This window comes from Paenibacillus sp. BGI2013, from assembly GCF_002843485.1.
Lineage (GTDB): Bacteria > Bacillota > Bacilli > Paenibacillales > Paenibacillaceae > Paenibacillus > Paenibacillus amylolyticus.
The window spans coordinates 403,700-461,370 of the sequence record NZ_PJFA01000005.1 but is presented as its reverse complement, the minus strand read 5'-3'; the positions used below and the strand labels follow the sequence as shown (position 1 = coordinate 461,370).

Annotated in this window: 47 protein-coding genes (2 of these 47 running past the window's edge); 3 read left to right on the top strand and 44 right to left on the bottom strand. The window is 45.5% G+C overall.

Annotated elements, in window-relative coordinates; all coding sequences use genetic code 11:
* The 6 genes from CXK86_RS15780 to CXK86_RS15755 form a co-directional block, all read right to left on the bottom strand.
* Nucleotides 1-811: the 5' portion of an alpha/beta fold hydrolase gene (locus tag CXK86_RS15780; RefSeq protein ID WP_101314050.1), read on the bottom strand. Its footprint begins 110 nt before the window's first position; only the first 811 of its 921 coding nucleotides appear in the window; it begins with the start codon at nt 809-811; its stop codon lies beyond the left edge, outside the window.
* Nucleotides 812-1,004: 193 nt separating this feature from the next.
* Nucleotides 1,005-1,991, bottom strand: coding sequence for an alpha/beta hydrolase (locus tag CXK86_RS15775; RefSeq protein WP_101314049.1), 987 nt, complete (start codon nt 1,989-1,991; stop codon nt 1,005-1,007).
* Between the two features lie 216 nt (nt 1,992-2,207).
* Nucleotides 2,208-3,578 (bottom strand): sensor histidine kinase, encoded by a 1,371-nt coding sequence (locus tag CXK86_RS15770; protein WP_101314048.1) that lies wholly within the window; start codon nt 3,576-3,578, stop codon nt 2,208-2,210.
* A complete protein-coding gene (locus tag CXK86_RS15765) occupies nt 3,575-4,249 on the bottom strand; it encodes a response regulator transcription factor (RefSeq protein WP_017688634.1) in 675 nt (224 codons plus the stop codon). Before CXK86_RS15765 ends, CXK86_RS15770 begins: the two co-directional genes overlap by 4 nt.
* Nucleotides 4,250-4,320: 71 nt before the next feature.
* Complete coding sequence (locus CXK86_RS15760) at nt 4,321-4,854, bottom strand: GNAT family N-acetyltransferase (RefSeq protein WP_101314047.1); 534 nt, start codon at nt 4,852-4,854, stop codon at nt 4,321-4,323.
* A gap of 45 nt (nt 4,855-4,899) precedes the next feature.
* Nucleotides 4,900-5,505: a TetR/AcrR family transcriptional regulator gene (locus CXK86_RS15755; protein WP_047842851.1), complete on the bottom strand. Its 606-nt coding sequence runs from the start codon at nt 5,503-5,505 to the stop codon at nt 4,900-4,902.
* A 282-nt stretch (nt 5,506-5,787) separates the two neighbouring features.
* Between CXK86_RS15755 and CXK86_RS15750 the strand changes: the two genes are divergently transcribed.
* Nucleotides 5,788-7,227, top strand: a complete 1,440-nt coding sequence (locus CXK86_RS15750; RefSeq protein ID WP_076249946.1) for a DHA2 family efflux MFS transporter permease subunit — start codon at nt 5,788-5,790, stop codon at nt 7,225-7,227.
* Nucleotides 7,228-7,325: 98 nt separating this feature from the next.
* On the opposite strand, the gene CXK86_RS15745 is transcribed toward CXK86_RS15750, so the two are convergent.
* The 3 genes from CXK86_RS15745 to CXK86_RS15735 form a co-directional block, all read right to left on the bottom strand.
* Nucleotides 7,326-8,561 carry a cytochrome P450 gene (locus tag CXK86_RS15745; protein ID WP_101314046.1) on the bottom strand — a complete coding sequence of 412 codons (1,236 nt, stop codon included), beginning with the start codon at nt 8,559-8,561 and terminating at the stop codon, nt 7,326-7,328.
* Between the two features lie 215 nt (nt 8,562-8,776).
* Nucleotides 8,777-9,064, bottom strand: a complete 288-nt coding sequence (locus CXK86_RS15740; protein WP_101314045.1) for a hypothetical protein — start codon at nt 9,062-9,064, stop codon at nt 8,777-8,779.
* Entirely contained in the window at nt 9,061-10,203 is a 1,143-nt protein-coding gene (locus tag CXK86_RS15735) for an NAD(P)/FAD-dependent oxidoreductase (RefSeq protein WP_101314044.1), read from the bottom strand. The genes CXK86_RS15740 and CXK86_RS15735 overlap by 4 nt, the downstream gene beginning before the upstream one ends.
* Before the next feature lie 295 nt (nt 10,204-10,498).
* Between CXK86_RS15735 and CXK86_RS15730 the strand changes: the two genes are divergently transcribed.
* The gene (locus CXK86_RS15730; RefSeq protein ID WP_051447072.1) at nt 10,499-11,314 is read left to right on the top strand and encodes an AraC family transcriptional regulator; all 816 of its coding nucleotides are present in this window, start codon (nt 10,499-10,501) and stop codon (nt 11,312-11,314) included.
* Here CXK86_RS15730 and CXK86_RS15725 read toward each other — a convergent pair.
* The 11 genes from CXK86_RS15725 to CXK86_RS15675 form a co-directional block, all read right to left on the bottom strand.
* Complete coding sequence (locus CXK86_RS15725; protein ID WP_047842847.1) at nt 11,311-11,952, bottom strand: HAD family hydrolase; 642 nt, start codon at nt 11,950-11,952, stop codon at nt 11,311-11,313. The two genes, CXK86_RS15730 and CXK86_RS15725, sit on opposite strands and share 4 nt — an antisense overlap.
* A gap of 39 nt (nt 11,953-11,991) precedes the next feature.
* Nucleotides 11,992-12,585 (bottom strand): DUF1349 domain-containing protein, encoded by a 594-nt coding sequence (locus tag CXK86_RS15720; RefSeq protein ID WP_101314043.1) that lies wholly within the window; start codon nt 12,583-12,585, stop codon nt 11,992-11,994.
* Between the two features lie 94 nt (nt 12,586-12,679).
* Nucleotides 12,680-13,924, bottom strand: coding sequence for an MFS transporter (locus tag CXK86_RS15715; RefSeq protein ID WP_101314042.1), 1,245 nt, complete (start codon nt 13,922-13,924; stop codon nt 12,680-12,682).
* A gap of 92 nt (nt 13,925-14,016) precedes the next feature.
* On the bottom strand, nt 14,017-15,048 hold the full coding sequence (locus tag CXK86_RS15710) for a zinc-dependent alcohol dehydrogenase (protein ID WP_036608226.1): 1,032 nt from the start codon (nt 15,046-15,048) through the stop codon (nt 14,017-14,019).
* Nucleotides 15,049-15,090: 42 nt separating this feature from the next.
* Nucleotides 15,091-16,398: an aminotransferase class III-fold pyridoxal phosphate-dependent enzyme gene (locus CXK86_RS15705; RefSeq protein ID WP_101314041.1), complete on the bottom strand. Its 1,308-nt coding sequence runs from the start codon at nt 16,396-16,398 to the stop codon at nt 15,091-15,093.
* 37 nt (nt 16,399-16,435) lie between these two features.
* The gene (locus tag CXK86_RS15700; RefSeq protein WP_017688647.1) at nt 16,436-17,590 is read right to left on the bottom strand and encodes a glycosyltransferase family 2 protein; all 1,155 of its coding nucleotides are present in this window, start codon (nt 17,588-17,590) and stop codon (nt 16,436-16,438) included.
* Nucleotides 17,591-17,935: 345 nt separating this feature from the next.
* Nucleotides 17,936-19,549, bottom strand: coding sequence for an RNA polymerase subunit sigma (locus CXK86_RS15695; RefSeq protein WP_101314040.1), 1,614 nt, complete (start codon nt 19,547-19,549; stop codon nt 17,936-17,938).
* On the bottom strand, nt 19,533-20,051 hold the full coding sequence (locus CXK86_RS15690; RefSeq protein ID WP_101314039.1) for an RNA polymerase sigma factor: 519 nt from the start codon (nt 20,049-20,051) through the stop codon (nt 19,533-19,535). Before CXK86_RS15690 ends, CXK86_RS15695 begins: the two co-directional genes overlap by 17 nt.
* Nucleotides 20,052-20,294: 243 nt before the next feature.
* Nucleotides 20,295-20,861: a TetR/AcrR family transcriptional regulator gene (locus tag CXK86_RS15685; RefSeq protein WP_101314038.1), complete on the bottom strand. Its 567-nt coding sequence runs from the start codon at nt 20,859-20,861 to the stop codon at nt 20,295-20,297.
* A gap of 151 nt (nt 20,862-21,012) precedes the next feature.
* Nucleotides 21,013-22,491, bottom strand: coding sequence for an Lsa family ABC-F type ribosomal protection protein (locus tag CXK86_RS15680; protein ID WP_101314037.1), 1,479 nt, complete (start codon nt 22,489-22,491; stop codon nt 21,013-21,015).
* 383 nt (nt 22,492-22,874) lie between these two features.
* Nucleotides 22,875-23,714, bottom strand: coding sequence for a MerR family transcriptional regulator (locus CXK86_RS15675; protein WP_101314036.1), 840 nt, complete (start codon nt 23,712-23,714; stop codon nt 22,875-22,877).
* A gap of 139 nt (nt 23,715-23,853) precedes the next feature.
* On the opposite strand from CXK86_RS15675, the gene CXK86_RS15670 reads away from it, so the two are divergent.
* A complete protein-coding gene (locus CXK86_RS15670) occupies nt 23,854-25,359 on the top strand; it encodes an MFS transporter (RefSeq protein ID WP_101314035.1) in 1,506 nt (501 codons plus the stop codon).
* A 157-nt stretch (nt 25,360-25,516) separates the two neighbouring features.
* On the opposite strand, the gene CXK86_RS15665 is transcribed toward CXK86_RS15670, so the two are convergent.
* From CXK86_RS15665 to CXK86_RS15550, 24 genes are all read right to left on the bottom strand, one after another.
* Nucleotides 25,517-25,900: a hypothetical protein gene (locus tag CXK86_RS15665; protein WP_036608246.1), complete on the bottom strand. Its 384-nt coding sequence runs from the start codon at nt 25,898-25,900 to the stop codon at nt 25,517-25,519.
* Between the two features lie 143 nt (nt 25,901-26,043).
* The gene (locus CXK86_RS15660) at nt 26,044-26,649 is read right to left on the bottom strand and encodes a pentapeptide repeat-containing protein (protein WP_036608249.1); all 606 of its coding nucleotides are present in this window, start codon (nt 26,647-26,649) and stop codon (nt 26,044-26,046) included.
* Nucleotides 26,650-26,901: 252 nt separating this feature from the next.
* Nucleotides 26,902-27,510 (bottom strand): GNAT family N-acetyltransferase, encoded by a 609-nt coding sequence (locus CXK86_RS15655; protein ID WP_101314034.1) that lies wholly within the window; start codon nt 27,508-27,510, stop codon nt 26,902-26,904.
* Between the two features lie 32 nt (nt 27,511-27,542).
* Nucleotides 27,543-27,905: an Asp23/Gls24 family envelope stress response protein gene (locus CXK86_RS15650; protein ID WP_101314033.1), complete on the bottom strand. Its 363-nt coding sequence runs from the start codon at nt 27,903-27,905 to the stop codon at nt 27,543-27,545.
* Between the two features lie 163 nt (nt 27,906-28,068).
* Nucleotides 28,069-28,545 (bottom strand): hypothetical protein, encoded by a 477-nt coding sequence (locus CXK86_RS15645; RefSeq protein WP_101314032.1) that lies wholly within the window; start codon nt 28,543-28,545, stop codon nt 28,069-28,071.
* On the bottom strand, nt 28,542-30,560 hold the full coding sequence (locus CXK86_RS15640) for a S9 family peptidase (RefSeq protein ID WP_101314031.1): 2,019 nt from the start codon (nt 30,558-30,560) through the stop codon (nt 28,542-28,544). Before CXK86_RS15640 ends, CXK86_RS15645 begins: the two co-directional genes overlap by 4 nt.
* Before the next feature lie 21 nt (nt 30,561-30,581).
* A complete protein-coding gene (locus tag CXK86_RS15635; protein ID WP_091030896.1) occupies nt 30,582-31,511 on the bottom strand; it encodes an ABC transporter permease in 930 nt (309 codons plus the stop codon).
* Between the two features lie 16 nt (nt 31,512-31,527).
* Nucleotides 31,528-32,445: an ABC transporter permease gene (locus CXK86_RS15630; protein ID WP_017688654.1), complete on the bottom strand. Its 918-nt coding sequence runs from the start codon at nt 32,443-32,445 to the stop codon at nt 31,528-31,530.
* 102 nt (nt 32,446-32,547) lie between these two features.
* Entirely contained in the window at nt 32,548-34,113 is a 1,566-nt protein-coding gene (locus CXK86_RS15625; protein ID WP_101314030.1) for an ABC transporter substrate-binding protein, read from the bottom strand.
* Nucleotides 34,110-35,321: a M20 metallopeptidase family protein gene (locus tag CXK86_RS15620; RefSeq protein WP_036608270.1), complete on the bottom strand. Its 1,212-nt coding sequence runs from the start codon at nt 35,319-35,321 to the stop codon at nt 34,110-34,112. The genes CXK86_RS15625 and CXK86_RS15620 overlap by 4 nt, the downstream gene beginning before the upstream one ends.
* Entirely contained in the window at nt 35,318-36,070 is a 753-nt protein-coding gene (locus tag CXK86_RS15615; RefSeq protein ID WP_076249429.1) for a FadR/GntR family transcriptional regulator, read from the bottom strand. Before CXK86_RS15615 ends, CXK86_RS15620 begins: the two co-directional genes overlap by 4 nt.
* Before the next feature lie 187 nt (nt 36,071-36,257).
* Entirely contained in the window at nt 36,258-36,971 is a 714-nt protein-coding gene (locus CXK86_RS15610) for a glycosyltransferase family 2 protein (RefSeq protein WP_257467865.1), read from the bottom strand.
* Between the two features lie 312 nt (nt 36,972-37,283).
* On the bottom strand, nt 37,284-38,381 hold the full coding sequence (locus CXK86_RS15605) for a Gfo/Idh/MocA family protein (protein ID WP_036608277.1): 1,098 nt from the start codon (nt 38,379-38,381) through the stop codon (nt 37,284-37,286).
* 14 nt (nt 38,382-38,395) lie between these two features.
* Nucleotides 38,396-39,319 carry a helix-turn-helix domain-containing protein gene (locus tag CXK86_RS15600; RefSeq protein ID WP_235193807.1) on the bottom strand — a complete coding sequence of 308 codons (924 nt, stop codon included), beginning with the start codon at nt 39,317-39,319 and terminating at the stop codon, nt 38,396-38,398.
* A gap of 24 nt (nt 39,320-39,343) precedes the next feature.
* On the bottom strand, nt 39,344-40,348 hold the full coding sequence (locus CXK86_RS15595) for a Gfo/Idh/MocA family protein (RefSeq protein WP_101314029.1): 1,005 nt from the start codon (nt 40,346-40,348) through the stop codon (nt 39,344-39,346).
* 244 nt (nt 40,349-40,592) lie between these two features.
* Nucleotides 40,593-43,385 (bottom strand): alpha-mannosidase, encoded by a 2,793-nt coding sequence (locus CXK86_RS15590; protein WP_101314028.1) that lies wholly within the window; start codon nt 43,383-43,385, stop codon nt 40,593-40,595.
* A gap of 18 nt (nt 43,386-43,403) precedes the next feature.
* Nucleotides 43,404-44,228: a carbohydrate ABC transporter permease gene (locus CXK86_RS15585; protein ID WP_036608291.1), complete on the bottom strand. Its 825-nt coding sequence runs from the start codon at nt 44,226-44,228 to the stop codon at nt 43,404-43,406.
* 22 nt (nt 44,229-44,250) lie between these two features.
* Entirely contained in the window at nt 44,251-45,117 is an 867-nt protein-coding gene (locus tag CXK86_RS15580; protein WP_101314027.1) for a carbohydrate ABC transporter permease, read from the bottom strand.
* Between the two features lie 67 nt (nt 45,118-45,184).
* Nucleotides 45,185-46,564 carry an extracellular solute-binding protein gene (locus CXK86_RS15575; protein WP_101314026.1) on the bottom strand — a complete coding sequence of 460 codons (1,380 nt, stop codon included), beginning with the start codon at nt 46,562-46,564 and terminating at the stop codon, nt 45,185-45,187.
* A 78-nt stretch (nt 46,565-46,642) separates the two neighbouring features.
* Entirely contained in the window at nt 46,643-47,944 is a 1,302-nt protein-coding gene (locus CXK86_RS15570; protein ID WP_257467863.1) for a glycoside hydrolase family 125 protein, read from the bottom strand.
* A gap of 223 nt (nt 47,945-48,167) precedes the next feature.
* Nucleotides 48,168-49,340, bottom strand: coding sequence for a GntR family transcriptional regulator (locus tag CXK86_RS15565; RefSeq protein ID WP_306821946.1), 1,173 nt, complete (start codon nt 49,338-49,340; stop codon nt 48,168-48,170).
* Between the two features lie 254 nt (nt 49,341-49,594).
* Complete coding sequence (locus tag CXK86_RS15560) at nt 49,595-54,841, bottom strand: S8 family peptidase (RefSeq protein ID WP_101314024.1); 5,247 nt, start codon at nt 54,839-54,841, stop codon at nt 49,595-49,597.
* A 688-nt stretch (nt 54,842-55,529) separates the two neighbouring features.
* Nucleotides 55,530-57,038, bottom strand: a complete 1,509-nt coding sequence (locus tag CXK86_RS15555) for an exosporium glycoprotein BclB-related protein (RefSeq protein WP_083669681.1) — start codon at nt 57,036-57,038, stop codon at nt 55,530-55,532.
* Between the two features lie 281 nt (nt 57,039-57,319).
* Nucleotides 57,320-57,671: the 3' portion of an alpha-L-fucosidase gene (locus CXK86_RS15550; protein ID WP_101314023.1), read on the bottom strand. Its footprint extends 1,109 nt past the window's final position; the window shows 352 of its 1,461 coding nt (coding positions 1,110-1,461); its start codon lies beyond the right edge, outside the window; the stop codon is at nt 57,320-57,322.

The following is a 57,671-nucleotide window of genomic DNA, read 5'->3' as shown; positions in this document are numbered from 1 at the left end:
CTTTGATCTGCCCTTCATGCAGCGGTATCCATCCTTCTACACCTTCATTATTCGCTTGTACAAAGAGAAGAAGTGGCAGGTCTTTAGGGAAGGTTAAACCTTGGGCTCCTTTAAAATTGGAAGCAATATGGTCCATTTCATTCAAAGTCGTGGAACTGTTCGAGTTTTTATTCGACAGCATGTTCATCTGCTCTACGGTATGTTCATCAAATGCGAGTCCAGCATAGGGGTCACTACTAAATTTGACCACCAATCTTTGGAGACCTGATTTTTTAAGAAATGCGAACGTTTTAGTAGGTAATTTGGCATCCATACCCGGTTGGGTTGAAACACTACTATCAATTCCGACAAATGCCGTGACCTCATCCGGATATTTGTTCACATAATCAATGCCATAAATGCCTGCAATGGAGTGACCCATGAGCATGTACTGATGAATATCGAGTTGCTGCAGAGCTTCATGAACTTCACTTACGATATTCTCTGTGGTTCGTTCTTTTTCAGTAGCATCACTTAATCCATAACCGAATGGCTCAACCGCCACAACTTTGTAATATGGTGATAGTTCGTCAATGAGCAACTTAAAATCAAGCGCTGGTGCCGCTGTTCCAAAACCAGGCAGAAGTACAATCGTTTCCTTGCCTTCGCCTTGAATGAGCACATTCATATTTTTCCCGTCTACAGATACATGCTGACCATAGGAATCGATTTTCTTGGCCTCTGAATTACTACTGATCACATTGGTGATATAAACAATACCTAGAAATAGAATAATGGCGATTACGATTGCTCCTACTATTTTCAGTATCATGTTTCTCACTTTTTTGGCCTTTGATCTATTCTTTGTTTTCTTTTCCGCAGGCTGCGTCGTCAGTGTTATCTTCTCCTGTCTTGAACTGATAGTTCGATTTTCTTTTTTGCTGCTAATGAAATCTTATCCAATGAAAATGTACTCCCCGTGACGTCAATATGAACTGAATATGAACAAGCCAATTCATTTATATTTACTGCTGCGTCATAAATCCCCTGAATTTTTCAGCAATTTCTTTGGCATGGGAACGATACAAATAATGATTTGCTTCCAGCAACACCACTTCACCACGCACAGAGTTCTCTATTAACTTCTCGTGTTCCGGAACCCAATTGTCTGCTGCCGGATGATTCTTTTGAACAAAGAAAAGAACCGGAAGATTAACAGGGAAAGTTAGTTGTTCAGATGCTTTAAAGTTGGAATACATACTTTCTGCCTCATTTAATTGCGTGGTATTATACATATTTTTGCGTATCAGAATGTTCAATTGTTCTTTCGTTTGCTCATCATAAGGCAGTCCATCATAAGGGTCAGCACTCAGTTTCAGTTGCACTCGGGCGAAACCCAAGTTGCGGAACCATTTAATCGGTTGTGTATCTGATGAATCAATCTTCTGTTCACTTATCGCTGGAACACTGCTATCCAGCCCAACATATGCACTTATTTCATCTGCATACTTGTTCACGTAATCCAGGCTATAGATCCCCGAAATGGAATGACCCATGAGGATATAACGATCAATATGTAGACGCTGTAACGCTTCATGAATTTCACTGACGATATTTGCTGTGCTGCGTTCCTTTTTGGTCTGATCACTCAATCCGTAACCAAAGGGCTCAACAACGACAACTTTATAATATGGAGATAACTCGGAGATAAGAGGTTTAAAATCAAGCGCTGGTGCCGCTGTTCCAAAACCAGGCAGAAGCACAATCGTTTCCTCGCCTTCGCCTTGTATGAACACATTCATATTTTTTCCGTCTACGGATATATGTTGACCATACGGCTCCATTCTTTTTTGCTCCGAATAACTACTGATTTTATTAACGGTATATACGGTAGCTACAAAAAGTAGGATTACGATAACGATTGCGGCAAACACTTTAAACAAGATGTTTAACACTTTCTTTATTTTGCTTTTACTTTGTACTTCATTCTCTGCTTGTAGATTCACATTCATCTGCTCCTATCCTCATCTGTATATTGGCCTGGCAGGCTACTTAAGAAATCCTAATCAAGAAAGATGTATTCCCCATGACCGGAATATGAACGGAGTATGAACAAGCAAAAAAAATGTCCTATGTAACATACAAGAAAGCTTGCATGTTACATAGGACATGAACATTCGGTTTAGATAATCCGATGGATATTCTATTCACTGGCCTAACCTGTGAGCCTAACTATCCGTTGGTGGATGGATGGGCAACGTAATCATAAAGGTCGTGCCTTGACCAGGTTCGCTTTCCACTTGGATGTCACCCTGATGAAGGGAGACGATCTGTTTAACGATAGCAAGTCCCATACCACTCCCGTCATATTTGCGGCTGTGGGAACGATCTGCCTTGAAAAAACGGTCGAATATACGCTTCTGATCTTCCAGGGGAATTCCAATGCCCGTGTCGGATATTCGAACAGTCACATTTTTGAAGTCCTCTTCGATACTGACTTTAATCATACCGCCATCCTCGGAAAACTTGATGCTATTTCCGATGATGTTTGTCCATACCTGATTTAACTGATCGTGATCAGCCGTTACCTTCACGTTCTCCAAATCAAGCTCGAAATGAATGTTGCGCCCAGACCATTGCGGCTGAAGCGCCACGATGACCCGCCTGATCTGTTCATCAAGGCTTAAGGTGGTGAGCCGTAGTTGCTGTGACTGCGATTCAAGCAAACTCAGCTTCAGCAGGCTATCGCTCATTTTGGACATTCTTTTTGCTTCAGAGATGATAATATCCAGGTAACGGTTTCGTTCTTGTTCTGAGAGATTTACTTGCTTCAGTGCCGAAGCGTAACCGGATATCGAGGTGAGCGGAGACTGAACCTCATGCGAAACATTTGTAACGAATTCCCTGCGCATCTGCTCCAACTGCTGAAGATCATGCATCATTTCTTCAAAGCTGCGGGCCAATGTACCAATCTCCGTCGTTTGTTTAATGTTCAGCTTGACGTTGAAGTCTCCAGCTGCAATCCGTTTGGTCGCTTTGGTCAATTTTTTGATCGGTCTAACCAGATATACAGAAGCAACCACAATCAACAAACTTCCTACAATCAAGGAACAGCTTGCAAAAATCAAGCCAAACTGGACCACAAAAGAGGCTGAGGGCGGTGAGAGTGTTTCTAGAAACATCGCTCTTGTACCCGTTTCCGTCTTGATCGGTAGCCCCAAAAGAACGGTAGCGATACCTTTAGGTGTGTCCTGCACAACCCCTCCGTTTAACACCTTCTTGAGTTGATCCGTCGATACGGGGGATGATTTATGTTCGTTAAGCTTCCCATAAGACTGGAACTTGCCCGTTGCATCATAAATTCGAATATGATACGAATCAAGTTGCTTCATTCTACTAACGAATGATTCTGCTTCATCAGCAGGCAGCGTCTTATAAATCTGCACAACGTCCTGGCCAAAGTTGCGTATGTTGATTTGAGCATTTTCATTCAATTGATCTTCGAATATCCAGGTTGACATAAAAAATGAAATAATCGTGCCTGTGATGACTGACACCAGAAAGGTCAGAACAACACGAATATATAAGGATCTGATCATTCATAGACCTCAAGTCTGTACCCTAGCCCACGCACCGTCTCAATCCGAAAATCAGGTGTAGTCGCGAATCGTTCGCGCAGGCGTTTAATATGTACGTCTATTGTTCGATCATCTCCCGCGTAATCAATACCCCATATCTGATCGATTAATTGCTCACGTGTATAGACTTGTCCTGGTGTTCCAGCAAGCTTATACAGCAATTCGAACTCCTTAAGTGGTAACGTAAGCGACTCTGTACCTCTCATCACCTTATACGTCTGACGGTCCAGAATGACGTTGCCAAACTGGATTGTGTGTGTGGAGCCGATTTTGTATCGTTTCAGTAATGCTCGGACACGAGCGGTCAGCTCTAACGGATCAAACGGTTTGGTCAAATAATCATCCGTACCCAGTTCGAATCCTTTCACCTTCTCCCAAGTCTCTCCTCTCGCCGTAAGCATGAGTAACGGGAGGTCGGGATTGGCTCTTCGGAGTTCTTTGCACAGTGCCCAACCATCCATGACAGGCATCATAATATCAAGGACGACCAGATCCACTGGAGTTTCGCCATATATAGTGAGAGCTTCCTTACCATCCGCAGCTTCCACTGTTGTGAATCCATCGTTTTTGAGAAATAGACAGACGAGTTCACGAATGTTCGCATCGTCGTCTGCAACGAGTATAGTAGCCATATGTTTTTTCTGTCCTCTCCGTTACGTTTAAATATATAGTTCAACGTATAGTAAATAGTAAAACATCTTGCTTATAGTATATCCACAGCAAACATCGTATGTTCTTTTAACGTTCCCTGGATTGGCACAGGCTGTGACCCATTCTCCTTGAAACCTGCTTTTTGAAGGACACGGATGGAACCTGTATTATCGGGCACAGCGCCAGCTTCGATTCGAGTAATTTCAGTTTCGTGTTTGGCAAATTCCATTACACATTGCAGGGCTTCGCTCATATATCCTTTTCCTTGATGCAGAGTATCCGTCACATAACCAAGGATCCATTTTGGGGTAGAATCCAGTATGATCTCGAACAAAGAAATTTCACCGACGAGTTCATCCGTTGTATGTAGAAAAATACCAAAAGAATAGCGATTTCCTTCTTCTCTCTTCTTGTTCCAGCTCTCAATGAGTGACCTTTGCCCTTCCAAGCTGTAGAAAGACTCGTCCCGATCACTTGCTGATATGTTCTCGATTTCCGCACGATTGCGAACCTGTAGATCCAGAAGGAATGAGGCATCATCCACATTCCAAAATCTCACATAGATACGTTCTGCACTATATTTCATCACATTATTCCTCCTCTATTAACGTTAGATGCAATTGTAGCATGATTATATCAGGTCATTATAAGAGTACGAGCGAATCAACGAGAATTGTTTCGCCAGGAAATGAGGTGAATATGGCATATCATTACGCAACCAGGCAACAATGGTTCCAATAAGGGCAGAAGAACCGTACCAGATTGCAATCTCTTTGTGAATGCCGGATTCTTCGAGTTCATCTTCCATCTCTACCCGATCAATCTTGGCTTTGACCAGCGTACTCAACAATTTGAGCAGTCGTTCGGTAAAAATCGGTGTGCGCTTTGTAGCAAGAACCACCTGATAGAACGAGGCGTTCTCTGCAAAATGCTCCAGTAACTTGACTAGAACAGGCCAAGCCTCTTCCGTTCTTTGTTTCTCAAAATGAGGGGCATATTCATCCACGATCCGTTCAATATTCTCGATCATCTCGTCGGCCATCTTCTCCATCATATCCGTAATATCTCGATAGTGCAGGTAGAAGGTTACCCGATTGATCGTCGCTCGTTCGGCAATTTTGTTGACAGACAACTTCTCAATATCCATTTCCTGCAGCAATTCAACAAATGCACCTCGAATTAACTGACGCGTTCGCAATATTCTTGGGTCCACGGCTGATTTCTTCTCGTCTTTCACGTGTATCCCTCCTATCAAATTTTAAACATTACAATTTTAAACAATCAGTCGTTTATTTTTGATTTACACAACAAATTCATTTTATTTGTAAAATAAACGACGAAAACACGTCATAACGTAAATTGTAATCTGTCCGAATATGTATATAATTCAATAAATACAATGTAAACTATACAACACGTTGTAAATTTAGTCACGTGTGGATTGAAAGGATGAAAAGGATTGAGTCAGGCTAGAGTACAAGAAGAATTATCCGTAAAGAAAGGCCCCATCCTGTTTATCATGATTTTGGGAGCCTTCCTTGCAACGTTGAATCAAACGATCATGAGTGTTGCTACACCGGAACTGATGGGTGATTTTAACATCTCCGCCGCAACAGCACAATGGTTAACGACAGGTTACATGCTGGTGAACGGGGTGCTTATCCCGATCACGGCCTACTTCATGCAACGCTTTTCAACCAAGCAATTATTCCAAGCTTCCATGTTTATTTTCCTGATTGGTACCATCGTATCTGCTCTTGCAGATAACTTTGGCACATTGCTGACAGGACGTATGATTCAAGCAGCGGGTGCCGGCATTATCATGCCGCTCTTGATGCACGTTATTTTGACCTTGTTTGCTCCTGAAAAACGAGGATCTGCAATGGGTATGGTTGGTTTTGCCATCATTTTTGCCCCTGCAATCGGGCCTACCCTTGCCGGTTATATCCTCGAGAACTACTCTTGGCAAACGATGTTCTATGGCATGATTCCATTAACTCTTATTGTCATTGCTTTTGCGTTTGTATACCTGAAGAATGTATCCGAACGGGTCAACACAAAGTTCGACACAATCAGTGTGGTGCTCTCCACGATCGGATTTGGCGCATTGCTCTATGGTTTCAGCAGAGCAGGAAGTCTGGGATGGTCAAGTGCAGAAGTTCTTATCTGCATTGCGGCTGGAATCGTTTCGCTTGCCCTGTTTACATGGCGTCAGCTCGTGTCTGAAACTCCGCTACTTGATCTGCGGGCTTTCAAGTACAATATGTTCTCCCTGACCACGGTCATCAGTATCGCGATTACAATGATCATGTATGCTGACATGATGTTGCTTCCCTTGTATCTCCAGAACGCACGTGGTTACACTGCACTGGAGTCCGGATTATTGCTTCTGCCAGGTGCACTTGTCATGGGCTTCCTGATGCCAGTAGCCGGAAAATTGTTTGACCGATTTGGAGCGAAATGGCTCGCTGTTATCGGGATGGTGATCACCATCGTCACGACAATTGGTTTCATCGACTTAACGGATTCAACCAGTTATGGTTACCTGGTATTAATGTCTACCGGCCGCCGAATTGGTATGGCTCTGCTCATGATGCCGATTCAGACTGCGGGACTTAACCAACTGCCACCAAGACTTGGTGCACACGGTACAGCTATCTCCAACACCGTCAGACAAGTGGCTGGCGCTGTAGGTACTTCATTGCTCGTAAGTGTCATGACCTCCCGTACAACGGCACACGTACAGGATATGATGGCGACTGGTGCAGCCAATGGTCTCAGTCAAAAACAGCTTGCTACAGAATCCATGATCCAGGGTATCAATGATGCTTATGTTGTTATCATCGGTATCGCTGTTGTGGGATTGGTCCTTTCCTTCTTTATCAAACGCACCAAACAAGCCAAAGAGGAAGAAATCAAACAGGTGGTAAGACAAAAAGTTTCCATGAATTCAAATTAAGGTGTCCAGCCTCATACTTGCTTGCATAACAAAGCGGCAGATCAAGACGTTTACGTCTGATCTGCCGCTTTTTAGGTTGTGTCCCGTATGATTCCTTCTCACTCCGCAACGATCTTCACTGGCAGATGGGTCAACGACTGTCCCGGAGCTGAAGTGGCCAGATTATTCTCCAGATCAAAGGACTCCACCAGTTCAATCCGAGCAATCTTCTCCACAAATGCAGTCAAGGCAATGCTGAGTTCCATTCTTGCTAGCGGGGCACCCAGACAAAAGTGTGGGCCATTACCAAAGGTAAGATGTCTTTTGTTATTCCGACGATGAATATTCAGCTCAAAGGGGTCTTCAAACATCTGCTCATCCATATTGGCTGCACTCATCCAGGAGATGACAACATCTCCTTTTTTCAAATCCACTCCGAGCAGTTGATTATCCTGCTTTACTGTCCGATGCCGCTTGGCATTATGGAACCTATAACGAAGCATTTCTTCCACTGCGAGCGGAACCCATTCGGGGTTCTGCCTGAGTTGGCCATACAAGCTCGGGTCATCGTAGAGGAAGGAATAGAACGTATTTGAAACCATATGACTCGTTGTCTCTATACCGGCTCCAAGCAGAAGCATGGTCGTGCGAACAACCTCATCCTCCGTGAACTTCTCCCCCTCAACATCCACGTTCAACAGATCGGTAATGATATCCTCACCAGGATGAGTCCGTTTATGAACCACAATAGGATACAGGAATTGATAATACTCTTGAGCGGCAGTTTGCTTTTTCAGTTCACTCTCCTCAGCCGTCTTGGGATTGGTGGGTTGAAACAGAATATCTACCCAGTTCTTGAAGCGATGGCTGTCTGTGAGAGGGATGCCGAGCAGATCCGCCATCACCATGGAAGGCAACGGAGCAGCTAATGCTTGGACGATATCAATGGTCGTATTTGGCTCAATATCGGCTACCAGCTGTTCTGCAATGTTGCGAATTCGTGGTTCCCAGTTTTTCAGACTACGCGGAGTAAAAGCAGCAGATAACAACGAACGGCTCTTTTGATGACGGGGAGGATCGATACTTGATATGTTTAATTTGTCTGGAGGTGTGCCTTCATTGTTCTTTGCTCCAACGGCAATCGTTGTCCGGGTTCCTTCGGCTGAAAAATACTCATGATTACTGAGGACCTGCTTCACATCATCGTATCTGAACACATTCCAGGTGTCTGTATCTTCGTGATAGTACACTGGATGCTCGGACAGCATTTTTCGAAACCAGTGAAGTGGGAAAAACTCTTCAGACCTGGACTGAAACCTCGTGATGTCCTCAACACGTATCACTTCTTTATACATTTGGAATCCACCTCTCAGCATAGTTTCGTGATTGGTTACATGGGTATCTGAATTGACAGTTCAGCACCTGATTCCATTTTATACCATTCGTTCATTTGTTGATATAAACCATTTGAACTAAATCAGAAAAACCCCTTAATATAAGGGGTTTTCGTTTTATACGTATCGTATATTATTTCTGTCGATGTCTCAGTGAGATAAGCCATACGAGCCGATCAATCGCCTAGTTTCGCCAATGCTTCCTGTAGTTGCTCCAGTTGTTCAGACAGGGTTTCAACCAAGTTCTTCGTTTGGCTTACCTTCTCCATTAAGACTTGCTCTTCAGAATTGTCTTCGGATGCATTCCTGATTGGTGATGACTTCAATTCCGACAATTCGCTTTTGTATGTTTCTTGTTTCTCCAAAGCCATTCGCAGTTTTTCTTTTGTCGTACCGATCTGATGCTCCAAATATATGATGTCGGACGAGTTCGCTCCATCGGATACACGTTGTGAATATGTCATGACTCACCTCTTTCAATTTCATCCATTGCTTTGCCAACAGTGTAGGGCTCAATATCGATATCCAGCTCCATGCCGAGAGCTAGTTTCGCCAGTTGACTCCCGATAAAAGGACCCATGGTCAATCCAGAGGCTCCAAGTCCATTCGCGGTAATCAGACCTTGCCAGCCTGGGACAGCCCCCATTACTGGTAGAAAGCCAGGTGTGAACGGACGGAACCCAACTCTTACCTCCTGGAATGTGCTATTGGCTAGCCCCGGCGCCAGTTCCAGACCTTTATTCAAAACTTCCTGCATGCCCCCTGCAGTGACTCTTGTATCATAACCCTCCACATCATTTTCATGAGTGGCACCAATCACAATCTTCTGTTGATCAAAGGCCAGCAGATATTGATCAGAAGGTGGCATGATCACAGGCCAGCGGCCTGTATCCTCCCCATCCGTGACATGTAGATGCATAATTTGTGCCTTTTGATAATGCACTTTAAAGTGTATGCCGAGTGGCTTCAGCAGTTCGTTGGCCCATGCACCTGCACAGACAACGACTTCATCTGCCAGGAAACTCTGATCATTAACACTCACACCAATGACCCGATCCGCTTCGAATTGAAGCGTGGCGTCTCCATGGATCACTTCCGCTCCATTTCGCTGTGAAGACCGGATCAATGCATCGCGCAGCGCTCTTCCATCTATACGTGCAGCACCACTGATATGTACCGATTGATAACGTTCATCCAGCAATGGAAAACGATCACGGGTTTCTTTGTCATCAAGAGGTGTAATGTCGCCAATCTCCGGTGCATCTGCTTTGCGAAGATGGGCCCGCTCTTCCATTTTATTGATTTTGTCCACATCCGTATGAATACTAAGCGCGCCCACTTGAGCATAACCGGTTTCCGTTTCTCCTTCGGCTTTAAGCTCCGCTATGATGCCAGGATAGAACCGCGCACCTGCCTTGGCGAGCTGATACCAGTCCTGATTGCGACGCTGTGACAGCCATGGACAGATGATACCGGCAGCTGCATCCGTTGCCTGTCCTATATCTTTTCGATCTACGATGATTACCTCTGCGCCCCGCTTGGCTAATTGATAGGCTGTTGATGCCCCCAGAATACCCGATCCGACTACGATGACTTTCTTCATGTTTGCATCCCTTTCCTTAATCACTCATTCGTTATAGCGTATACCGTTTCGCATTCTGTTGGCAAGGCGGGCGTACTTTTAGATCCATAAATAAAGGCTGATCAGACTACAGTTCATACTCATTCATCCAATTAATAATCGTTGAAGCATTTATATGAAAACGTTTTATATATTGCCCGTCATTCAATTAAAATTATTCCATTTATGTAATATAATTCTTTCTAGGTTTCTTTTAACGCTGTAACCACGCCACTTACGCACATGATCCTTTAACGAAAAGAGGAATAACACGACGATGCCGAAACCTAGTATGGGGAATCCGCTGGATACCGATATGCCGCTCATGATTACAGGGCAAAACCAGTTGACCGTTGATGAATTGATGAATTGGAGCGACCATTCACGGGATTACAGCATTGTACAGTGCATCGGAGGAACAGGGCGAATCGCAGCAAAGAATCATGAATTTTCGATCAAAAAAGGGACCGCTCTCATTTTGTTCCCGGAGGTAACCTACCGTTACCACAATCTGAGTGATTCATTACGATTTGATTGTCTGTCTTTCAATGGCTATTTGTTGCCACGGTTCTTGCATACCTTGCAGATCGGGGAGCTGCGCGCCTTCAAGCCGGATGGAATGCTTCATATCCTGTTGCGTGAAATTACGTTGGCGCTGCAGTCCCGGCACAAGGATCAGATCTGGCACGTATCCGCATTACTGTACATGCTTTTGGTCAGATTAACCATTGAAGGTGAACGCTATAGTGCTTACGAACGTTCTGATGCCCGATTAAGATTGGATGAACTCATTACTTTTATCAAACAAAATTATCATCAGGATATTTCTCTCCCCTTGTTGGCTGAGCAGATGGACGTTACCGAGCAGCACCTCAATCGGATATTCAAAAAAGAATTTCAAATGACTCCATTGGAATATCTGATGCGATATCGGTTGTTGAAAGCCAAGGAAATGCTCATCGAAAATAACGCTACGACCGCTCATGAAATAGCCAAAGCCGTTGGTTTCAACAGTGCCAGTTACTTTGGATCAGTGTTCAAAAAATACGAAGGGATCTCCCCTATCGAGCTACGCAAGCAGTATCTGGATTAGAGCGCCTCCACATCAATCTCGGCCAGCGAGGATAACCGCAGTTCATGCATGGCGAATTCCAGACCACGCGTTACCTCGTTAGGTACGATGATACACCGAATACCTGCTGCATTGGCTGCCTTCAAGCCATTAGGTGAGTCTTCGAACACAATCGCTTCGGAAGCCTCGATCCCAAGACTCTGGAGAGCAAGAAGGTACAGTTCAGGGTCCGGTTTCACTCGCTTCACATCCTCGGATGTATGAACGACTGTGAAATAATCAAAAATGCCTAATTTCTGCAAGTAACCATGCACCCAGTCCCGTGTGGAGCTGGAAGCAACCGCAAGCTGAATCCCCTTCTCCCTCGCAGACTGAAGCAATTCATACACCCCTGGAAGAATGGCGGCCTGTCCCAAATAGACTTCGTATTTCTGTTCAGAGAGCAGTTTGATATGATCATGATCTATCTTTTTTTGGAGCGCTTGCTCCAGATACAGAAATGGATGAAACTCCTCAAAGGATGTCCCCACATTTTTCGACCATAGCTCCAGACCAAGTTCCACTCCGTGCTCTTCATAAATATCGCGAAACGCATAATACCAAGGTGTCTCTGTATCAACAATGAGTCCATCAAAATCAAATATAAAAGCTTTTACCATGAACCTGTTCTCCCTCCAATGATCGGCCGGGGGAGCGGATTAGAAACGTGCGGTCAAGTCCGGATGAGTAACGTTCACGGATAAAAAGTGACACGTACAGCCCGTTCCAGTCGGCGACTGAACAACTAATCCAGCTCGAAGTTCCCCTTGTATCGGCATGCCGAAATATCGAATTAGTTTCCACTCTTCCCCATCGGGTGAATAAAAGAATGATATGCAGCCCTCTACTTTGCGTATACGCAGATAGGGATTAGGTACGGAGACTTCAACCGAATTACAATCATCGGATGAACCATCACGTGTCACCACCGACACGATGGTAGGCGCTTTTCCATCATATTCAAAACAAATTTTGCACCAGTTACGATCATCCGCCATCACCATCAGACATCCGGAATCATATTGATTTTTCATATCAACGGTTAATTGGGTTGTGATTTCGAAATCGCCAGGCACAGGCATGGACAGAAATGGTGCGGTTGCACGAATGTGCTTGCCCGCTGGATCTTGGAAAAAGTCGGTGTCCGCCTTCGCTTCCACCAGCACACCTCCCTGATCGGTATAGGACCAGGTTTCGGGCTCGTTCATCCAGCTCCATTGCTTCCGTGCTTCTGTTGTCATTACGTTAGTCATTTGTTAGTAGCCTCCCAAGTTAAAATATGTTCTAGAGGTTGTTCTAGTTTTTTCTGTACTACATATTCGCTCCAGATACAGTAAACCCCTTTTTCTACATATTTTTGTAAGGTTCCAGCACTTGGGAGTGCTTTTGCGGATCTGGCAGGAAAAACATGATGACCATGAGTACGACATATAGACCAAGAATGACACTGAACAATAGTGTTGGATTGTGATGGTAGAGCAGGCCCGTCAGGTATCCGGATGGAATGGCTGTAAGCGTCATGACGGTCTGCACGGCCGAGAACATATCGGCTTTCTCATGCGTACCCAATCGGTTCATCAGCAGGGAATCCCGGTACGTCTGCAAAATGAAGTTACCCGCAGCGAGCACGATTAGCGTGAGAAACAACATCCCTATATTCCCCACAGGGATCAACAGAAACAGAATGGCTCCGGCCGTGCTAAGCACAATGGAAAAACCAACATACTTTTCTTCCGAACGCCGTTTCAGTCGCGGAATGATGACCAGATAGAGCAGCATGACGGTTACCGCAGTCACTACTGGGATAAACGAAATGACACGGTCATCAAACTTCAACTGTTCCTTGAAGAAAATGACCTGAAAGAAATTCAGCTGCAAGATCAGATTGGACAACACCGTGATCAGAATAATCGGAAAAAGTCTCCGTTTGTAGAACGATTTTCCAAACAGGCGCAGACTGGAACCCAAGCTCTGAAGCACGCGGGTTTTACTATGCAATCCCATAAGTTCCTTGCCGACCTCGGTCTCATCCGTGTATCGGTTACGAATGAAGAACATGGCGGTCATGAGGATGCCCCCGACAAAGTAAATAGTGGCGAGTGTAGGCACAATACCATAATCAGCAATGACCACCCCGGCAATTGGCGTGAGTACCCCAGCCCCTGTAATAATCATGTTGAGAATGGCAAATACCTTGGAACGTTTGTGTTCCTCCACATCCTCTATGATCAGACAGTTAAAGGCGACCGTTACAAACTTGGATGTTGCGTTCAGTAAGTAGGCGATCAGGAACAGCCAGAAGTTCTGGGAGAAGGCCCAGATGAACATGGGAACACTCCAGGCAAGCAGATCAAAGATCAGTGTTGTTCGTTTTCGGCCCAGCTTATTCGTAATGGAACCTGCAAACAATTGAAAGATAAAGGCAAAATAAAGATTCACCGAATTGATTAAACCGATTTCTATGTCCGAAAGTCCGGCTTCCTTCATATATAAAGGAGCGTAGAATAGAACGATCGTGCCCGGAATGGCCCATACCGGTTCGAGTAAAATGGAGTAGCGTGGATTCTTCGGCAAATCTTGAAGCAATTTCAATCGATATCCCTTCCTTCTGCGGTTTTCACCGCTGCGAATTCCAACTTCTCGCAGCGGCAAACCCGCTAATGTCTACATGCTTATAGTACCTCTTATAGGATAAGAGCTGTTTTGACCGAATTCATCGGCAACTTCTCTCCAGTATGCATGTCATAACCAATCGTTCCATTAAAGGCCTGTTCATAATCACTCAGCAGTTCCTTGGCTGTCACCATCTGTTCCAGTTCCGGGATGCTTTGGGCAAATTTCAGTGCCGTACTGATCATCGAGTGATTAGCCACTGCGCCAATGATACTAATGCCATCATTAATCACGGCTGTTGATTTGAACGTCACCTCATAGCTGTCGTCATATCCCATAGGAATAATTTTTCCGCCTTTGGCAATCAGCTCAAACCCTACATGAAGCTGGTTACCAACCGCGTCCACTACAATATCAAACTTTTTGTTATTATTGATCTCGTATACTTTATCCAGAGTCAGATCCTGAGGATAGAACACATGATCCGCGATCCCTGAAGCGAACTCTTTGCGGTATGGATCAACTTCCGTGCCTACGGTAAGCCTTGCCAATCGTTTGCTAACTAGCTGACACAGGGAACCGATTGCTCCAGAACCGAGGACCAGTACAGAGTCACTTGGCTTAGTCCCTGCTTTCATGAACGTCTGAAGTACACATCCCAGTGGTTCGATCATCATGGCCGTTTCCCAACTCATGGAATCCGGAATGGCATAGATATACTTTTCGTCCCCAACAAAATATTCAGCAAAGGTTCCGTGCGTCGTCATCCCTACTTGATAGTCATCAAAATTCTCGCAGTAGATGAACAGACCCTCACGGCAGTATGAGCAGGTACCGCAAGATTGCGTGGGATCAACCAATACTCGATCACCGATCTTGAAACCACGAACGTCGTCGCCCACCTCAACCACTGTGCCTACACCTTCATGACCAATGATCGTTCCTTTATTTGCTGGCACTTTGCCTTTGACAATATTCAGATCTGTCCCGCAGATGCCGGAACCATAGATTTTAATTTTTACCTGGTTTGGCTTTTGAATGGTTGGCTCCTCAATCTCCTGGTAAGTCACCTGTTTGAGATCCTGATATACGAGTGCTTTCATTGAATAATTCCTCCTAGTCGATTGTCGATTATGATCTATGGATTAAGCTTCAAACGTTTTCGAAAGTTGCATCGCATGAAGATGTTCCTGCTTCTGAATCTCTTTCCAGTCTGACAGGATCTGCAACAGCGCTTCCTCGACCCATAGTAACTCTTCCCGTGTATGGGCATCAGAGAAAATAAAGTAACCCTTGGTGAAAATGCCGAAGTGAGCCATTCTCTTCACCATGAACTCGCGGAAAGGGTCTGTCTGGAAGTTATCTTCAGCCAGGGATTGAATGCAGAAGCTTGCATACGTCCCTCTCACTTCCAATTGATCCGTCAATCCGAGTAATACAAGTTCAGATTCCAGACGATCCATGATCCGGGTTGCCGGATCACGCCAAGTCGGCCATACTTTCGCATTTTTCATTAATCGTTCACAGGCAATGGCTGCTGCGAGCGCTGTCGTTTCACTGGAATGGGCATTACTGAATCTGACCTGTCCTGACAAAGACATCAAGTGCTCAGGCCCCATAACCGCTGCGAGCGGTAAACCGTTGGCCATACCTTTAGAGATACAGAGCAGATCAGGCCAGATGTCATATTCTCCTGCTGTAGCCTGCTTGCCCATTCGAATACCGGAAGTTACCTCATCGAATATGATAATGATGTCCAGAGATCGACATAGGTTTACGGCTTTCTCCAGCGCGTCCTTTTTCCACTCGTTGGGGCATAAAACAATACATGCGATATCCTCGGGAGACGCGGTAATCTGAGCCTCAATTCGCTCCACAGTTGGCTTGTTAACCCAGATTGTTGAACGCTCGATATCCACCGGGATGCCACGTTCTTTTGTCTGGCCACCATAATAACCGTAGGCAGACCAGTCGTGCCACCCATGATAAGCTGTTGCAATAACCTTGCTTTTGCCACTAGCGGCACGGGCCAGACGCACGGCCCCACTCACCGCATCAGCACCACTCTTGGTGAAGCGCAGCGATGGATAACGACCCTCGAACCGCTCCAGAATCAACTCGGCACATTCAAGCTCGATGTCGGCAGGTAAAGAAAAGCTTGTCCCTTTTTTCAACTGGTGAATGACGGTTAATTGGACTTCATGTCTGGCATGGCCCCATGGCGCCGTACCCATAGCCATTTCGCAATCCAGCCATTCATTCCCGTCGATATCTGTAAATCGGGAATTATAAGCCTCTGCACAACATACGGGTGTATGGCCCGGAAATAAACGTTCAGGTGCTTTGGCTAAAGTGCTGCATCCGCTCGGAATTACCTTCTCGACTTGTTCCAACCACTCCAGATTACGGGTAAATCGTACGGCACGATCGAGCGTGCTCTCTTTTTCTTTCACCTTAAGTACCTCCCTGTTTATTTTCGTTGTGAGTGAATTACCGAACTTTGGTTCCAGGCCAGCATCCATCGTATATGCGATCCATCGTGATCACATTGCCATACAGATCAATGATCAGATCCTTGGCTCGATGAGCATGTCTCATCTCAATCCAGTAGCGGTTCTCCAGCAAACGGGCGAAATTGTCCACCAAAAACAGTAACCGGTTCTCACTATGAATCAGTTCCTTGCCCAGTACCTGTGGCAGCCAGATGGCCCCATTGGAATTAAAGCGGTTTGAATAGTCCCGTACTTCGGCTACATTTGCAAATTCGGCTTCCTCTAGCTTGGTCCAGAATGTATCGGCATCACTTCGAACCTCGGCAAGGTCAATCCCGACAATCGGCAGATGCTGGTATTCCTCTTGGCTTTCCAGCTGTGCTTTCAGATGACTGAAAACGAATGGCCACACATCAGCCTCGATTTGACCGCCCCACTTTTTCCAGAATCGTGCCAGATTGTTCTTCCGGTTGAAGTTGCGGTGAATGCCGCTGCTGCGTTCCCAGTGATATGCTTGAATATTCGGATTAATGACCGTATCGTATCCGGCAGCTCGTGCCCGCATCTGATAATCAAAGTCCTCGTATCCGTTAAAGAATTTCTCATCGAGGTTGCCGATGGTCTCATACACCTCCCGCTTCATGCCAAACATGGCAAACACCACCAGTTGAACAGAGAAGGTTTCTTTTGGGATATCATCAGGTGATGCGTTCAGGAACAGGTGTCGGCCGATGGTGTCCGCAAAAGCAATGCCGCAATGCTGCACGCCTCCTGTTTGCGGATACAACAGAACGCCCCCAATCATGCCAATCGTAATATCGCTATCCAGTGTCTCTTTCATCATCGGTTGCCAGTTCGGTTGAAGAATGGTGTCAGAATCCAGGAAGAAAATGTACTCTCCCTTGGCTAGGCTCAGTGCGCTATTAATCGACACGGCGCAACCGAGTGGAAAATCATGCTGAAGAATCTCGATGGTCACACCTTCTCTTACTTCTTGCTTCAGTTTATCCAGATGTTGAAAGACTGCTGAGCCGGAACCATCGTTGATGAAAATAATCTGAGTGGATGGGCTTACCGTCCGGAGTAGCGAATCTGTGAACAGGTTCAAAATGTTATAGTCCTGGTTGACTGGCACAATAATGGTGTAAAGCATGGAATCCCTCCTGATTTGGGTTGATGGAATGAGTACATAAGCTGATTCGAACTGCACAATTGCTGGTGTTTCTGTCCGGCCCCCTCACTTGAATATTTTGTCTTTATTTGGTAATGATTTGAATCTACTAGAAATTTATATCATTTTTTGTAAACTGAAAATCTTAAATTCTGAACTCTGTTAATATTTGAATATGTGAGAAAATCAAGTTTTTGCAGCTTGCGCACTGAGAAACGCTTTTGTGAACGCAAAAAAACACCCTCAAAGAGTCTCCGTTCCTCATGTAACGGATTCTCTCTGAAGGTGTTATATTGTTCATCAAGCTCAAATTATGAATTACTTTATCTACAGTTGAATCTCTACATTTTTGTCCGGATCGCTGTATTTATAGATGCCCGGATTCAGTTCAATATGTCCATCAAATGGAATATCTTTGTAGGTATCTATATGAATTTTTGCAGGTGTCATCCCTTGGGGGTTAATTTCAGGAAAAACTTCTTTGCCATTGATCCGAAGCATTGTTTGGTTAATACCTCTGAAACTAGGCGTTTTGGAATATGACTCTACAATTAATTTCTCCCCATCCCTATAATAAGAAAATTGTATTTCAAGTCCATCGACAGTGAGTTTGGTGTATTGCTTTTGTTTCTTGGGTTCATTTAAATGAATCCAGTTTTTAGTTGTATCTCGTTTCTGAACAATGGCATCTTTTAAGATGAGTTTCATTGGAACATCAGACCAGTTTTGATACCACTCAGGAGATTCAAAATCAAACAATTGCTGATTATTTTCAGAACGCCCCCCTTTCGTGGCTTGCACCCCTGTGATTGTTTTATCATCTATAATCATCTGAATCGATTTATATTGAACAATACCTTCTGTATATGAACCTTCTTCATCAATTAAAATCTGAAGATTCAATGGAGTAATCACAAGTTGATCTAAAGTAACACCGGTTTTTGCTTGGAATTCAGGATTGGTATACAGTTTTTTCGTATATATCGCCTCACTTGCTTTTTTCCCATTTGCGACAAAATCGAATTTCCAAGTACCTGTCAATCGTTTTGCTGCTTCAACATAATTGAAATGAAGGTTCGCATTCGCCCAATCCGCTTCCGATATATCAAATACCTGTTCAATCAACAATCCTTTTTCTTCGTTAGGCAAGATGGTCGGAATAGCATCTACAACCTGGGACCCGGTATGAACTCTCAAGTGAGGTTTGACGCTTTCCAAATCTGATGCTGCTACCTCGACTTTATAACGGATGACCGTTTGATTATCTGCATGTCTAACCGATTCAATATGAATCGCCGGAAACTGTGAAACACCAGTAACCATTGATTCTCCAGTATGTTGATTAGATTTCAGGAAAATATCCCTATCCCGATAAAGGATAAGATTCTTTGCTTCGAATGTAAACTCTTTGGTACCACCTTTTAAAGTATCAGCTGTTTCATAGATCCCAATGAGTTTCTGACTATCAGGATCGTGCCCCAAATAACCATATACGTTCGCTCTCGCATCGGATTCTCCTATTATAGTATTTTCCTCAGTCGCAAATTCACTATATGGAGAAAGATCGATTGATGTGTCCAGAGATATGAGCATTTTCATTTTTTCTCCATCTGTTACAACACCGCTTAAATTCATTGTCACACCTGAACTAGCGGACTGAAGATCATATTGCTGACCGATACCATTATTTATTGCGCTTGCAACGCCCCGGCCTCCGATTCGATCCCAATCAATCGTCATACTGGCGAATACAGGAATAGCAACAAGTAAGAAAAAAGTAAAAATGATGCTTATAGGAATTGCTTTAGCTCGATATCCAGCAGGCTTTTGTGAAGAATTCAGATTGACTCGTCGTTTATGTGCTTCTTTTTCAATGGTTGTCCACATCAAGTCATAATCCGGAGGAGATATGTTTTTTTCCTTATTAGAATACTGATTCATTATTACTCATCTCCTTTAGTTGAGGTTCAACCATTTTATTGAGAAGTTTTAACCCTTTGTTTAATCTGGATTTTGCAGTCCCTTCAGGTATGTTCATAACTTTAGATATCTCAGGTACAGTCAAATCATTGATAAATCGAAGGACAACAACCATCCTAATCTTGTCAGGAAGCCCACTATATAATCCTCGTAGCTCTTCTTTTGTTTCCCTATGGTACACACCCTCTTCCACAGGGTTATAACTCTGGGATTTGGACAACAAATAATGCCGCATTTCTTTCAACCATCCAGATTTCCGTCTTCTCATAACGTTATGACACTCATTTGAAGCAATTCGCAATATCCATGATTTCATATTCCTTACCTTAGTTCTGTCAGCCAAAATAACTTTGACAAATACTTCTTGGCAAATGTCCTCGGCATCTGCTTGATTCTTCATCAGATAATAACAGAAGTAATAAACTTGCTCTTTGTACAATTCAAAAATTTCTCTGTCAGTCATTCTATCCCCCCCTTTGCCGTGTTCTCATTAATAAGACAAATAATGTTATGTAATCGTTCATTTTGTTTATAGTTGGTTTTGCTAAGTTCTCGGATACCTAGAATAGATTAGTTCAATGTCTCTGCTTGAACAGGTCTATATACATGTAAACAAGCAAAAAAAGCCGCTAAATTAGCGACTTTATGAAATCATTTGGTCATCGAGTAACGAGCTGATGCTGTTGAGTTAATCTCACCCCTATTTTCATCTCTGCTTAAATCCATGATAAAACGTATCCACCACAAGCGCAGGGGCTGCTTTTCTCGCGATATGACCACTTACAACCTGCTGCCACGTCAGGAACATGATGGAATACAACACATCGACAATCCAGGTTTTATCGAGATCGGAGCGGAAATAACCTTTCTGTTGTAACAGACCGACCGTGTGTAATACAGGTTCTCTCAGTTTCAGATCTGCTCCCTCAATCTCGGGATTATAGTTAATGGTGGTGTCATGAGCCAGAAAATAAATTTTGTCGCCTAATGGAATCAGCGCCTCGATCAGCTCAGGTATGTACTTTTCACAGTGCTCCTCATCCAGTTGGATTTCTTTCATGGTCTCACTGACCACCTCGATTGCGCGTAATCCGAGATATACCATGAGCTGTTCACGGCTTTCCACATATCGATGTAACGTAGCGATCCCGATTTTTGCAGATTCTGCAATCTCATTCATAGAAGCATTCGGTTTTTCAATCAGCAATTTGGTGGCCTCGTCCAAAATGGAATGAAGCCTGGTTTGTTTGATTGTTGTCATTTCCTTTTTCATTGGTATTACACCTCTTGGCGAATTAGTCTACAATTGATCTAGTCATCCATCAAATGATTGGATGAGATTATAAAATTATAGCATACTTCCTCACGAGTAATACTAAAAGCCGCCATTTGGCGGCTCTTAGCATGGTTATCTTTCACGTTACTTACAGTTCGATGATTCTCGTTGCAATATTTGTACAAAATTCACGATCATGCTCTACAAAAAGCAGGGTTGGCGAGTATTCCAAGAGTAAGTCTTCGATCTGCATACGTGAAATGACATCTACAAAGTTGAGTGGTTCATCCCAAATATGCAGATGAGCTTTCTCACTAAGACTTTTGGCAATGAGCACTTTCTTTTTTTGACCTGCGCTAAACGTTGAGATATTTTTCTCCAATTGCAGTCTGGAAAAATCCAACTTTCGAAGTATCGATTTAAACAGGCTTTCATCAATCCCCTGTGTGGCCGCATACTCAGATAAATGTCCTCCGAGATCGGACGTGTCCTGCGACACATACGAGATTTTAAGCTGATGATCCTTTCTGAAAAGACCTGTATAAGGGATATCTTCACCACAGATCAGTTTAAGAATGCTTGATTTTCCAGATCCATTTTTACCGTACAGGTTAATACGATCCCCTTGTTCAACCGTGATACTGACATCCTTACACACCGTATTGGAGCCATATGATATCGACACATGTTCCAATTCAACAAGTTCCTGCTTGTGAAAATCCAGCTGATGAATCTGTAAACGTTCTGCACTCTCGATGTTTTTGAGAAGTTTGGATTTCTCTTGAATCGCAGATTGCTGCCTTTGTTCGATATTTTTGGAACGTTTCATCATTTTGGCAGCCTTGTGCCCAATATATCCTTTATCCACCTTGGAGCCGGAATTTCTCGTACCGTTTTTGGTCTTTTCAACTTCATGCGACCATCCACCGGTCCGTTTGGCTGAATCGGATAAACGCTTGATATCCTTTATTAATTTCTCATTACTCGCAAGTTCAAACTGATCTTGCCTTCTTTTATTTTCCCACCAAGCGGAGAAATTGCCTTTCTGAATCTCGATGTTACTTTTATTGATGGAAAGGATATGGTCCACGCTGTGATCCAGAAACGCCCGATCGTGAGATACCAAAATAAATCCACGCTTGCTGCCAAGATAATTACTGACGATTTGTCTTGCATGGAGATCAAGATGATTGGTAGGTTCATCTATGAGCAGAAACCGATTATCCTTCAGGAACAAAGCAGCCAGCATCACCTTTGTTTGTTCTCCGTTGGATAACGTATCAAAAGGCCGATACAACACATCTTCTGACACTTTCAACAGGTTAAACTCGCGCACAACTTGCCAGTGTAGATATTCAGGATGAATCTCGCCGATGACATCAACGGTCATGGCTCCCTTATTTTCTACCTGGAAAGGAAAGTATTCAAAGCTAACATTCGCAGAGATATGTCCGCTGTATTCATATTTGCCAAGCAACAGATTGAGGAAAGTCGTTTTGCCTCTGCCGTTCCTTCCGGTAAAACCCAATTTCCAATCGGAGTCCAATTGAAAACTAACATTTTCAAATATATTATCGTAACTGCCTTCATAAGCAAAGGTCAGGTTGGTAACGTTGATTAAAGACATGCATATCATCCTTTTTATGTGAAATATAAAAGTAAACTGACGGGATTTCACCATAGAACATGGCATGGATTCCCTCACTTTAATATTTGAACATAATCAGAATTTAGATTCGCTTATACAATAAAGAAACCTGGCGATAAACCACTCAGCGCCAAGTAGATCTATGCATAGGAGGACAAAGTGTCGGATTCTGATTAGTCATATTGTGAACCATGCCACTGTTCATGTTTGTTGACAGGTCCACATAAACATCCACAACCTCTAATTCAGTCATGACTCTATCCCCCCTTTGAAAGTTCAAAATTTAATACAGAAAACTTAACATGGAATACGATATGGGTCAAGACAGTGTAGCCTCGATCTCATCTTCCATCCCCGTACCGTTAAACCATTGTGTTTAATGGCTTACACACCTCTACGTAAATTTTGATGATGTACTCATCGGGATTACTTTCTGCAAAATAAGTGAGCAGGTCCAGTGCATACACATGTCCACAGACTTGCAGTCCCTCTTTTTCTATCTCCTCTTTCATGAGGGAATACGTCTCCGGCATGCTTTCGTATGAACCTCGATGATTCATGACGGCATACATCCCTTTTGGCTTAATCCATATCGTTTCCCCTGGAATGGGAGCTTTTATTTTGTTGCCAAAGTAATCCGGATAGTATTCTCCTGCCTCATAGTGCTCCTGAGTTAAGATCGTCCATACCGGAAACTCATAGTCGATCATCTGTTCATCACAATGGGTCCTGTATTCAATGAATTTACGGAAGAATTCCTTATCCCCATCCCCTTGCTCCAGTTGAACAGTAATAAAATACTCCAGCTCACATTGTTCGATATGCAGCCCTTCAGGAGAAGCATCCGTGGCTTGTTTCGTCATTTCTATTGCACCACTTAGCAGCTTTTGCATACGTTTGATTCGTTGCTGCTCCAACTCAAGTGCCTTTAATTTCTGTTCAAACAGCTCAATTAACAATGGTGTATTCTGATTTTGAATAAACGACTTAATCTCTTGGAGTGAGCTTCCTGCCTTCTTCAGCACATGTATGACATCCAGCACATACGTTTGTTGCATACCATAATAGCGGTAGCCCTTGGCATTGGTATATTCAGGCTTTAACAGCCCAATCTCGTCATAATGAAACAAGGTATGTTTGGTCACTCCGCAGATCTTGGCAAATTCACTGGTGGTAAAATGTTGTGCGTGATGTCCAGCCATCTATGGGCCCTCCATGTACATATGTAGTCTAAGTTTTATCAATATAAATGCATTATAGTGTGTAAAGAAAAGTTTGACTATAGGGTTACCCGATAGTTTAGTCTTGAATTGTAAGTTATTCATATCGTCGGAGGGAAACATGTCTAAATTCAAACGTTGGATGATTCTTGTTATTGTCTCAAGTGCACTATTACTCATTGTGATGGATATGACCATCCTGTACACAGCCCTACCCAGCTTGACCCATGATCTCGGTGCATCTGCTTCGGAGAAATTATGGATTCTGAACGGTTACTCCCTTGTCATGGCGGGTCTTCTTCCTGCAATGGGAACACTCGGGGACCGTCTTGGTCATAAAAAAATATTCACCCTGGGCTTGCTCGTCTTTTCTGCTGCTTCTCTTGCTGCTGCCTTTTCTCCAGTACCGGCTATGCTGGTCATGAGCAGAATTCTTCTAGCCGTAGGTGCCTCCATGATGATGCCAGCGACATTGTCGATTATCAGAGTTACGTTTACGAATGAGCGAGAACTCGCACTGGCAATCGGCATCTGGGGTTCCATTGCATCAGGTGGTGCTGGATTGGGACCGATTGTTGGTGGACTGCTACTTCAACATTTCTGGTGGGGCTCTGTGTTTCTGATTAACCTGCCCATAGCCATTATCGCGTTTGTATTCGCCTTGAAAATGATCCATAAACATCAAGGGGATACCTCGAAAAAGTGGGACTTCACCAGTTCCATTCAGATCATGATTGCCATGGTCGGAATTATCTATTCTATTAAGGAATTCACAAGACGCGAAGGATCTCTCACACTCGCTATCATTGCTGCTGTGATCGGTGTTCTGTCCCTGATCATCTTTATTCGCCGTCAGAATAACAGTCCCAATCCACTGCTGGATCTGTCCTTATTCAAAATCCCAAGATTCAGCACCGGCTTTATTACCGCACTGGTTGGCTTGTTTGCACAAATGGGTGTGCAATATATGGTCACTCAGCGGCTTCAGCTGGTGGAAGGCATGTCACCGCTTCAGGCTGGACTATTCACCGTATCCATACCTGTTGCAGCACTCATTGCCGGACCTGTTACGGGGGCCATTATGCACCGTGTGGATGTTGTATATATCAAAAGCTTCACTCTCTTCATCGCTGCCCTTGGCATGGGGACGTATCTGATGTATTTCAATGCTGGGTTCACCGGGCAGATTATCGGCTTGGCACTGCTTGGTGCAGGTCTTGGATCAGGGATGACCGCTGCATCACATTCCATTATGAGTTATGCCCCACCACACAAAGCGGGCATGGCCGCTTCCATTGAGGAAGTGGGTTATGAGCTGGGCGGAGCATCCGGTATTGCGATCATCGGCAGCATGTCGACTCTTTTCTACACACTCGCTATGAAGATTCCTGTGGGAATTAGTGTGCCAGCCAATGCGAAAGACAGTTTGGATGAAGCGCTTATCGCTGCCGAAAGCTTGCCTGCTGCGTCTGCTGAATCGCTCAAAAATGCCGCCTTTGCTGCATTTGACCAATCCTTCTTTGTTGTCATTGCAGGTGTGACCGTATTTCTGTTCATTGCTGCTCTGATTATGAGTTGGCTTGCTGTGCGGTTGAAACGAGCCCCAAAGCACAGCGTTAAAACGTAATGAAATTCATTTCATGAAACAAAGCGAGGTATATACGAAATATGTCAAAAGAAGAGGATTAACTCAATTAAATTCACATCAAAAACCACTACCTGATTTGTTTCAGGTAATGGTTTTTGATATGCCTGATAACCGAAGCTTACCACCATGCGGCACCTCACGGAAGGTAGGCATCCTCTACCTCAACTTTTCGTTCATTCCCCATCGCAATGTATCTTACGTTAATGACATTTCCTTTCTGAAAATGGGGAATATGTGTGATTGGAATATAAGTCTCTACAATTGTTGGGAAGGTGCGGCCGTCAACTTGGGTTACAGTCAGATCCAATCGCACGCCAGGCCTTCCATCCCTACTGGATGATGTCTGCACAATATCATGAATTATTGCTTCTGTTGGAATTCCGTCCATCAGAATGCTCTTGCGAAGGTGATGTTTCTCTTTATTGTTACGTAGCAGTTTAAATGCCATAATCGTAGTGATTGTGCCTGTTATAAGCCCAAAGACAATAATAGCGACAATAATAATTAATGTGACGGTCATGATAACCTCCTTTTAGTTGAAACTTATGTTAACTACTTCTTGTTTAGATCTCTTTTTCCTGCCTATTCTCTTTGAATCGGAAAACCTCAAAGTCAAAAAAGCCGCCTTAAGGGCGGCTTCATGCTGTGTATGTTCAACTCAACTTAGTCTACTTTCGCACCATACGAGCGTACAAACAGAACAGCTTGTTCGCGATCCAAACGTACGCCTTTGATATCCAGTGATTTCAGATCGATGCCTTCCAGATTAGCCCCTCTAAGATCGGCCCCTTGAAGCTTGGCTCTGCTTAATACAACTCGGGTAAGATCACAGTCTCTCAAATCCGCTTTGGTGAAATCCGTGTCCGTAAAGTCAGCCTCAAAGAAACGAATTCCTCGCAGATCCTGTTTCCCCAAACGTGTATGTCTCAGATTGGTATAGGACCAATCGCCGTGACTTAGGGTAATGCCATCCATTTGCGCACCTGAAAAGTCTGAGCCTGTCATCTTGCAGGAGCTGAATTTGGAAGCAAAGAGATTTGCACCACCGAAGGTGCAATTTTCAAAAGCCGATTCCGTATGAATCGAACCATTCATGGAAGCCCCTTTGAAGTCACACTCGATAAAACGACAGTTACTCGTTTCAATTTCTTCCATAGAAGCGTTCATAAATGTACACTGCTTGAAAACACAACTTATGAGTTCTCCATAGCGCAGATCACGTCCCTCAAAGTGTACTGCTTCATATTCCTGATCCTTATATTGATACACTGGTTACACCCCACATTGTATATTTCTCCGTCTTTCTTCATTAAAAGAACTTTTTATACTATACCACACCCCTGTCAAGCACCTGCTTAAACACCCACAAAAGTCAAGTTACTTTTTTTATGAGAAAAATCTGAAAACTAAAAAAGGAACGCATAAAGCGCCCCTCCAGCTCACACTTTTAACTGTTCCAATGTGGGCTTATATATGTGAAACTCTCCAGTTAGCTACTTGTTCTATTCCTATCAGAAAACATTACACCAGTTTTTTGGACATCCTGTACAGGGATAACGAAGGTTTATTGATTTCCCCTACTCTCTGGTATCCCAAACGCTCGTAGAGTTTAATTGCTAGTAGGTTTTCCTTTTTAACCGTAAGTGAAGATTTGGACAGACCTTGTGTTATAGCTTGCTCCTCAGCAAAATGAATGAGCTGTGTCCCTACACCAAGACCTCTGCTTTCAGGCAAGGTAGCCAATGTTCCGATGTGGTACTCGTCGTTCTCCGCTTCTTTTAATGTCACCATGGAGTAGAACTCTTTCCAGTGTTGGAGATTATACTTAATCAGGCTCCATTTACGAAGTTCAAACAGTTTGGAGAACGTTGGCAAAGCAAGTTTGTTCATTATAGTGGTCGGATAACACATGATCATGCCCAGCGTTTGGTTACCCATTTTAGCTTCATAAGCATATTGGTGACTGAATCGGTTCTGATTCGAACGCCATAACTTGTTAAATGTTTTTTCTATAATGCCTTTGTCCTTGGTACCTGCAAGCGAATAGGCCATATATTCAAGTGCCATCTGATTTAGTTGCCCGCCGACTAATGATTGTGGACTGGCTTTTGTTATGGAAATCTTATTCATCGCTGTCACTCCTCTAGGTAGCTGAAATTGGACTAAAACCTCGTAGCAGGTTGGTTGAATGATAACCCCTCAACGATCACATTCACCGTATCAATGGTTAATCCGGTCAGCTGTTCCACATGTAATCTCACATTGTTTTGCAATTCCCTGCAGACTTCATGCACTTTTGTTCCATAACAAACGACAACCTTTACGTTTATCTCCAGTCTTGATTCTACCTTGCGGATATCTATGCCATTTTGTAGACTTTTCCCGCTCCACTTTTTGGTGATGCCCTCTATAAGTCCTGTCGACATGGAGGAAATCTCACTGGTAGTATTTGCGATCTTGCCGACAATTTTGGAGATCACATCATCCGATATTTGAATTTTTCCCAAAACATTTTGAATGGACATCCTAGGTCCCCCTCTTTATACCTGCATTTTTGATAGATAATAATATCATTTAATATAAATATAAATCATATAAAGTCAAATTTCAACTTTTGAATTGAGTCATCCTCATTTCTACCTGTACATAGCAAAAAAACCGCGATCATCGCGGCTTCTTCTAGTCATACTATGGGAATTTTAATTGAATACGGACAGGAATGCAGGAAGATAACTCGCTATCTGTTCTGCCTTCTTCTGCCTGCTCTGTTTCTTCTCCTTGTACGATCCACTGCCTACCGATTAACGTTTGCAGCAATTCAATCTCTTCTGCGGTCAGACGAATATGCTTCAGAGACAACTCATCTTGAACGTAATCCCGATCCACCTTACGGTCAAACCGGAAATCGAGCAATCGTTTCAACCCGTTAATATGCAAAAACTTGAACTCATAACCTTGACGTATCGCCTTTTCCCAATCGTCTCCGATATCAGCTGCTGTCTGTAGTCTTTCATCAAAATCCATCGTGGATTCCTTAACCAGAGGCAACAAACGGGAATAGTCTCGACGTTGTAAACATTCAATAATCACTTCTTTTGGTTCCCCACTTGTCAGAACATTCTCTACAAGAAGCCCTACAGGAATGGACAGCTGAGTTCGACTCATTGCTCGCCCTCCTCATTCCCGAGGTACTGATTGAACCAGGCATTCACCTGTTGGAAGCTATCGATCCGAAGTGAAGGTTTACCGCTTTTCAGCAAACTGTGGTTGGAACTTGGATAACGAATCAGTTTGGTCTTTTTGCCATATCGTTTTAGCGTAGTATATAATTCCTCCGCTTGCGCAATCGGTGTCCGATAGTCCTGCTCTCCGTGCATGATCAGAAGTGGCGTCTCAATGTGATGTGCATGGGCAAGAGGTGAACGGGACCACAGGAATTCAGCGTTTTCCGCCGGATTACCACCAATGACTCCCTCGACATAGGAAATTCCGATATCACTCGTCCCATACATGGACAACCAGTTGGAGATACAACGCTGGGTTACAGCCGCCTTGAAACGGTGGGTATGCGCTACAATCCAGTTGGTCATCACTCCTCCATAACTGCCACCTGCCACACCCAGACGTGAAGCATCAAGGAAATCGTATGTAGCCAGGGCATAATCAACAGCTTCCATCAGATCCCGGTAATCACCTCCGGCAAAGTCGCCACGGCAAGCTCTGGCAAACTCCTGACCGTATCCCATACTTCCGCGAGGATTGATCCACAGCACAGCGTACCCTTGCGCAACGAGTGTCTGCATTTCATGACTGTATGTACCCGTATACATCGCGTGGGGTCCACCATGAATCTGCAAAATCAATGGCAGTTTCCCATTGGTGTCACGTATTGCCGGTGTGGCTAACCAACCTTGAAGCGGCCATCCATCAGAGGACTTAAACTCTACACGGACTGGCACATTTACAGCCAATTCAGCCATGAATTCATCATTTCGCCGGGTGAGTCTGAACATTTCACCACTGTCGATATCCACGCGATATAACTCCCCAGGGTGTTCAGCAGTCAACGCAGCGATTACCAGCGACGAACCATCTGGCGTTAAGGTATACTGATACACATCCTTTTCACCTGCGCCCGTCACAGATTGATATTTCCCATCTTCTTGAATGCGATACACGTCCACATTCCCGTTATCTGTTCCGAGTACATATACACCACGTTCTGGATGATGGGCATCCGAGATAGGAGAAGGTGACGCACCTGCCGACTTCATATCTCCAAGCGCCGCGTTACCAATCTGCATATCTAATTGAGGTGCGATTGGCCTGGGTATACCTCGATGAACGGGAACAGCGTATAAGCTGTTGTGGCTCCCGCTTCCATACTCACGATCACTGGCGATCAGGATCAGCTGCTGCCCGTCGGACGAATAGGAGAATTGGCTTATCGCCAGACTGGAATCCGTCACTTTGAACAGAACACTTTCTCCCAATCGAATGCTGTATACATCGGTAAAGTAAAGCAGATCCGCATCAAGTTCCTCGTCCTCTACTTGCTTCGAAATGAAAGAAAGCTGCTGGCTATCTGGCGACCACGCCGGAGCACTGATATTCCATAGCCCGGAAGTCACCTGTGTGATCTCCCCGCTTTTGATCTCATATACAAACAACTGGCTGTATTGACCGTCCCACCAGCCAGCCCCTTCCGCCTTCGGCGTTGTACGCTCGAAGACTTTACCTCGCAGCTCAGGTACAGACTCCTGTTGGACGTCTGCTTTCTTCTGTTGGTCCTCCGGTTGTACTTTGCTGGTAAACGCAATGTACTGCCCGTTCGGCGACCAGATATAACTCAATATTTTACGTGCGGGAGATATCAGCATGACCGGCTCTTTTTGATCTGAATGGAGCGTCCATAGTCCTTTGCCACCATCCACTGAGCGAATGAATGTGAGCTGTGTGCCATCCGGCGACCAAGCAGGTGAGGAATCTTTTGTTCCATCCGAAAGTGCAATATCTTCATCACCATCGAGCGAAATCCCTCGAATTTGTGTATTATATTCGTTTTTATCCTGATCTATGGTCTGTTCCACATAAGCCACTTGTCCGTTAGGACTGATCACCGGCTGACTTATCCAACGGTAGTGACTCAGATCCTCCGGCATAATTGGTCTTTGATTCATAATGATGGCTCCCTTCTCCGTTTATTTATGGGTTGTCTCCGTACGTGGATCAAGCACATCACGCAGCCAATCTCCAAGGAAAATAACACCGAGTACGGTAAAAGTGATCGCTAGTCCCGGGAATGTAGCAACCCACCAGCTTGTAGCAACGTATTGTCTGCCATCACTGAGCATCCCTCCCCAGGATACATCAGGTGGTTTGATACCCAGGCCCAGGAAACTGAGTGAAGCTTCCATAATAATCGTTGTGCCGACATTCATACCGCAGATGACGATAAAAGATGAAAGGATATTCGGCAGAATGTGTTTCAGAATCAATCTTCCATTCTTCGCGCCAATCGATCTGGCCGCATGAACAAAATCACGCTCTTTGATACTAAGAACCTCACTTCTTACCACACGGGTGAATGGAACCCAGTTCGTCACCCCGATGACAAAGATCAACGTTGTAATACCCGGGCCAACAATTGCCATCACAACAAGCATGAACAGAATGGTTGGAATCGCCATGAATGCATCACCTACACGCATGATGACAGCATCCAGCCATTTCCCGTAGAATCCGGATACCAGCCCCAGAATCGCGCCAATAATTCCTGACACAATCACGGCACCCATCCCCACGATTAAGGAAACCCGGGCACCATATACAATGCGGCTCCACATGTCTCTACCCAGATTATCGGTACCCAGCCAGTATTCGGCCGTTCCGCCCTCAAGCCATGCTGGTGGTTTAAGTCGGTTAAGCGGATTAACCGCTGCCGGATCATGACTCGTCAATAGAGGTGCACCTATGGCAATTAACACAACCAACAATACAAGCACAGCACCAAACATTCCGGTCTTGCTGATGATCAGTTGTTGCCAGATATAACGAAATCCCGTTGGTGCACGCCCATTGTCTTGTTCCTGTTCTGTACCCGGAATTGGCATTTCATTGCTGCCTGTCATATGATTGCACCTCCTTTTAGTCGTATTTGATGCGCGGATCGAGTAGCCTGTAAGCTACATCCGTCAAGATGTTGATTACCACAACGATAAAGGCAATGACAAACACCGCTGCCTGTACAATCGCCATATCATGTGTGTTGACTGCAACGACCAGCAATTGACCCAGTCCAGGCCAGGAGAACACCGTTTCCGTAATCAAAGTGCCCCCTATCAGACTTGTAAACTGTAAACTCATAATTGTCACGACCGGTATCAATCCGTTCCGAAATGCATGTTTTACAATGACAACCATTCGGCCAAGCCCCTTGCTGCGAGCTGTTCGAATATAGTCCTGGTTGAGAATCTCCAGCATGCTGGAGCGAATCAGTCGGGTCATCTGCGCAGCCAGTCCAACGCCAAGCGTGAATGCAGGCAAGATCAGATGTGACAATCCTCCGCGACCGGATACCGGCAATACGCCCAGCATGACGGAGAACAAGAGGATAAGCATAATCCCCATCCAGAAGTTTGGCATCGCCTTACCAATGACGGATATTCCTGAAATAATGAGATCGGTAAACGTATTGCGTTTGACAGCTGAAATGACTCCAAGTGGCACAGCCATAAGTACAGCAAAAAACATGGCGGCTACAGCCAGTTCAAAGCTGGCAGGCAATCTCTCCAGCACAAGCTCTAGCGCAGGCTGATTGTAGCGAAAAGACTGACCAAAGTCTCCCTGTATCGCACTGCCCAGAAACTTCACGTATTGCGTATATAAAGGCTGGTCCAAACCAAGTGCCTGCGTCAAGACAGCACGATCTTCAGCGGTAGCCGTTTCAGGCAACATTAGCGCAACCGGATCACCGGTGACTCGAACCAAAATGAACACAATTAATGAAACAATGAACAGCACCGGAATGATCTGCAGTAGTGACTTAAGTACGTATTTGCCCATTCCTTGTTCACCTCCCTTTTAAAAAAGAACGGCAGGAACATGGTTATCCAGTCCCTGCCGTTCACGGCCTATCTTTTCAATGACCGGTTGTTATACCCGATGTTACTGTGCAACAGGTGTAATCTCGTCAGCATAGAACATCTCGTCACTGCGTGGCGCGAAGTTCACTTTAGCATTTGTTCCGTAGACACCTTCCATTTGGTACAGATATACGGCTGGGCGTTCTTCAGAGAAGATCTGTTGTACTTGCTGATACTCTTTCTCACGAGACGCAGGGTCCATGTTCACCAATGCCGATTGAAGCAGTTTCTCTACTTCAGGATTGTTGTAATCCGACTCGCCTTTTGCTTCTTCCAACATATAACGATTGTAGTTATTCGAAGCATCAAACAAGGAGTTACCAATACCAATCATGAAGATTTCTTTGAATGATTTGGAGCTGTAACGTTCACTGAATGCACTTGCTTCCAGGACATCCAGATTGATTTTGAATCCGGCTTGTTCCAGCATTGCTGCAACAACTTCAGCCTGTTCTTTGTATTGTGCGGAAACGGAGATAGTCATCTCGGCTTCACCTTCCGCATAGCCAGCTTCTTGCAGCAACTGTTTAGCTTTTTCTTGATCATAAAGTGACGTTTTGTACAATGAAGGTTCAGCACCGAAGTTGCCTGGTGTTACGGATGTGCGGGTTACGATACCTGCTCCGCCGGCAATGCTGTCCACGATTCCTTGTTTGTCGATAGCCAGGTCAATGGCTTCACGTACTTTCGGATCAGCCGTGATGCTGCCTTCTGTCTGACGGAAGATCAGTTGAAGTACACGCTGGATTGGCGCTTTGACAATCTTCTTGTCTGCTTCGCCTTCGATCCGGGCAATGTCAGTGGACGGAATGGAAGACGCAACATCCACACCACCAGCAAGCAATTCGGATACACGTGTGGAGGCTTCAGGAATAACGCGGAATACCACTTCATTCCATTTTGGTTCACCGTCGAAGTAGTTCTCGTTTTTCACCAGTTCCACACGATCATCTTTGGTCCATTTACTGAACTTGTAAGGGCCTGTGCCTATCGGTTGTTTCAGGAAAGAATCGAATCCTTTATCCGCAATATATTTTGCTGGCAGAATGCCTGCTCCCATTTTGGACAGACGATTCAGGAGCAACGGATCTGGACCATCCGTGATGATGTCTACGGTATAGTCATCCACCACTTTAACTTCTACGATATTTTTGAAATAACTGTTTTGTTTCAGTGTCTCGTCCTTGGCTACGCGCTCCAGCGTGTATTTTACATCTGCTGAAGTGAATGGATCGCCATTGTGGAAGGTAACACCTTCACGCAGCTTAAATCTCCACGTTGTATCATCGACCTGATCCCATGATGTCGCAAGTCCCGCAACTTTTTTCTGTTCACTGTCATTTTTGATCAGATAATCAAAAACGTTGACCAGAACCGCCTCACTGGAAGTGTTGTTGTTGTTGTGCGGATCGAAACTCTCAATATCTGTTGCTCCAGCAACGGTCAGTGTTGTACTTGCGCTTCCACTGCCCGTTCCTTCTGTTGCGGAACCATCATTCGTGCTTGTCGATTTTCCTCCGCAAGCGCTGAGTACCATTACGACTGCCAGTAACGTGATCCACAAGCCTGTCCATTGTCTTTTTTTCATTGTGATTGCTCCCCCTCAGAAGATGTATTCCGTGCCAAAAATTCAAGTGCTACTGCAGACAACATGCCCACACCATAAGGCATGGCTGTCTCATCGAGATCAAACATGGGATGGTGGAGTGGATAGCGAGTACGTTCCTCATCATTCCCAGATCCTAGTCTGAAAAACACACCCGGAACCTGTTCACAATAAAAAGCGAAATCCTCGCCCCCTGTAGAAGGTTTGATATAAGTCCATCCCTTCTCCGCATTAACCTGATCACAAGTCTCTGTTAGCAGGTCAACCATGCCGAGATCATTCACGACAACAGGGTATCCATCGCCGTAGACAACTTCGCATCCAGCTCCAAAAGAATCGCAGACCCCTTTAACAACCTGCTCGATCAAAGCTGGCATCCGCTCACGAATGGCAGGTGAGAGTGTACGAACCGTACCGATCATCTCCACTTCGGGGGCGATGGCTGTTCCCATATAACCTCCCGTGATTTTGCCAATCGTGACTACTGCCGGTTCAAGTGGATCAACCATCCGACTGACGATATTTTGCAATGCGGTGATGACCTGAGCGGATACCGCGATTGCATCAATACCCTCATGTGGACGAGCTGCGTGACCACCCTTGCCAAACACCTTGATAATCAAGGGATCAGCTGATGCAAACGCAACGCCCTGACTTACACCCAAGGTTCCTGTGTCCTGTCCAGGTGTCATGTGTAATCCTGCGATGGCATCAACCTTTGGATTCTCCAGAACACCGTCCTGGATCATGGCTCTTGCACCTGCAAGTCCCTCTTCTGCTGGCTGGAAAATAAATTTGATGTTGCCTGATTTCGGTCTTCCAAGACCAGTAAGCAGTTGGGCGGCTCCCATCAGGATGGAGGTGTGAGCGTCATGTCCACACAGATGCGCTTTGCCATCCACTTGCGAGCGGTATTCCACCGCTTTTTGATCCTGGATTGGCAGAGCATCCATGTCTGCGCGCAAGGCAAAGGTTGGTCCATCGGTCTCTCCGCGAAGCAGGCCTGTAACCCCGGTCTGTCCGACATTGCGTGTAACTTCCAACCCCAGGCTTTCCAGATGCTCAGCTACGATAGCGGATGTGCGATGCTCCTCATAACCGATCTCCGGATGCTGATGTAAATCTCTGCGCCAAGCGCTTAACTGGGCTTGTAGTGGCTGAGCCAGCTGTATTAGTTCTGAACGATTCATTTGCTGTCATTCCCTTCATTTTTGTCCGATTCAGAAACCAAACGGGCATAGATTGCATCCGCTGAGAATTCGATATGCCTTTTCATCGTCTCCTTAGACTTGGTGCTATCATGGGCTTTCAATGCTTCAAGAATCTCCATATGTACACCGTGGTTGACGGTACGTATCCGGTCATCATAAGGCATCAGGTCAAGCGCCGGATTAATTTTCGTCCGGATCTGTCTGACGGCTCTCTCGCAGTATGGATTCCCCGAAGCCTTGGCGATGGTCAGATGAAATTTCACATCCAGCGCCCTGAACCATTCCCTTGTGCAGTCTGGCTCTATACTTTGTTCCATGTAACCCTCAAGCAGCTCCAGTTCGCCTGCGGTGATCCGCTCAGCAGCGAGAAAAGCTCCCTCTGGCTCGATGATGGTTCGAAATTCAAACACCTTCAACATCTGTGACCAATCCCGTTTAATTTCTTCTCTCGTGCGCTTATGCGAATTGGCTGTCAGAGGCAGTACAAACGTTCCGCCTTTGGCACCCACCCTTTTCTCTATCAAGCCTTTCTCTTCCAGTGAAGAGAGTGCCTCGCGAACGGTAATGCGGCTTACGTTAAAAATCTCTGCCAGATCTCGCTCGGCTGGAAGCTGTTCTTCACTCATTAATTCTTTCAAAATAATGGCTTCTTCCAGTTGTTCCCTAATGAATTCACTAACCTTTTTGGTGGATACTTTCTCAAAACGAAATGAAAACGTACTGGACATCTAAACACTCCGATCTGTATATGGTCTAGACCTTATACCATTAATATAATTCCGACTAAACTTATATGCAATACTTTTTTTCAAGTAAATTCATATTTTTTTCTCACCACCTCCAAATTGAAGCATTTTGACACAAAAAAGATGCATCTACACGCAGCAGATGCATCTTCGCTTTCGTTATCCTCCTCTATAACTTCTTATTGGCAAAGGGTCTGAAATCCTCTGTAACCGCAAGTTTTTTGCTTCCCCTCAGGTAAAAGCTGTCATCCGCTCTCCAGGTATGACTCTTTTTGTTCTGTCTGCGGTGATAGACATAATTATAAGGAGAGGTCGCGTACGCTTTGAATCCTCTTTTCCTGCATTGTCTCAGGAAGGTCACATCTTCCCCTATTGAACGGTCCGTGAAGCGGACTTTTTTCAAGATCTCTCTTTTGAATAAAATAGTGCCCCCTTGTACAAATTCAACCGGTTTATTTTTTTCAGCCGGAGATCTGACCAACAATGTTTTGGATGCGCCCAAATAAACGAGACACGAATGTTTACCCACAATATCACTTTTGGTCCGTCTAAGTTCTCTCACCTGCTCTGTTAAATAATACGGCGAATAGTAGTCATCATCATCAAATTTGGCAATCAGCGAAAAGCGTGCCCTTGTCATGCCGGCGTTCAGGCTTTGTCCTAGGGAAATGCTCTCCGGAACTTGATATACATGAACATTGGCAAGATTCCGAACCCGGTTTTGGTATAATGCCAGATTCATACTGTCATGATTCAGGACAATGATCAATTCTTTGCTTTTATAACGCTGCCGATTGTAATTTTGCAGGATGTTGTCAAAAAATTGCGGCCGATTGGTACATACAACAATGGAAACACCATGACCCATTTTGTGTTTAGTCAAGACATACCCTCTTTTCAGCTCATTTTTCTCTCATCATATGTGCCGAAATAGAGTCTGGTATGGACCAATAGTTAGGGCGTGTCTCAAAACTCGCTGAAGTGCATCTTTTACCGCCTTTTCGCCCCCTGCTGCGTCACTTTCCCTTGACGTGCCCCGGCACGCCTGCGGAAAACTTCCTGGCTTGGAACGAAAATTCGGCAAAATCTGCTTCCTTCGGAGTTTTCAGATACGCCCTAGCATCCAAAACACCAAAAACCCTCTGCCCCAAATAACAGGACAAAGGGTTTTGTAATCTATTGTTTTAAGCCTTTTCTATGCTTCGCTACCGTTATTCAAGTACACAGCCTTGCCTGTGCGAGCAGATTCATAGAGTGCTTCTAGAATTTGAGATACAACCAGTGCTTGTTTCGGTGTGACCACCGGCTCCTGATCGTTCTCAATCGCTTCAATCCACTTTCTCATCTCAACATCCGGTGCGCTCTCGCTCTTACCATCGTAGAAAGCTACCCCGCCTGCACTCAGTTCAATCTCATTGGTGTATAGACGGCTGAATTTCTCACCATTGATGCGCAGTCCGTTCTTCATGTCCGCACCCGCTTCGCTACCGCTCAAGCTACATTTCGCCTCATCCACATCCAGTGAGTTCAGTGCCCAACTGGATTCCAGCATGATCGTTGCCCCATTCTCCATCACAATCATGCCAAAGGCCGAGTCCTCTACGGAGAATTGTTTTGGGTCCCATGGGCCCCAGGCATTGGCCGCATTTTCACGTTGCGAAAGCTCATGATAAGTCGTACCCAGCACAACTTTTGGTTGATAGTTATCCATCATCCAGAGCGTCAGATCAAGTGCGTGCGTACCAATATCAATCAATGGACCGCCACCTTGCTTCTCCTCATCCAGGAAAACACCCCATGTTGGTACTGCTCTACGTCTAATTGCATGTGCTTTGGCAAAATAAATATTACCTAGGTCACCCGCTTCGCACACCTTCTTCAAGTACTGACTGTCTTCTCTGAAACGGTTGTTGTATCCGATGGTCAGTTTTTTGCCGGTACGTTCTGCCGCTTCCAGCATGAGCTGTGCTTCAGCAGATGTCTTCGCCATTGGCTTTTCACACATCACGTGTTTGCCTGCCTCCAGAGCAGCAATTGAAATCTCGGCATGAGAAATATTCGGTGTAAGCACATGCACAATATCCAAAGACTCATCCTTGAGCAATTCCTGATAATCCGTGTAGACTTCGGCTTCAGTAGTGCCATATTTCTGTTTGGCTTCATCCGCACGTTCCTGAACGATATCACAGAAAGCCACCAGTTCAACATTATCCAGTTTACTCAGACTCGGCAGATGTTTACCATTCGCGATTCCACCACAGCCAATAATTCCGATACGATATACTTTACTCATATATATATTCACCCTCACTTAAGTATTGGTTGTTTCATTTTACGAAAAGCCGACGGGGTCATCCCCAGACGTTTGCGAAATACAGCATGCAAATAGTTGGCATTATTGAATCCTGAAGCAAGTGCGATCTGTTCAATGGATACGTTACTTTCCTCCAGATTGCGGCACACGGCGCGCAGACGAATATCCTCCAGTACACGGCTGAACGGCATCTCCGGCTGTACTTGGTAGAAGATTCGCTGCAATTGTCTGCTGCTAATATGAAGTTTCTCAGCTACATGCTCCAGCGTGACCACCGAAGGGTGATTCGCCTCCATATACTGTAGTGCATACTCATAGCGATATACCGACATATCCCGCACAGGGGCTTCCGGTCGATTCCCCCCGGTGTCGTATGCTCGCACGGTTTTGAGTAATATGCTGATAACCAGTTGCTTGATCGACGTATAATAACCTAACAATTTTAGATCACATGCCTCGTAGGCTTCCAAAAAACAATGCATTGCACGATGATAATCATTCACCGGAGTAAGCGGAAGCGTTCTCAGCTTTTCAATCGTTTCCTCGGATTCTGCTGCTTCCCAGGGATCGACATGTTCCCTTGGCTTGTGAACGATATCTACATGAAGACATAGTTCATCCATGTCCTCTTTGGCATCAGCCTCCTGATAATGAACGACACCCGGTCCAGTCAAATACAGCATACCTTCCGAGAGTGCATGTGTCTGATCATCCAGAATAACTTTACCTTTACCTCTCGGGATAAAATGAAACTCAAACTCCGCATGATTATGGAAATCCACAACTCGGCCCGCCGGAAAAGAAGTCAGATGAAATCGCATCACACGAATCTCATAATGTCCCCAAACCATTAGAATATCCAGTCTCTCCAGGAGATCCTGCCGTTCAAGCATTTTCTCATAAGGATACAGGCTCAAGATTGCATACCTCCTTAATAAAACCTAACCCTTCAACTCATTCAGAGCAATTCTGCGCCCTTCTTTGGCAGAGAGATTCGCTGCTTCCATCAAACGGGTCAACTCCATAGCGATCTGCACATTTTCAGTTGCATCCGTATCATTCTGTATATGTGCAACCCATTGATTGAATGCGCTTTCTCTTTGGCCTGCCAAAGGAAGTTCAGTCCACTCTTGATACTGTCCCTCTGCTGCTTTCGTGCGAATCAATAACTTTTCATCAGGTGTTCCATACAGAAGTGTACCTTCCGTACCGTGAACCTCAATCGTAAATGGAGAATGGCTGTTCACAAAACCAGCTTCAACAACGCCGACTGCACCAGAATCCGTAAACAAGGTTGCAACGGCATTATCTTCCACTTCTTTGCCTGTAATATATCCAAAGTTCGCATTAACCGCTGTTACTCCCTGACCCAAAAACAATTTGGCGAGATACATTGGATGGCAGCCCAGATCAATCAGTGCACCGCCCTGACAATCCTTCAGATCATAGAAGTGTTCAGGTAACCAGTTGGAAATCGCTCCATCATGCGATAAACGCGCTCTTACATAAGTTATTTTACCAAGTAATCCTTGGTTAAGCACATCCTGTATCGTTAACGTATACCCTGCATTCAGTCGAGGTAAGGATACTGTCATCTTCACGTTGTTTGCCTTTACCTCATTAAGGATTCTATTGGATTCCGCCTGTGTCGAGGCAATAACTTTCTCCGTGAAAATGTGTTTACCTGCTTTTGCAGCAGCGGTGATCACATCTTCATGGATGCGAGTTGGCGCATCTACAATAACGGCATCGATGTCATCCTTGGCCAGCATATCTTCAAGTGAAGCATAGAATGGTACGGTTAAGCGTTCAGCCGCTTCCTGCCCCCGCTTGGCATCGTCATCCCACACAGCGGCGATGACTGTATCCTCATGTTCCTGTGCCTGCTTGATGTAATCCCATGCGTGAACATGCCACAAGCTAATTTTTCCAATTCGAATGGTCAATGTGTCTTACCTCCATACTATATAATATTCTGACATTTATCTATAAGTTATCACAGACTTAATCTATTTTTAATAGAAACTCGCGACAATAAATGTATAAAATCACGACATGAATGTTATTAGACATTTATACACTTGCCCATATTTCTGATATATTTTACATAACCAGGTCGCATAACAAAAACCTCCTGCCCACGCTACCGTGAACAGAAGGTTTTTATAGTTATGGTATTCAAAAATCAACTCACCGTAACGCATACCCTTGTGTAACAATCTTGTACCCCGATACCTTCTGGCTGTGCCCCTCCAACGTGTCTTTAACCCGTTCCAGCACATCGCTCTCATAGACGGAGGCATATTCGAATCCAGTTTGCACGTTCAATTCAACGGGTTCGGAGTTTAGATTATACCAGCGAGCAATCAAATCTCCGGTTTCCTCTGCGATCTTCAATGTGGAGAAGGCTAGTGACGAACCTTGTGCATTCCATGCCAGCCATTGCTTCGACAGAGGCAGTTCAACCTGTTGCCCATCAGCTCCAGCATGACTTTCTCGCTCAAATGTATACGCAAGTGCCCCTTGCTGTACAGTCGTCCACGGAATCGGATACACGTATGCGGATGCACATGCACCTGACTGTGCAGCATCGCCCGCAAATGGAATAATCGCATATTCCACACTCTGAGGTCCCAGACATTGGGCTTCCGGTGTTTCAAACAAACCCCAATCTCCCAGTTCCGAAGAGGCACGCAGCAGCGTAACTGCAATCGTACTGCCCTCTTCATGCTGTAAAATCTCGTATTCATTCAGCCCTTTGTTTGCAATCATCAAGCCATGATCACCATCGGTCACATGTACAAACGCTTGCTGATGCTGTGCATTACTTGGATTCACCCATTCCTTTGCCGGTGTATTGGAACGTTTGGCAATTTCAAAGATGGAATCTGCATAATGCTCCTCTGTCACCAGTCCGGATGGAAATAATGCACGCAGTCGATGATCCTTGGCCTGATTGTTAAAGTCAGATTTTACCTTGACCATATTACTGCCCGCTTCCAACGTATACGTTGTCGTAATCACCAAGGGAACAGTGTTCTCGACTCGCTGTGCCTTCCGTTCTGTAAAAGGAACCATTTGGCGCTTCTCCAGCTCGAACAGTTCATCTGCTCCAGCAGGAATATCCCAGAGTAATACACTTTCCATGACCACCCGATACGGAGATTGCTCCACAATCCGCAGGTCTGCCTTCAGATGCTCCGTGGTCAGCGTCGTCTCTCCCTCCGGTTGACGATAGACATATTCATTGCCGATATCACCGGTATTCTCATATGAATTCAATCCCTTGTATACAGTACCTGAGATCTTATCTTCAATCGTTGCCGTACCATTCTCTTCAACCGTCACCCGCAAATGACCGTTCTCCATCATCATTCCCTGAACCTGGATGAGTTCGCTCTTATCGGGCACTTCAGCAATCTCTGCTTGCTTCTCGACTGGAATGAGAGCATACGTCTTATAACCTAGAGAAGGTACATCCACCGCTTGGAAAGTCACTCTTACTTTACGAGCCATATAAGGCTGTCGGAAGCGATCCTTTGGAAGTTCATAGCCGAAATGCGCACCCAGATTCTTGATTTCTGCCGAATACGTGCGTCCATCTGAATCGACCAGCTGATACGCTGGTAACGCAGCCTCTTCCAACTTTTGCGCAAGGGCTTGAGGATGAGGACCTTCCGGGAAAAATGCTTTGTCCACAATCAGATCCATCTCAATGATTCCATTTCGATTCCATCCACTCGTGTTGAACACAGTGAACAGCACTGCTTCCTCTCCCCAAGCCTCAGCAGGTTGCACACGAATGGACTCAGCAATCGCCTGCGCGCTCTGGGAAACCAATTTCTCTGCAAGTTGTCTGCTCTTGGCAAAGCGGGTCACCATCTCACGGTGAACCTCATCGACACTGCATCCGCAGATGCTATCATGTGGGTGGTTCTGCATCAGCATCTTCCATGCATGTGTCAATAGATGATGCGGATAATCTTTTACCCCGGCTATATGGGCCATCGCGGCGAGTGGTTCGGCTACTTTTTCAAGCAACGTCTGCCCCTGCTGGTTCATCTGTTTCAGATAGACCCGTGCGGATGCCGTATTCACCAGTGTTCCCCAACCATCCGTGTGCTGACTGCGAAGCTCGCCTTCGATAGTCGCCAGATGCTCAGGAACATCTTTCGTAACCGCCTCAATGTAATCGTCAAAATTGGAGTGAATAAATTCAACATCAGGATACAACGCAGCCGCCGTACGTAAAGCCTCAGGCAGATCCGTCTGGATTGGCTGATGATCACAACCATTCATGAACAACAGATGTGGAGTCGAGGCAAACTTCTCGGCATCCGCCAGATTTTTATCCCAATAGGCTCGGGCTTTCTCCGAATCAACCGGAACCTCCATCCCATTGCAGTACCAATTCGCGAACAAAATGCCGAGCACTTCCGAACCATCCGGCGAACGCCAGATCATCTCGGAATACGGAGATTCGTAACTATCCGCATCAACCACGGCATTATTGAATCCGGTAGGCTTTACCCCGCGCCCGAAGATCGCGTTATGAATATCCGCCTGTTGCAGAATCTGCGGTGCCTGTCCCATATTTCCAAACGAGTCTGGGAAGTATCCCGTCTTGGATATCACACCCAAAGGTCGAGCATCACGATGACCGATGAGCAGATTACGCAAGTTGGCCTCACTGCTGGTCAGAAACTCATCCTGTAACACATACCATGGGCCAAAATGAATGCGTCCTTCACGAATATAACGGTCGAGCCTCTCCTGTTGTTCGGGCCGAACCTGCAAATAATCTTCACGAATAATCGTCTGCCCATCCAGATGGAAATAGCGATATTCCGGGTCCTGATCGAGCGTATCCAGCAGTTTATCCATCAGCTCAATGAGCAGTACATGATGGTGTTCATAAGGCATATACCATTCGCGGTCCCAATGGGTATGCGAGATGAGATGTGCCGTCTTTTTGGTTGTCATGTTACGTACCTCCTGTCATTAACCTTTGGTTGCCCCGCCCATGCTGAATCCTTTGGACATGTAACGCTGGGAGAAGATATATAGCACAACCGAAGGCATTGTATAAAGTAGTGAAAATGCAGCCAACCTGCCGTATTCAACCATACCGTGGCTGCCGAAAAATTGATAAATCGTGACCGATGCCGGAAGTTTCTCCGGTGTCTGGAGCAGGATGTATGGCACGAAGAAGTTGCCCCAACTTCCTGAAAAGGTAAATATCGCTATCGTTGCAATACCCGGCAACATCAATGGCGCCACGATTCGTCTCAAACTACTCCACACGGACGCTCCGTCAATCCATGCCGATTCTTCCAAATCGATTGGCACCGAATCCATGAAGTTTTTCATCATCCAGATGCCGTAAGGAAGTGAGGATGCAGTCAGGAACAGCATCGTGGCAATGATGCTATTTTGCATTTTGAAGAACAGAAACATTTGAAATACCGGAACCATCACGGCAGTAATCGGAAGAGCTGTCATGAACAAAATGGATAACAGGAAGCTTTTTTTGAATCTCATTTCATAACGGGATAATGGATAAGCAGCAAGAACCGATACCAGAACAACCAATATCGCTTGCCCTCCCGACAGAATCAGGCCTACACCGAATGAACGAAGATTGCTCGAATCCCCGAGTACATCCTTGAAATTTTGAATGGTCCAGGTACTGGGCATTTTGATACCCTGTTGCGCGTTCGGGTCAAATGAAGCCAGAATGATCCAGAGCAGCGGCAATAAAAAACAGAGCCCTAGAAAAACTAGAATCCCGTACTGGATTTTGCGTTGAAGCCCATGTTTGACCATAGGGATCGAACCTCCTTCATGGTTACACTTTCACTTTCATGGATCGCATGTAGAACAGGCTGGCGACAATACCGATGAACAACAGAACAAGAGATATGGCTGTGCCGTATCCAAATTGATAGTTCACAAAGGCCTGGTTATACATGAAGATCGGCAAGGTTTGTGTTGAAGTACCCGGGCCACCACCGGTCATCGTATAGATCAGCGTGAACACGCCCAGTGTCTGTAGGGTAACCAACATCATGTTGGTCACGATGGACCCTTTTACCATTGGAATCGTAATGTGTCTGACAATCTGGAACCCGGTGGCACTGTCAATAATCGCAGCTTCTTCAACTTCCTTCGGGATATCATCCAGTGCCGACTGATAGACCATCATTGAAAAGGCTGTGCCGTGCCAGATATTCGCGATAATGACACTCACCATAGGGAAACTGAACAACCAGGAGACTGGATTCGCTCCAAACCAGCCGAGGATCTGATTCAATGAACCATTGTCACTGAAAAAGGCGACCATACAGAATGCCACAACAATCTCGGGTGTCACCCAACCGGCAATGACGATGATGCCAATGACCCGGCGGAAGGTCACATTTTTCTCTTTCATTAGAAGAGCCAGAATGAACCCAAGCAATACCTGACCAATCACTGCGGAGAAGATGAGAAAAACCAGCGTGCGCCAAACACTAATCCGGAAATCCGGATCATGGAACATATTAATGAAATTCTGGAATCCGACAAACTCCAAACTCTTGGCTGCCGCCCCGGTCAGAGCCATATTCGTAAAGGCAAAACAGATCGTCAGAATGATGGGAACAATGAAAAACACAAGTAATAACAGTACGGAAGGCATTAGAAACAGAAATGAACCTGGTGCTTTCCTTTTCATAAGTCACTCTCCATTCGAACCGGAAAAAGGGGAGATTGTGCCTCCCCCTCCGAATATATCGATATCCTTATTTCTCTTCGATGCTGTCCGCGCCAAGGGAACGGGATACGTTGTCCTTCAATTGCGTAACTCCCTCTTCCGGCGTCAGCTTGCCAGAGGCAATACTCTCAACAATGCTTTGCAATTGTGCGGATACCGCTGCATATTGATCGTTCGCTGGACGGAAGTGGGCCACATTCAAGAGTTCCTGTGCTTCTCTGGTATAAGGACGATCCGTATAACCTTCAACTTCTGTGGAATCATTACGTGGGCTGAGGCTGCCTTCCGCTACTACACGAGCAGTCGCATTTTCCTTATTCATCAGAAACTCGATAAATTTCCAAGCCTCTTCCTTGTTTTTCGCCTGTGCAGGAACAGACCAAGCCCATCCTCCAGACATCGTAGTTGCTCCAGGTTCTTCCCCATTTTGTGTTGGGAATGGTGCAAAGCCTATTTTCTCTTCAACGTTGGCGATTGGAGCAGCACCGTTCTCGGCCCATGTCGAACCTGCCCAGCTACCATCTACAGCCATCGCCAATTTGTCTTGCGGGAACTGTTGCTGGAATGCAATACTGCCAGCTTGTCCATTCAGGGCAACCTGCATGGTTGGACCTGTTTTATCCGTGTTAAACACTTGATCTATGAATTTGAAGGAATCCAGCAGCCCCGGGCTGTTCACGACCCATTTCTTGCTGGTGTCGTTATACAGCGTGTCCGCCGTACCATAGAGCAGCATTTCCAGTGTTTGCATGGTGACACCTTCACCGTTTGCTTTGCCCACGATCATATTAAGTGGTGTCACACCCGGCAGTTTTTGCTTGATCGTACGTGCTGCTTCGAGTACTTCTGCCCAGCTTGCAGGTTTGAACGGAACTTCAAGTCCCGCCTGTTGAAACAGTTCCTTGTTGTACCAGATTCCGCGTGTATCCGAGGTAGCCGGAACGCCGTACACTTTGCCGTCTTCTCCGGTAACCCCTGCCTTCAGGTTGTCGATGATGTGTTCTTCCCAATCGGGCCATCCCTGAACCTGTGTATCCAGCGGCTCCAGATATCGCGCAGCAGCATCGGATTTGATGATGGATGTATCTTCAGCAATGACATCCGGTGCCGTATCCGGGGATTTCATTTGCAGAACCATTTTGGACGTATAATCGCCTTCACTTGCCAGTACAGGCGCAATGTTGATTTTGATATCCGGGTTTTCTTTTTCAAATTGATCCACCAAGCCTGATTGGAAAAACTTCGTAAGTGTATCTTCAGATCCTGAAGAACGGAACGATACAGTTACTTCCTTCTTGCCATCACTGGTTGTGCCTGTGCTTGAGCTTCCGCCCGAACAGGCTGTAGTAAGAATGAGCAAGGATGTCATAACTGCTGCTACCGGCATTTTCAATGATATTTTTCTCATGATTCGCTCTCCTCTTGTCGGAATTTAACGAACTCCGAACGTTATAATGTACTCGCAGGTTATCTCTTGCTTCCCTATCTATTTCTGTACGCGGAATCCGCAATAATCCATCATCAGTTCACTAAAGAGCATGTTGGACCATGAAAACCATGGACGTGTATATTCATGTGGATTGTTGGCCGAAAAACCTTCATGGGTCAGTCCGGTATCCGCATCCGTCTTATGGATAAGCTGAAGCAATCGTAGTTTTTCATTGCGATCCTCTGTAGTCAGCCCCTGCATCGATAAAGCGATATGCCAGATGTACCCTTCCGGTGTATGCGGACTACCGATTCCCGCTGCTGCTGTTCCCTCATAAAAATACGGGTTGTGCGAGGAAAGAATGAAACGGCGTGTATTCTGATACACCTCGTCGTTCTCCTCCACATATCCGAGATAAGGTAAAGACAGCAGACTTGGCACATTGGCATCATCCATCAGATTGTGATTGCCTTTCCCATCCGTTTCGTACGCATATATGGTTCCATATTCCGGATGTTCAACGGTGCCATAATCCTGAATACCTTTGTTGATCTCTTGCTCCAACTGCTTAGCATTCGCTGCCAGCGTTTCATCCTCGAACACCGCTTCAGCAATTTCCTGAAGATATCGAAGCGCCACAACAGCGAACATATTGGATGGAATCAGATAACCATATTCACAACGATCGTCGCTGGGACGGAATCCCGACCAGGTCATGCCTGTGTAGGCTGTTTCAGTACCTCGTCCCTCTCGGGTGAGCGTATCGGTTTCGGGAGCATCCAGACGTTGGAACGTGTAGGGTGATTTCGTCTCATGATGTTGCTCCACTTGCCATAACTGCATGATGATCTGGGATGCTTTACGGAACGTATCATTGAATTGAGTTGTTCTTCCCGTGTTCTTCCACAAGAGATAACTGAGCTGAATCGGATAAGCCAGTGAGTCGATCTCATACTTCCGTTCCCAGATCCAATCATTCATCTGCGTCAGGTCTTCCTGATGTCCTTTTCCACTCTCCGTCTCATTAAAAGCGTTTGCATAAGGGTCCAGGAGAATATATTTCAGTTGACGTTCAACCAGTCCAGCGATCATGTCGGCAATATCTTCATCCTCTGAAGCGAGAAGCAGATAAGGTCTGACCTGAGCGGCAGAATCACGTAACCACATGGCAGGAATATCTCCCGTAATCACAAAAGTTGTTCCATCTTCTTTGCGCTGAATTGTAGTCGCCATCGTATTGGTAAAACAATTTTTAAACATTTGGTTGAGTTCCGGATAATCCGGCATACGTTTGTTAACCCGATCAATCATGTCGTATATCGAGGGGGAAATTTCTTGATCATCTCTGGGTGTCAGCATGTTGTCCTCCTTATGTAATCCAGTTTGTTAACCGCTTTCATCATCCTAAAACGAATATAATGTTATGTCAATATATTTATTTGTATATTAGCATGTTATTTTAATTTAAAGACACCAAATAATATACCATTTAAAGCAATTCTCCCCATTTTATCCGCACCAAAAAGAGGCCTCGTTTATACGAAGCCCCTGATTGAACACAATGAATATTAAGTTGTTATAATTAACCCTTTTGTTTCACCATACTCGTTGACTTACCCTTCACCAATCGGGCAGGTAAAACAACTCTGTTCACTGTCATTTCGTTGTTCTGCATACTTTGAAGCACCATCTCGAATGCCTGTTTTCCCATATCAAACTGGCTTTGTCTCATATGGGTTACACGGCTTCCTTCGGCAGCATTTGGACTGTCAAAGCAAATGATGGACATATCTTCTGGAATTCTCAGACCAAGCCGATCCGCTGCCTGTTCTGCAAGTAAAGCAATATGATACTCCGCAGCAAAGAGTGCAGTAATCTGGGGGTATTTCTGTAAATGTTCCACCAGTGTCTCCACATCACGGACCTCGACTTGAGGATCAAACACACTTGGCAGTGTCGAAAGAAAAGATTCTAACCACAGTTCCCTGTTCACCAGAACTCCTTGATCATTGTGAGCCTCAATAATGCCTTCAATTCGTTCTTCAATGGGTGTAGTGTTCGCCGGAGGCTGCGTCAGAAAAGCGATGTGTCGGTGACCGAGATCGAACAAATAATTCATCCCTTCTCGCGCCGCGCCTACATTATCCGTACTGACAGATGAAGCCGGAATTCCTTTCAAGTACCGGTCAATCAGGACAAACGGGAATTTATTAACGACCAGTTTTAAAATCTCATCGCTGAAATATTCACCCTGTGCCGGGAAAATAATCAATCCATCCACACCCAGTTCCAGCAGTTCCTGAATACTCTGTTCCTCCTGCTCGGGAATCCCGAAGGAACGTCTAAGTACGAGAAAACAATCATGCTCTCGCGAAGCTTCTTCCATGCCATATAACAGTTCTGTACCATACATATCGCTGAAGTTAGTGATGACCAGCCCAATGAGCAGCTTCTTTTCTGGATCTTTAACCGCAGCACGCGGAGCAGGTCTGTTAGATCTTTCTTGTAACACATCTGCCGTATCAGCTACAAAAGAACCCCGTCCCGGCTGACGAACAATTAATTGTTCACTTGCCAGCATCTCAAGTGCTTTTTTAGTTGTAATCCGGCTCACTCCGAATTCATCACATAATTCTTTCTCGGAAGGAACACGCTCACCCACTTGATATTGATGAAGCTGTATCCGTTCGCGCAAGGATTCAAAGATCTGTTCATACATCGGCTTGGATGCCGAGTCTTTCCCCAATACAAGCACCTCCATAAATACCCATACTTCTCATGTTCTACATCCTAATATATCATGTTATATCATTAATGTGAAGAAAGAGGCAACTCACCTGCTGACATGTGAGAGCAAAATAAAAAGCATTCCAATGGATGCTTCATTAATCTTAGGCGTCAGATGTAAATCAAGACAACAAAAAGCCGACAAGCCCTGACACCTCGGCTTATCGGCTTCTTGCTTAGATGGTCAAAATGCAGTTATCGTCCATGTCACACTTTGCATAATTAAGGTTGCAGACTCTCAGCGGACGGTGGACCTACTTCTGTTTCAGTCTCTTCAGGGCTCGAATCTGGTTCTGGAACGGATTGTTCTTGTGCTGCGCTGACGAACAATCGTCCAGCTGCTTCAGCCTCTACTTTGTTGCCTGCTGCATCCTGAGCGCGAATCACAATGACTCCACCATCCAGAACAAGGGATGAAGGTGTTGTGTACGTACCCGTGTAACGACCAGGTTCAGTCTCCACCAATGGAATCTCTCCTGCCCCTTGGGCATTCAGATTCAAAGGTAACTGAATACGGAAAGATGCTTGCAGACCAGGTTTACTGTCAAATGAAACGGTAACACTCTCCCCTGATGTGATTCGAACATCCTCAGCCGGAGTAATATTCGTAAGTTCTGGCAACGCCGTTTCCACATAGACGGTGCGGGTTACGGTTGTTTTGTTACCAGCGATATCGGTTGCTGTAATGGTAATTGTGTTCTCGCCTTCATTGACCAATACACGGTGACTGAAACTTCTGTCTTTACCCACTTGTACGGTTTGTCCGTTAACGGTTACCTTATCGAGGAATTGTTCCACGACATTACCCGTTACGTGAACCACTTCTGCATTGATGCGATCCCCTTGAGCTGGCGTGAGAATCGTCAATTGTGGTTTGGTCTGATCCAGAATAATGACTACGGGGAGTGAACGGTCCGTTGTTTTACCGTCTACCACTGCCTCCGCAGTAATCGCATTAATGCCAGAACGGAGCTTCACACCGTATGAGAACTTCCCATTTGCCACCGTTGTGGTGCCAGCCAAATCCTTGCCGTTGTAGATCTTGATCTGAGCGCCGGATGCCGGAGACGTTCCCGACACAGTGAAGGTCGATTGATTCGTATACGTGTTTGCAGGTACTGTGAGCACAGGTGCATTTACCGGATATCTCACGACTGCACGAATCATGTAATTGCCTTCTTCTACCGGTGAAGTACTCCATGCTCCGCTTACACGCTGCCAGCTTCGACCTGCATTTGGACCATCCTCATCGGTAGCGAGTCCCGGAGCGCTAGTTCCAGCTAAACTCTGTACATACACGATATAGAAATCACCCGTTACAATGACCGGTTCCGGGAATTCAACAGTTGTCCATTGATCGTTACGAAGTGCAGTACCGTCAAATGGTCCAGCCAGTTGTCGTCCCGGAGCTCCGCCCGCACCCGATGCATCATATACGGCATATTGGAACGCTGTGCCTCCGGGTACAGGCCATTCGGTGTTCCAGAATCGGAACGATGCACCTGTCAGTTGAGCGGTCTCCAGCTCTGGTGTCATTCGAACTGCCCAAGCATTATCCGCAGCATTAAAAGCTCGTGCGTTCTCTGCTGTTCCATCATCATAAGCAATTTCTCCAGGGAAACCGATGAACGGCTTCAAGGCAACATTCGCCTCTGCCGTACCATTACCAGGTACAGTCACAGTGACGGTTTTACTGTAATAATCAGCCGCCCGGATGGATAGAGTGTAGCTTCCTTCTAATACCTGAATCACGAAGCTGCCATCTGAACCTGTGCGAACTTCACCTACATTGGCATCTTCGACCACGAGAACGGAAGCATCAGCCAGTGGTTGTCCTGTCCGCTCATCCGTTACTACACCTTCAATCTGCCCATGCGGAATTGCTTCCAGATTAAAGTTGGCTTTGGCTCCATTGCCATCTGTAATCGTCACCTGCTGAGTTCGAGGATAATATCCATATGCTTCAGCTTTTAACGTGTAATCACCTGCTACGTGTGTGAAGTTATACTTGCCTGTAGCTGGATCTGTCTTCACCGAACGTCCGGTTTCCAGTACGGTAACCGTTGCACTTGCAGGCAGGCTTTGTGGATTAACCGAACCTGTTCCTGGTTTTTCAACTTCAGGTTGTTGCTGTTTCGTTTTGTTAAATTCCGCTTTGTCTGTCCGCGAAATTTTGTACCATGGGTTTTCATAGGACGGTTTTGGTTTGTCACTGTTAAGCACAACCGCATTGTCCTCCGTGACCGTCTCCGCAGCAACACCCAGTACTCGGAAATCATCAATGAACCAGCCTGTCTTCACAACACTGTTGTCTGAGGTCAGACGGAACCGGAATTGTACTTCATTGCCGGTAAGTGCATCCAGGTCATAAAATACCGGTGCCCATTGTTTACCGTTTGTACTATGTGAGAATTTGCCCAGTTCTGACCATGTGGTTCCACCATCCTTGGTGACTTCCACATACCCGTAGTCGTATCCACTCTCAATCTCGTACCAATGATTAAACGTGAGTGTTCCTTCGGACACATCCGTCAAATCAATGACCGGAGATACGAGTGAATAGTTGGAGCCACTCTCGTACGTATTGTCGAGATCAGTCGCCCAGACATTCGGTGGAGAAACCGCGGTGGCAGGTCCCGTTAACGGAATACCGCGTTCCCACTCATCTTTGGTTCCCGAATGAGTCCAGCCATTATCATCACTGCCATCGAAATGATCGATGTAGATATCCTGAGGCACCTCTACTGTAATGGAGACCTCATTCGATTTGTCACTTTCATTGCCGCTATAATCAAGTGCGGCAACGGTATAGTAATACGTCGAATCTGTCACCGTAGCCGTATCTGTAAACGTTGTTCCTGTTGCAGTTCCAATGGATTCATAACCTGCACCTGCGGTTGTGGAACGATATACGATATAGGATTCGAGATCCTCATCGCTCGGACCCGTCCAGCTCAAGGCTACATTACCAAGAATATCGGCCGTCGCAGACAATCCGGCAGGAGCGCCCGGAGCAATCTCATCCAGTTCTTCTACAGCGAAATCATCAATGTACCAGCCAGCCTTTTGCAATGAATTATCGCTCGTCAGATTGAATTTGATGAACACCTGCTGTCCCGCGTATTCGCGAAGATCCACATATTGTGTCTTCCAATTGCCGCCTGTACCCGTGAAGGTTAACAGCTCTTGGAACACATAATCGCTATCCTCGGAAGCGATGTATACCTTGCCGAAGTCGATGTTATTCTCCAGGTCATACCAGTGCTTGAAGGATAATAACGCACCTTCTGCACTCTCGGTTAGATCAATAGGCGGCGCAAGCAGATATGCATTGCTATTCGCCATATAAGTTCCTTGCAGATTGGTTGCAATCACCTTGTCACCGGAGTATGCACTTCCAGGACCACTGGTTGGTGCTCCCCATACCCAGGTACTTCCGGTTCCGCCAGTCGTGAATCCAAGCTGATCTTCTTCAAAATCCTGAAGATATCTTGGCTGAACACCATTGGAGACAGCCACTTTATATACCTGACTTTCGAATCCGTTGTTGCCGTAGTCGTTCACGCGGATATAATACTCCACACCTTGCGGTTCAATAAGAAAAGCAGGGATTGTCGCTGTATACGTTCCATCTTTGTTATCTCCAGCAATCCGGTTCATCGGCAGATAGACATACTGGTTGGTGCCTGTCGTTTTGGCAAAAGCCTCGACGGAGACTACCGCGACGTTATCTGTCACATGAGCAGTTAATGGTATATCAATGCCTGTAAAGGCAGAATTAACAGGGGTATGTGCCAGTACCGGCTCTTCCAGATCATCTCCGGCCGTAACCACTCTGCCGGATACTGTGCCGATCCCTTCGAGTACAGAACCCACAGCATCAAGGGCATTAATAATGCCGTGACCGTAGCCGTTATTAGGAGAGGTCGGATACTGACTATCGGTTCTCGGCGTGGCTGTATCTGTAATGATCTGCTCCAGCTGATCCACCGTAAGGGAATGATTGGCCTGAAGCAGCAGTGCAGCAAGCGCAGTTGTATGCGGGCCTGCCATGGACGTTCCGTTCCAGCCTCCCTCATATACACCGCCCGGAACTGATGAACGGATATTCACACCAGGGGCAGATACTTCCGGTTTGATCTCACCATACGGGGATGGGCCCAGCAGGGAGAACGAAGCCAGATTTCCGTTGATATCGGTTGCTCCTGTAGCAAAACTTTCAGGATAGTTGGCTGGGTTAGCAACAGAACCAGGTCCGCCCGGGTTACCCAGTCTCACATTTCCTGCGGAGAATTCCGGGAAAATCTGAGCATCACGCCAAGCTTGCACCATCGGTCGGAACCATTCATCCAATCCTGCGCCTCCGCCCCATGAGTTGTTGACGACATCCGGTGCAAGTTCAGGATGCAGATTACCTTCCGCATCCACCGGAGCGATCAACCATTGTCCGCCATCGAGAATAATGGCATCCGTTGTTTCCGGATTGAATATCCGCACACCAATCCATTTCGCACCGGGAGCAACCCCGATCTGATTGGTGCCATCCGCTTCAGAGCCAACCATCGTACCCATCGTGTGTGTACCATGCCCGTCTCCGTCCGCAGGAAGTGAAGCATTACTGTGCGGATCATACCAGCTCAATTCGGGATCAACGATATTGCCCGAAGCATCCAGTCCCCGCCATTTGCCGCGAAGCGCCGGGTGGGTATAATCCACACCACTGTCCAGATTGGCAACAACAATCCCTGTTCCATCGATGCCCCGATCCCACACGGCTGGCGCATTGATGTAATCCAGGTTCCATTCCACGTTTTCTGTCGCAAGCTTGTCTTTTGCAGCAGGCTCTTTGTCTTTGACTCCGACTGAAGAGTCTTTAGTTGGCGTTTGGACAACATCTTTGCCTGATGCTGCATTTGCCGGTTCTTTACTCACTTCGGCTTTCTGTAAGTATCGTGTCTCATTCGGTAGAATCTTCTCCACCTCAGGCAGCAGCGCAATCTGTTCCATGACTTCTTTGGTACTCGTTACTGCCAGTGAATTGACGATAAAATAGCTTTTATATTCTTTGACCTTACCCAGGTCAACTTCCTTTTCCAGATAAGTTTCCAATGGATATTGTGTACGCGAGGCTGTTTCTCGCAGAGAGCTGACGACCGAATTACGAACGGACAGCTTTGTGGCTGAAGCCGTTTGTTTGGCGATGGTCGCCTTTTCAAGGGCCCGTTTGGAGACTGCTGCTGTATCCACCTGTTCCTTCATTTTCACCAGATAGGTCACATATTCACTACCATCAAATTCTTTGGTCAACTTGGCGTTTACTTTGGACTCCGTAACTTTGGCAAGTCCAGATTTCATATCCAATTTGGATGATGTGGAGTTTTCAGCTGAAACCGGATGAATGATCGAAAATGCAAGGAGAAGCGAGAGCCCCATGGAGATGGGCTTGCGTAACCGATTAATCTTTATCAAACTTTTCCACTCCTTTTACCCGGTTTTTTAATTTAGTCTGGTACATATGCCCTTCTCTGCAGAATGAAACGGTAAATTAACCTTTATTGCGGATGAAATAGATGCCCTGGATTTCACATAAAGCCTCACCTCCTTTACAGGTCTGGTTAGGGAACAATATGAGTCAGAAGAGATAACAGATCAGTCTATGTTTTTTTACTTGGAAGTTTAGGAGATTGAATGAATTGGATTAAAACATGTGAGTAAATAATTTGGGTGTTTGAATAATGCAATGAGAGTGAATGTCTATAAGCATTCATGTGGAAGGGTAATCTGGAGCGTTAGCAGAACGCTTGCTAAGGAGTGGTGGATATGACTTTCGATCCTGATTCGGGTGAGTAGTTAAATATTTTAATTACATATAATAGTCGATTAGGAATTTAATTGGATTTTATTGGTATAGTATAAAGTCATTATTCGATATACACAAGCACTATATTGAAAAATATAGAAAATAAGTCTATTTAATGCTTTTATGTGTCTGATGTCGCTTACGTATTTCAGCTTATTTTTCGTATTCATGCATTTTTTTGATGAATAATAGTTTGTAGTAGTTCTATACAACCAAGACCTGACACTCAAAATTTCAAATCAAGAAAAAGAACGACATGAGAACTCTCATGTCGTTCATCTCAAAATTTATATCTCATCATGTAATGTTCACGCCGCCACTTGCATACCCGACAACCGTATTCACAAGTGTGAGTCCGGCTGCCGTTGCCGAGAACACCAGTAGCAGACGTGTCTGTGCAGTCACAGGTATAGTCAATCCGGTTGTTATGCCATTGGAGATACTACCCAAAGCAATAATACCGGTGAGTGGAGGTGCCAGTGTAACGACCGCCCCCGGAACCGCAGTAAATGCATTATCAGGAGTAGGTGAACTGAATAATTGCGCAGTGATGGTCACTGTTGAACCGACCAAGGCCAAGGCTGCTGTGGTACTGAAATAGGCAGCAATCGAAGTTATAACGCCATCCCGTGGGACAGAGAACGCAAAGTTAATGAGTGGTCCGACAATCGTTCCCGTTAAATCAATCGTGCCACCCAGAATGCTGACTCCTGTTGCCGAGCTGCCGAAACCGATAAGGCTTGTCGTTCCAACCAGTCCACCAAGAATCGTTGTTAATATGGCAGGTCCGCCAGAAGCAAACGGTATGATGGCTCCAGAACCCGTAGCCCCAGTAACACCAGTGCTGCCAGTTACTCCCGCAATCCCAGTTGCGCCGGTAGCCCCGGTTACCCCTGCAATTCCGGCTGCACCCGTATCTCCTGTCACACCCGTTGCCCCGGTGACTCCCGCAAGTCCAGCTGCACCCGTATTCCCTGTGACTCCGGTGGCTCCTGCTACGCCAGGATCACCTGTTGCTCCTGTAACGCCCGCTGCCCCAACAGCTCCTGTACTCCCCGTTACACCTGTCGCTCCTGTTGCGCCACCTGCTGGGCCTGCCGCACCCGTTGCTCCAGTAACACCTGTTGCACCTGCTGGTCCCTGGGCACCAGCAGCTCCCGGTGTACCAGCTGGACCTACACCACCCTGAGCACCAGCAGCGCCAGCCGGGCCTTGTGGACCAGGTACGCCCTGAGGACCCGCTGGTCCTGCAGGTCCTGCCGGACCTTGACTGCCTATGTTTCTAAGCCCTGTTGTGATAGCCAATTCGGTCGCACGGATCAAAATGACCAGTTGATCTTTCTCAGCCGAATCGATATTCCCCTGTAAAATGACAGATAGGAGCACATCCAGCAATTGCTGCAAATTGGTTCCCACACTGATCGGAGAAAATGGAACGGCCTCTGCAGATACAATGGTAAGCTCCAAGATCGCTTCGAGATCTGCCTTGGTTCCCTTTTTCAAATCCGAGCAATGAACCAGAGCCAGTAATTTACGCAGTACCTCAATCAGAAGTGAAACATTGTGAGGCGAGGGATTGGCAAAAACCTGTACAATTGCTCCCTTCAACTCACCAATTAATTTGAGAAGGAATTCGGCTTCTTTGTCAAAACACTTATGATGGTGGTTATTGTGATGATGATTGTGGTGGTTATGATGGTGCTCGTGATGGTGTTCTTTGTGCTGCTCTTGGGGATGGTCACAGTCCTCAGCTTTTTTTTTCTTAAATCCGCTCCAACCATATCTGATGCGTTTCTTTGGTTTCATCTTTTTGCAGATCCTCCTTAGTGAGTCTCAATCAATCCATTACAGGCGAACATCACTGGTTTGATGATATCAGTATATTAGCAAGCAAGAATTTCGTGATTATTATATAAGTGATTTTCCGAATTACAGTTTCATCTTGGAGAAACCTCCATTATCACGGAGAGGATTTTGCATGGAAGTCAGCCCTATATATAGCCCAACCAAAAGAGCGCTATCCGATGAGTACAATACTCCTGGATGCGCCCTTTTTATATTTACAGTATTTAATTTATCTTTGTTGATTAGTCCAATTTAATTTTGAAAACAATAGGCGCATTACTTTTCACAGTTGTCGTTGTGATTGTCAGTGCGTCCGCTGTTCTCTCCCATTTCGGTTGTTCCTCGTAACCAAGTACCTGAATATCTTGAATGACCCCTTGAAAATGATGAGAATTTTCCTTCAGGGATTTAATCTGCACCACCCCGTTATCTGGATAGGCAAGAACCGTGGCATACAGAGTACTTTCTTTTAACGTAAACCGTATATCTTCACTCGTAAATATCTTCGTATCCCCATCCGTGAATTGCCCTTCCTTCACCTCTGTCGGACCCTCGCCAAACGTACGCCAGAATGACGTGTCATAGATCGCTTCC

Bases quoted from the DNA above. Each gene is read 5' to 3' on its own strand.
- CXK86_RS15775 (WP_101314049.1), bottom strand. From the start codon at position 1,991: ATGAATGTGAATCTACAAGCAGAGAATGAAGTACAAAGTAAAAGCAAA.
- CXK86_RS15770 (WP_101314048.1), bottom strand. From the start codon at position 3,578: ATGATCAGATCCTTATATATTCGTGTTGTTCTGACCTTTCTGGTGTCA.
- CXK86_RS15765 (WP_017688634.1), bottom strand. From the start codon at position 4,249: ATGGCTACTATACTCGTTGCAGACGACGATGCGAACATTCGTGAACTC.
- CXK86_RS15760 (WP_101314047.1), bottom strand. From the start codon at position 4,854: ATGAAATATAGTGCAGAACGTATCTATGTGAGATTTTGGAATGTGGAT.
- CXK86_RS15750 (WP_076249946.1), top strand. From the start codon at position 5,788: ATGATTTTGGGAGCCTTCCTTGCAACGTTGAATCAAACGATCATGAGT.
- CXK86_RS15745 (WP_101314046.1), bottom strand. From the start codon at position 8,561: ATGTATAAAGAAGTGATACGTGTTGAGGACATCACGAGGTTTCAGTCC.
- CXK86_RS15740 (WP_101314045.1), bottom strand. From the start codon at position 9,064: ATGACATATTCACAACGTGTATCCGATGGAGCGAACTCGTCCGACATC.
- CXK86_RS15735 (WP_101314044.1), bottom strand. From the start codon at position 10,203: ATGAAGAAAGTCATCGTAGTCGGATCGGGTATTCTGGGGGCATCAACA.
- CXK86_RS15730 (WP_051447072.1), top strand. From the start codon at position 10,499: ATGCCGAAACCTAGTATGGGGAATCCGCTGGATACCGATATGCCGCTC.
- CXK86_RS15725 (WP_047842847.1), bottom strand. From the start codon at position 11,952: ATGGTAAAAGCTTTTATATTTGATTTTGATGGACTCATTGTTGATACA.
- CXK86_RS15720 (WP_101314043.1), bottom strand. From the start codon at position 12,585: ATGACTAACGTAATGACAACAGAAGCACGGAAGCAATGGAGCTGGATG.
- CXK86_RS15710 (WP_036608226.1), bottom strand. From the start codon at position 15,048: ATGAAAGCACTCGTATATCAGGATCTCAAACAGGTGACTTACCAGGAG.
- CXK86_RS15700 (WP_017688647.1), bottom strand. From the start codon at position 17,590: ATGCTTTACACCATTATTGTGCCAGTCAACCAGGACTATAACATTTTG.
- CXK86_RS15695 (WP_101314040.1), bottom strand. From the start codon at position 19,549: ATGAATCAGTATTCTAATAAGGAAAAAAACATATCTCCTCCGGATTAT.
- CXK86_RS15690 (WP_101314039.1), bottom strand. From the start codon at position 20,051: ATGACTGACAGAGAAATTTTTGAATTGTACAAAGAGCAAGTTTATTAC.
- CXK86_RS15685 (WP_101314038.1), bottom strand. From the start codon at position 20,861: ATGAAAAAGGAAATGACAACAATCAAACAAACCAGGCTTCATTCCATT.
- CXK86_RS15680 (WP_101314037.1), bottom strand. From the start codon at position 22,491: ATGTCTTTAATCAACGTTACCAACCTGACCTTTGCTTATGAAGGCAGT.
- CXK86_RS15675 (WP_101314036.1), bottom strand. From the start codon at position 23,714: ATGGCTGGACATCACGCACAACATTTTACCACCAGTGAATTTGCCAAG.
- CXK86_RS15670 (WP_101314035.1), top strand. From the start codon at position 23,854: ATGTCTAAATTCAAACGTTGGATGATTCTTGTTATTGTCTCAAGTGCA.
- CXK86_RS15665 (WP_036608246.1), bottom strand. From the start codon at position 25,900: ATGACCGTCACATTAATTATTATTGTCGCTATTATTGTCTTTGGGCTT.
- CXK86_RS15655 (WP_101314034.1), bottom strand. From the start codon at position 27,510: ATGAATAAGATTTCCATAACAAAAGCCAGTCCACAATCATTAGTCGGC.
- CXK86_RS15650 (WP_101314033.1), bottom strand. From the start codon at position 27,905: ATGTCCATTCAAAATGTTTTGGGAAAAATTCAAATATCGGATGATGTG.
- CXK86_RS15645 (WP_101314032.1), bottom strand. From the start codon at position 28,545: ATGAGTCGAACTCAGCTGTCCATTCCTGTAGGGCTTCTTGTAGAGAAT.
- CXK86_RS15640 (WP_101314031.1), bottom strand. From the start codon at position 30,560: ATGAATCAAAGACCAATTATGCCGGAGGATCTGAGTCACTACCGTTGG.
- CXK86_RS15635 (WP_091030896.1), bottom strand. From the start codon at position 31,511: ATGACAGGCAGCAATGAAATGCCAATTCCGGGTACAGAACAGGAACAA.
- CXK86_RS15630 (WP_017688654.1), bottom strand. From the start codon at position 32,445: ATGGGCAAATACGTACTTAAGTCACTACTGCAGATCATTCCGGTGCTG.
- CXK86_RS15625 (WP_101314030.1), bottom strand. From the start codon at position 34,113: ATGAAAAAAAGACAATGGACAGGCTTGTGGATCACGTTACTGGCAGTC.
- CXK86_RS15620 (WP_036608270.1), bottom strand. From the start codon at position 35,321: ATGAATCGTTCAGAACTAATACAGCTGGCTCAGCCACTACAAGCCCAG.
- CXK86_RS15615 (WP_076249429.1), bottom strand. From the start codon at position 36,070: ATGTCCAGTACGTTTTCATTTCGTTTTGAGAAAGTATCCACCAAAAAG.
- CXK86_RS15605 (WP_036608277.1), bottom strand. From the start codon at position 38,381: ATGAGTAAAGTATATCGTATCGGAATTATTGGCTGTGGTGGAATCGCG.
- CXK86_RS15590 (WP_101314028.1), bottom strand. From the start codon at position 43,385: ATGACAACCAAAAAGACGGCACATCTCATCTCGCATACCCATTGGGAC.
- CXK86_RS15585 (WP_036608291.1), bottom strand. From the start codon at position 44,228: ATGGTCAAACATGGGCTTCAACGCAAAATCCAGTACGGGATTCTAGTT.
- CXK86_RS15580 (WP_101314027.1), bottom strand. From the start codon at position 45,117: ATGAAAAGGAAAGCACCAGGTTCATTTCTGTTTCTAATGCCTTCCGTA.
- CXK86_RS15575 (WP_101314026.1), bottom strand. From the start codon at position 46,564: ATGAGAAAAATATCATTGAAAATGCCGGTAGCAGCAGTTATGACATCC.
- CXK86_RS15570 (WP_257467863.1), bottom strand. From the start codon at position 47,944: ATGCTGACACCCAGAGATGATCAAGAAATTTCCCCCTCGATATACGAC.
- CXK86_RS15555 (WP_083669681.1), bottom strand. From the start codon at position 57,038: ATGAAACCAAAGAAACGCATCAGATATGGTTGGAGCGGATTTAAGAAA.